Source organism: Allobaculum sp. Allo2, assembly GCF_022701175.1.
Taxonomy (GTDB): Bacteria; Bacillota_I; Bacilli_A; order Erysipelotrichales; family Erysipelotrichaceae; genus Allobaculum; species Allobaculum fili.
The window spans coordinates 851225-907957 of sequence record NZ_CP078088.1 but is presented as its reverse complement, the minus strand read 5'-3'; the positions used below and the strand labels follow the sequence as shown (position 1 = coordinate 907957).

55 protein-coding genes, 3 rRNA genes and 12 pseudogenes (2 of these 70 only partly in view) are annotated in these 56733 nt (G+C 49.4%); 32 read left to right on the top strand and 38 right to left on the bottom strand.

Going from position 1 to position 56733, the window contains the following annotated elements:
• Positions 1-530 carry the 5' end (the start) of an MATE family efflux transporter gene (locus KWG61_RS05230; RefSeq protein WP_242745165.1) on the bottom strand. The gene continues 637 nt to the left of window position 1, outside the view, so the window shows 530 of its 1167 coding nt (coding positions 1-530); it begins with the start codon at positions 528-530; the stop codon falls past the left edge of the window.
• The gene (locus KWG61_RS05225; RefSeq protein WP_242745164.1) at positions 530-703 is read right to left on the bottom strand and encodes a hypothetical protein; all 174 of its coding nucleotides are present in this window, start codon (positions 701-703) and stop codon (positions 530-532) included. Before KWG61_RS05225 ends, KWG61_RS05230 begins: the two co-directional genes overlap by 1 nt.
• Positions 704-1348: 645 nt before the next feature.
• On the opposite strand from KWG61_RS05225, the gene KWG61_RS05220 reads away from it, so the two are divergent.
• Positions 1349-1597: a helix-turn-helix domain-containing protein gene (locus KWG61_RS05220; protein ID WP_242745163.1), complete on the top strand. Its 249-nt coding sequence runs from the start codon at positions 1349-1351 to the stop codon at positions 1595-1597.
• Positions 1598-1799: 202 nt separating this feature from the next.
• Positions 1800-2675: an ATP-binding protein gene (locus KWG61_RS05215; protein WP_242745161.1), complete on the top strand. Its 876-nt coding sequence runs from the start codon at positions 1800-1802 to the stop codon at positions 2673-2675.
• Positions 2676-3184: 509 nt separating this feature from the next.
• On the opposite strand, the gene rrf is transcribed toward KWG61_RS05215, so the two are convergent.
• The 5 genes and pseudogenes from rrf to KWG61_RS05190 all read right to left on the bottom strand — a co-directional run bounded on the left by rrf (position 3185) and on the right by KWG61_RS05190 (position 9369).
• Positions 3185-3291, bottom strand: a 5S ribosomal RNA gene (rrf, locus tag KWG61_RS05210).
• 112 nt (positions 3292-3403) lie between these two features.
• Positions 3404-6271 (bottom strand): 23S ribosomal RNA (locus KWG61_RS05205).
• A gap of 310 nt (positions 6272-6581) precedes the next feature.
• Positions 6582-8107: ribosomal RNA gene (locus KWG61_RS05200) — 16S ribosomal RNA — on the bottom strand.
• The 16S, 23S and 5S rRNA genes sit together here, the layout of an rRNA operon.
• Before the next feature lie 427 nt (positions 8108-8534).
• Positions 8535-9085, bottom strand: a pseudogene (locus tag KWG61_RS05195) (cysteine hydrolase family protein).
• A gap of 62 nt (positions 9086-9147) precedes the next feature.
• Positions 9148-9369, bottom strand: coding sequence for a hypothetical protein (locus tag KWG61_RS05190; protein ID WP_242745159.1), 222 nt, complete (start codon positions 9367-9369; stop codon positions 9148-9150).
• Between the two features lie 436 nt (positions 9370-9805).
• On the opposite strand from KWG61_RS05190, the pseudogene KWG61_RS05185 reads away from it, so the two are divergent.
• Positions 9806-10834 (top strand): annotated as a pseudogene (locus KWG61_RS05185) (CapA family protein); the annotation flags it as partial.
• 209 nt (positions 10835-11043) lie between these two features.
• On the top strand, positions 11044-11196 hold the full coding sequence (locus KWG61_RS05180) for a hypothetical protein (protein WP_242745158.1): 153 nt from the start codon (positions 11044-11046) through the stop codon (positions 11194-11196).
• Positions 11197-11418: 222 nt separating this feature from the next.
• On the opposite strand, the gene KWG61_RS05175 is transcribed toward KWG61_RS05180, so the two are convergent.
• From KWG61_RS05175 to KWG61_RS05130, 10 genes and pseudogenes are all read right to left on the bottom strand, one after another.
• Complete coding sequence (locus KWG61_RS05175; protein ID WP_242745156.1) at positions 11419-11640, bottom strand: hypothetical protein; 222 nt, start codon at positions 11638-11640, stop codon at positions 11419-11421.
• Between the two features lie 473 nt (positions 11641-12113).
• Positions 12114-12403: pseudogene (locus KWG61_RS05170) on the bottom strand (Gfo/Idh/MocA family protein); the annotation flags it as partial.
• Between the two features lie 815 nt (positions 12404-13218).
• Positions 13219-14694 carry a sensor histidine kinase KdpD gene (locus KWG61_RS05165; protein ID WP_242745152.1) on the bottom strand — a complete coding sequence of 492 codons (1476 nt, stop codon included), beginning with the start codon at positions 14692-14694 and terminating at the stop codon, positions 13219-13221.
• 38 nt (positions 14695-14732) lie between these two features.
• Entirely contained in the window at positions 14733-14969 is a 237-nt protein-coding gene (locus tag KWG61_RS05160) for a hypothetical protein (RefSeq protein WP_242745151.1), read from the bottom strand.
• Positions 14970-15013: 44 nt separating this feature from the next.
• Positions 15014-15457: a hypothetical protein gene (locus KWG61_RS05155; protein WP_367614336.1), complete on the bottom strand. Its 444-nt coding sequence runs from the start codon at positions 15455-15457 to the stop codon at positions 15014-15016.
• A gap of 56 nt (positions 15458-15513) precedes the next feature.
• Positions 15514-16172: pseudogene (locus KWG61_RS05150) on the bottom strand (response regulator transcription factor).
• Positions 16173-16355: 183 nt separating this feature from the next.
• Positions 16356-17701, bottom strand: a pseudogene (glmM, locus tag KWG61_RS05145) (phosphoglucosamine mutase).
• 356 nt (positions 17702-18057) lie between these two features.
• Positions 18058-18720: a YbbR-like domain-containing protein gene (locus KWG61_RS05140; RefSeq protein WP_256460835.1), complete on the bottom strand. Its 663-nt coding sequence runs from the start codon at positions 18718-18720 to the stop codon at positions 18058-18060.
• A gap of 272 nt (positions 18721-18992) precedes the next feature.
• Positions 18993-19876: pseudogene (gene cdaA, locus KWG61_RS05135) on the bottom strand (diadenylate cyclase CdaA).
• 128 nt (positions 19877-20004) lie between these two features.
• Complete coding sequence (locus tag KWG61_RS05130; protein WP_230267734.1) at positions 20005-20778, bottom strand: HAD-IIB family hydrolase; 774 nt, start codon at positions 20776-20778, stop codon at positions 20005-20007.
• Positions 20779-20950: 172 nt separating this feature from the next.
• Between KWG61_RS05130 and KWG61_RS05125 the strand changes: the two genes are divergently transcribed.
• The 6 genes from KWG61_RS05125 (at position 20951) to KWG61_RS05105 (ending at position 23632) form a co-directional block, all read left to right on the top strand.
• Entirely contained in the window at positions 20951-21400 is a 450-nt protein-coding gene (locus KWG61_RS05125; protein WP_230267733.1) for a low molecular weight protein-tyrosine-phosphatase, read from the top strand.
• A 94-nt stretch (positions 21401-21494) separates the two neighbouring features.
• Entirely contained in the window at positions 21495-21698 is a 204-nt protein-coding gene (locus tag KWG61_RS05120) for a hypothetical protein (RefSeq protein WP_242745148.1), read from the top strand.
• On the top strand, positions 21665-22147 hold the full coding sequence (locus tag KWG61_RS05115) for a hypothetical protein (RefSeq protein ID WP_242745147.1): 483 nt from the start codon (positions 21665-21667) through the stop codon (positions 22145-22147). Before KWG61_RS05120 ends, KWG61_RS05115 begins: the two co-directional genes overlap by 34 nt.
• 8 nt (positions 22148-22155) lie before the next feature.
• Positions 22156-22422, top strand: a complete 267-nt coding sequence (locus tag KWG61_RS05110; protein WP_242745146.1) for a hypothetical protein — start codon at positions 22156-22158, stop codon at positions 22420-22422.
• A gap of 270 nt (positions 22423-22692) precedes the next feature.
• Positions 22693-22821: a hypothetical protein gene (locus KWG61_RS16015; RefSeq protein WP_256460793.1), complete on the top strand. Its 129-nt coding sequence runs from the start codon at positions 22693-22695 to the stop codon at positions 22819-22821.
• A 607-nt stretch (positions 22822-23428) separates the two neighbouring features.
• On the top strand, positions 23429-23632 hold the full coding sequence (locus KWG61_RS05105; RefSeq protein ID WP_230267730.1) for a hypothetical protein: 204 nt from the start codon (positions 23429-23431) through the stop codon (positions 23630-23632).
• A gap of 97 nt (positions 23633-23729) precedes the next feature.
• Here the strand turns inward: KWG61_RS05105 and KWG61_RS05100 are convergent, their stop codons facing one another.
• Positions 23730-23933, bottom strand: a complete 204-nt coding sequence (locus KWG61_RS05100; RefSeq protein ID WP_242745145.1) for a hypothetical protein — start codon at positions 23931-23933, stop codon at positions 23730-23732.
• A gap of 325 nt (positions 23934-24258) precedes the next feature.
• Here KWG61_RS05100 and KWG61_RS05095 point away from each other — a divergent pair, with 325 nt between their 5' ends.
• Entirely contained in the window at positions 24259-24654 is a 396-nt protein-coding gene (locus KWG61_RS05095; protein WP_242745144.1) for a hypothetical protein, read from the top strand.
• On the opposite strand, the pseudogene KWG61_RS05090 reads toward KWG61_RS05095, so the two are convergent.
• The 7 genes and pseudogenes from KWG61_RS05090 to KWG61_RS05065 form a co-directional block, all read right to left on the bottom strand.
• Positions 24651-25933: pseudogene (locus KWG61_RS05090) on the bottom strand (UDP-N-acetylglucosamine 1-carboxyvinyltransferase). The gene KWG61_RS05095 and the pseudogene KWG61_RS05090 sit on opposite strands and share 4 nt — an antisense overlap.
• Positions 25934-26473: 540 nt before the next feature.
• On the bottom strand, positions 26474-26611 hold the full coding sequence (locus KWG61_RS05085) for a hypothetical protein (protein ID WP_242745142.1): 138 nt from the start codon (positions 26609-26611) through the stop codon (positions 26474-26476).
• 30 nt (positions 26612-26641) lie between these two features.
• Positions 26642-26764 carry a hypothetical protein gene (locus KWG61_RS16010; protein ID WP_256460792.1) on the bottom strand — a complete coding sequence of 41 codons (123 nt, stop codon included), beginning with the start codon at positions 26762-26764 and terminating at the stop codon, positions 26642-26644.
• Positions 26765-26782: 18 nt separating this feature from the next.
• Positions 26783-27132 (bottom strand): annotated as a pseudogene (locus tag KWG61_RS05080) (PTS glucose transporter subunit IIA); the annotation flags it as partial.
• Positions 27116-28345 carry a S9 family peptidase gene (locus tag KWG61_RS05075; protein WP_242745140.1) on the bottom strand — a complete coding sequence of 410 codons (1230 nt, stop codon included), beginning with the start codon at positions 28343-28345 and terminating at the stop codon, positions 27116-27118. The gene KWG61_RS05075 and the pseudogene KWG61_RS05080, both read right to left, overlap by 17 nt.
• A gap of 20 nt (positions 28346-28365) precedes the next feature.
• On the bottom strand, positions 28366-28773 hold the full coding sequence (locus KWG61_RS05070; RefSeq protein ID WP_242745138.1) for a hypothetical protein: 408 nt from the start codon (positions 28771-28773) through the stop codon (positions 28366-28368).
• Positions 28770-29039 (bottom strand): hypothetical protein, encoded by a 270-nt coding sequence (locus tag KWG61_RS05065; RefSeq protein ID WP_242745137.1) that lies wholly within the window; start codon positions 29037-29039, stop codon positions 28770-28772. Before KWG61_RS05065 ends, KWG61_RS05070 begins: the two co-directional genes overlap by 4 nt.
• A 1203-nt stretch (positions 29040-30242) precedes the next feature.
• Between KWG61_RS05065 and KWG61_RS05060 the strand changes: the two genes are divergently transcribed.
• From KWG61_RS05060 to KWG61_RS05040, 5 genes are all read left to right on the top strand, one after another.
• A complete protein-coding gene (locus tag KWG61_RS05060; RefSeq protein ID WP_242745136.1) occupies positions 30243-31553 on the top strand; it encodes a hypothetical protein in 1311 nt (436 codons plus the stop codon).
• A gap of 53 nt (positions 31554-31606) precedes the next feature.
• Positions 31607-31894 carry a hypothetical protein gene (locus KWG61_RS05055; protein WP_242745135.1) on the top strand — a complete coding sequence of 96 codons (288 nt, stop codon included), beginning with the start codon at positions 31607-31609 and terminating at the stop codon, positions 31892-31894.
• Between the two features lie 415 nt (positions 31895-32309).
• Positions 32310-32732, top strand: a complete 423-nt coding sequence (locus KWG61_RS05050) for a hypothetical protein (protein WP_242745134.1) — start codon at positions 32310-32312, stop codon at positions 32730-32732.
• A 137-nt stretch (positions 32733-32869) separates the two neighbouring features.
• Entirely contained in the window at positions 32870-33118 is a 249-nt protein-coding gene (locus tag KWG61_RS05045) for a hypothetical protein (protein WP_242745133.1), read from the top strand.
• A 55-nt stretch (positions 33119-33173) separates the two neighbouring features.
• Positions 33174-33416 (top strand): hypothetical protein, encoded by a 243-nt coding sequence (locus tag KWG61_RS05040; RefSeq protein ID WP_242745132.1) that lies wholly within the window; start codon positions 33174-33176, stop codon positions 33414-33416.
• A gap of 409 nt (positions 33417-33825) precedes the next feature.
• Here KWG61_RS05040 and KWG61_RS05035 read toward each other — a convergent pair whose 3' ends face one another.
• Entirely contained in the window at positions 33826-34248 is a 423-nt protein-coding gene (locus KWG61_RS05035; RefSeq protein WP_242745131.1) for a hypothetical protein, read from the bottom strand.
• A 68-nt stretch (positions 34249-34316) separates the two neighbouring features.
• A complete protein-coding gene (locus KWG61_RS05030; RefSeq protein WP_242745130.1) occupies positions 34317-34547 on the bottom strand; it encodes a hypothetical protein in 231 nt (76 codons plus the stop codon).
• A 348-nt stretch (positions 34548-34895) separates the two neighbouring features.
• On the opposite strand from KWG61_RS05030, the gene KWG61_RS05025 reads away from it, so the two are divergent.
• From KWG61_RS05025 to KWG61_RS05000, 6 genes are all read left to right on the top strand, one after another.
• Positions 34896-35291: a hypothetical protein gene (locus tag KWG61_RS05025; RefSeq protein WP_242745128.1), complete on the top strand. Its 396-nt coding sequence runs from the start codon at positions 34896-34898 to the stop codon at positions 35289-35291.
• A gap of 210 nt (positions 35292-35501) precedes the next feature.
• Positions 35502-35801: a hypothetical protein gene (locus KWG61_RS05020; protein WP_242745127.1), complete on the top strand. Its 300-nt coding sequence runs from the start codon at positions 35502-35504 to the stop codon at positions 35799-35801.
• A 37-nt stretch (positions 35802-35838) separates the two neighbouring features.
• The gene (locus KWG61_RS05015; RefSeq protein ID WP_242745126.1) at positions 35839-36150 is read left to right on the top strand and encodes a hypothetical protein; all 312 of its coding nucleotides are present in this window, start codon (positions 35839-35841) and stop codon (positions 36148-36150) included.
• Entirely contained in the window at positions 36131-36445 is a 315-nt protein-coding gene (locus tag KWG61_RS05010) for a tetratricopeptide repeat protein (RefSeq protein ID WP_242745125.1), read from the top strand. The genes KWG61_RS05015 and KWG61_RS05010 overlap by 20 nt, the downstream gene beginning before the upstream one ends.
• 152 nt (positions 36446-36597) lie before the next feature.
• Positions 36598-37389, top strand: coding sequence for a tetratricopeptide repeat protein (locus KWG61_RS05005; protein ID WP_242745123.1), 792 nt, complete (start codon positions 36598-36600; stop codon positions 37387-37389).
• The gene (locus KWG61_RS05000) at positions 37317-38264 is read left to right on the top strand and encodes a tetratricopeptide repeat protein (RefSeq protein ID WP_367614335.1); all 948 of its coding nucleotides are present in this window, start codon (positions 37317-37319) and stop codon (positions 38262-38264) included. Before KWG61_RS05005 ends, KWG61_RS05000 begins: the two co-directional genes overlap by 73 nt.
• Before the next feature lie 176 nt (positions 38265-38440).
• Here KWG61_RS05000 and KWG61_RS04995 read toward each other — a convergent pair whose 3' ends face one another.
• From KWG61_RS04995 to KWG61_RS04990, 3 genes and pseudogenes are all read right to left on the bottom strand, one after another.
• Complete coding sequence (locus KWG61_RS04995; protein ID WP_242745121.1) at positions 38441-39049, bottom strand: glycoside hydrolase family 3 N-terminal domain-containing protein; 609 nt, start codon at positions 39047-39049, stop codon at positions 38441-38443.
• A 17-nt stretch (positions 39050-39066) separates the two neighbouring features.
• Positions 39067-39198: a hypothetical protein gene (locus KWG61_RS16005; RefSeq protein ID WP_256460791.1), complete on the bottom strand. Its 132-nt coding sequence runs from the start codon at positions 39196-39198 to the stop codon at positions 39067-39069.
• A gap of 795 nt (positions 39199-39993) precedes the next feature.
• Positions 39994-41236 (bottom strand): annotated as a pseudogene (locus KWG61_RS04990) (IS256 family transposase).
• A gap of 1365 nt (positions 41237-42601) precedes the next feature.
• Between KWG61_RS04990 and KWG61_RS04985 the strand changes: the two are divergent.
• The 5 genes and pseudogenes from KWG61_RS04985 to pstB all read left to right on the top strand — a co-directional run bounded on the left by KWG61_RS04985 (position 42602) and on the right by pstB (position 46213).
• Positions 42602-43501, top strand: coding sequence for a substrate-binding domain-containing protein (locus tag KWG61_RS04985; protein ID WP_230267718.1), 900 nt, complete (start codon positions 42602-42604; stop codon positions 43499-43501).
• 24 nt (positions 43502-43525) lie between these two features.
• Positions 43526-44065, top strand: coding sequence for a PstC family ABC transporter permease (locus KWG61_RS04980; protein WP_242745120.1), 540 nt, complete (start codon positions 43526-43528; stop codon positions 44063-44065).
• Positions 43957-44565 (top strand): PstC family ABC transporter permease, encoded by a 609-nt coding sequence (locus tag KWG61_RS04975; protein WP_242745118.1) that lies wholly within the window; start codon positions 43957-43959, stop codon positions 44563-44565. The genes KWG61_RS04980 and KWG61_RS04975 overlap by 109 nt, the downstream gene beginning before the upstream one ends.
• Before the next feature lie 78 nt (positions 44566-44643).
• Positions 44644-45453: a phosphate ABC transporter permease PstA gene (gene pstA / locus KWG61_RS04970; RefSeq protein WP_367614334.1), complete on the top strand. Its 810-nt coding sequence runs from the start codon at positions 44644-44646 to the stop codon at positions 45451-45453.
• Positions 45450-46213 (top strand): annotated as a pseudogene (gene pstB / locus KWG61_RS04965) (phosphate ABC transporter ATP-binding protein PstB). The gene pstA and the pseudogene pstB overlap by 4 nt, the downstream one beginning before the upstream one ends.
• Positions 46214-47211: 998 nt before the next feature.
• Here pstB and KWG61_RS17120 read toward each other — a convergent pair.
• From KWG61_RS17120 to KWG61_RS04945, 5 genes and pseudogenes are all read right to left on the bottom strand, one after another.
• Positions 47212-47316, bottom strand: coding sequence for a hypothetical protein (locus tag KWG61_RS17120; protein ID WP_367614333.1), 105 nt, complete (start codon positions 47314-47316; stop codon positions 47212-47214).
• Positions 47300-47647, bottom strand: a pseudogene (locus KWG61_RS04960) (DDE-type integrase/transposase/recombinase); the annotation flags it as partial. The pseudogene KWG61_RS04960 and the gene KWG61_RS17120, both read right to left, overlap by 17 nt.
• Positions 47548-48030, bottom strand: a complete 483-nt coding sequence (locus KWG61_RS17115) for an IS3 family transposase (RefSeq protein ID WP_367614332.1) — start codon at positions 48028-48030, stop codon at positions 47548-47550. The gene KWG61_RS17115 and the pseudogene KWG61_RS04960, both read right to left, overlap by 100 nt.
• Before the next feature lie 10 nt (positions 48031-48040).
• Positions 48041-48478 (bottom strand): HTH domain-containing protein, encoded by a 438-nt coding sequence (locus KWG61_RS04950; RefSeq protein WP_242743897.1) that lies wholly within the window; start codon positions 48476-48478, stop codon positions 48041-48043.
• A 435-nt stretch (positions 48479-48913) separates the two neighbouring features.
• Positions 48914-50149 carry a hypothetical protein gene (locus KWG61_RS04945; RefSeq protein ID WP_242745114.1) on the bottom strand — a complete coding sequence of 412 codons (1236 nt, stop codon included), beginning with the start codon at positions 50147-50149 and terminating at the stop codon, positions 48914-48916.
• A 750-nt stretch (positions 50150-50899) separates the two neighbouring features.
• On the opposite strand from KWG61_RS04945, the gene KWG61_RS04940 reads away from it, so the two are divergent.
• On the top strand, positions 50900-51151 hold the full coding sequence (locus KWG61_RS04940) for a DUF2800 domain-containing protein (protein WP_230268492.1): 252 nt from the start codon (positions 50900-50902) through the stop codon (positions 51149-51151).
• A gap of 64 nt (positions 51152-51215) precedes the next feature.
• Here the strand turns inward: KWG61_RS04940 and KWG61_RS04935 are convergent, their stop codons facing one another.
• The 3 genes from KWG61_RS04935 to KWG61_RS04925 all read right to left on the bottom strand — a co-directional run bounded on the left by KWG61_RS04935 (position 51216) and on the right by KWG61_RS04925 (position 53755).
• A complete protein-coding gene (locus KWG61_RS04935; protein ID WP_242745113.1) occupies positions 51216-52127 on the bottom strand; it encodes a hypothetical protein in 912 nt (303 codons plus the stop codon).
• Between the two features lie 16 nt (positions 52128-52143).
• Positions 52144-53046, bottom strand: a complete 903-nt coding sequence (locus tag KWG61_RS04930) for a hypothetical protein (protein WP_242745111.1) — start codon at positions 53044-53046, stop codon at positions 52144-52146.
• Between the two features lie 328 nt (positions 53047-53374).
• On the bottom strand, positions 53375-53755 hold the full coding sequence (locus KWG61_RS04925; RefSeq protein ID WP_230268490.1) for a hypothetical protein: 381 nt from the start codon (positions 53753-53755) through the stop codon (positions 53375-53377).
• 485 nt (positions 53756-54240) lie between these two features.
• On the opposite strand from KWG61_RS04925, the pseudogene KWG61_RS04920 reads away from it, so the two are divergent.
• From KWG61_RS04920 to KWG61_RS04910, 4 genes and pseudogenes are all read left to right on the top strand, one after another.
• Positions 54241-55486: pseudogene (locus KWG61_RS04920) on the top strand (IS256 family transposase).
• A gap of 525 nt (positions 55487-56011) precedes the next feature.
• Positions 56012-56146, top strand: coding sequence for a hypothetical protein (locus KWG61_RS16000; protein WP_255658396.1), 135 nt, complete (start codon positions 56012-56014; stop codon positions 56144-56146).
• A 61-nt stretch (positions 56147-56207) separates the two neighbouring features.
• Positions 56208-56594: an IS66 family insertion sequence element accessory protein TnpB gene (tnpB, locus tag KWG61_RS04915; protein WP_230268547.1), complete on the top strand. Its 387-nt coding sequence runs from the start codon at positions 56208-56210 to the stop codon at positions 56592-56594.
• Positions 56595-56686: 92 nt separating this feature from the next.
• Positions 56687-56733, top strand: the 5' end (the start) of a protein-coding gene (locus KWG61_RS04910) for a hypothetical protein (protein ID WP_242743428.1). It continues 397 nt past the right edge of the window; the window shows 47 of its 444 coding nt (coding positions 1-47); the start codon lies at positions 56687-56689; its stop codon lies beyond the right edge, outside the window.

The window sequence follows — 56733 nt, the reverse complement described above, 5'->3', positions numbered from 1 at the left end:
AAAATGCGGCCAAGCAGTACCGGATCCCAGCGGAACATTTTGAGATTTGTATGAATCTCCGGGACTTTTCGATAGGTGATCCAGATTCCTAACCCCATGGCTACGATCTGGCCAATCACGGTTGCAACCGCCGCTCCCGCCGTACCCATATTGAAGGTGAAGATGAACAGCGGATCCAGGAAAATATTAATCAGAGCGCCTGTTCCCTGAATAGCCAGGTTATACATCGGACGGCCCACCGCCTGCATGATTCGCTCGTACGTGATCTGGAAGAAGATTGCAAAGGAACAGCCGCAGCAAATCTGTAGATATACATTTCCCTGCATAAGCACTCCCGTATCCTGCGTGAAAAGCGCAAGGAATGCCCATGATCCAAACAGACCGAACAGAAGGAAAATCAGCCAGTTGATCAGAGAAAGAAACAGACCGTTCAGAACTGCCTGACTCGCCATTTCCCGATTATGTTCTCCAAGATAGCGGGAAAGGACCGTATTGAAACCGACACCTGTACCGCAGGCAATGGCGATCATCAAACTCTGTATGGGGAACACAGACTGACCGAAAGCAGTGCTTCCTGAGAGTAGCCGGCCACGTACATGCTGTCGATAATATTATAGAGAGCCGACATCAGCATGCTCAGTGCAATTGGCACAGACATGGACAGTACCAGACGGCGGATCTCCATCGATTCCATTTTATGCATCAAAAAACCTCCAATGGTGTACTCTATCACACGCGTCACCATTCCCAAAACCTCATCCCCGGCTTCTCAGACGGCTGGCCTAAGGGCTTTGGACCTCCCATTTCCAAAGAAAACTCTCCGTAAGATACCGGATTTTGCCTTTATCTTTCGGCGAGATTCCTCATTCCTGAACAGAGTCCCATTTCATTCAGCTGTTTTTAGTCGACCGCAGTTTGACGATTGCTTGAATTCGCTAAAGATACGAAAACGTGTCAGCCATAAAAGAAACTATCACTAACTAACTAGAAGATTCCTGCGTAATCGGGTCAGGCAGCTTCTCGGATATTCATTTTATCCCTCACTATCAACTTTCTGCCTCACTTCAACCGGTTCTGGTTGAACATCAACTGATTCTGATTAAACATCAACTGATTCTGGTTGAACATCAACTGATTCTGGTTGAACATCAACTGATTCTGGTTGAACATCAACCATTTCTGGTTGAACATCAACTGATTTTCAGGATAATCCGCCCTCTCAGTTGATGTTCAATTTTTCTGATAATATCATCAACTTAGAGAAGTCTGTTCGCCAGTTCCTCACGCACTGCCTCCAGGCTGAAAAGAGGAATCTTGTACTGCTTATATCAATGAAAGGAGAGCTTGCATGACCGACCAGGAAAAACTGAATTCAATCCTTCAAAACGGAGAGCATCTTACTCTAGAATGTAAGAAAGCAGCCAATGAGATCCCGAAAGATTTATGGGAAACGTACTCATCTTTTGCCAATACGCATGGAGGCACTATTTTATTAGGAATTGAAGAAAACCTTAAAGAATTCGACAGAGCCAAGCGATTTACCGTTCTAGGTGTTTCGAATCCAAACAAAAGGAAAAAGAATTCTGGGACACTATGAATGGAGAAAAGTCAGCGCAAATATTCTTCTGGATCAGGATGTCCAGATCCTGAATATTGACGACAAGTCCGTTCTGCAGATCGATATTCCTCGCGCGTCCTATCACTTTCGTCCGGTTTATATTAACGGAAATCCCTTTAAAGGAACCTTTCGGCGCAATTACGAAGGCGATTACCACTGTTCCGAAGATGAAGTGCGATCGATGCTTCAGGACAGTTCGGATCAAGGGCTGGATGGAGCCGTGCTAGAAGGGTATACGATGGCGGATATCGACCTCAATTCACTCCATGCTTACCGAAATGAATTTGAGGTACAGAACCGAGGACATATCTTTAATACATACTCCGATGAGGATTTTATTCTGCATATTGGAGGATTTGCCAGAAACAGACAAACCGGCCAGGAGTTTCTGACCGAAGCCGGCTTGCTTATGTTTGGAAAAGGTCTTTCCATTCGAGAACGCTTCAGCGCTCTCTTTATGGATTATCTGAATCAGGCGAAGATGATGCCTGGTCAGCGCTGGTCCGATCGCCTGACAATCGACGGCCAATGGGAAAACAATCTGTACACTTTCGTACATCTAATCCTGCCCCGCCTGACCAGAGATCTGCCAGCACCGTTTCAGCTTGACGGGATGACCCGGGTAGATGATACCGATACCCATAAAGCGATTCGAGAAGCAGTGATCAATATGGTCATTCATGCCAATTACAGAACCAGCGGATCCCTTAGAGTCGTCCGATATGAAGACAATCTGCTTTTTTCAAATCCTGGAAACCTGAAAATCCCAGTAAGTGAAATTTTTAAAGGAGGCCATACGTCAGCCCGAAATCCGAAAATACAGCAGATGTTTCGAATGATCGGCTTATGCGACAATATTGGATCGGGTATTCCAACCATACTGAAGATCTGGAAAGAAAAAGGATGGCAAGAGCCGGATCTCTATGACAATGTCACCCTGCAGCAAGTGGAATTACGGCTATGGCTGACCGCAGGACTCTCAAGCAATACCGAAAAAGATTTGATCAACCGCTTAGGACCGAATGTCTTTCACTCGTTATCTGAGAACGAAAAATGATTCTATCCATCGCTCTAAATGAAAAACAGGTAACCGTTCGGCGCATGGAACCTGTTTTAAAACTCGACCCGGTGGAAATTTCTTCTCTGCTTCAGGAATTGACCGCTCAAAAGATTTTAATCTGTCATCAGCAGCACCGTTCTTCCTTCTATACCTTCAACGAGAATCTCATATCCAATCGCGATACAGATACTACTCCACCAACAGTGCCCGATTCCGAAAGCGCCACGAACACCGACATGAATACGACGGATCATGCGATTCTGGCTCTGTTTTCTCGATACGAAACTTTGACTCTAGTCCAGATCTGTGACGAAATTGATTCGCTCAATACAGTACAAAGTGCATCTAAAGCCGCAAATCGCCTGGTTAAAATGAATCTGATTTCCAAAGGAAAGGCTGGCCGAAAAGTCGTCTTCAGAAAAAATCCTGAAAACGCTCTTCCCAATAAAACGAAAAAACCCCGAAAGATATTGGATCTCTCCTTTATCCTTCGGGGATTTCATTTTGTCTGGCAGCTTCCTATCTTTGCCTTGCGGCTATTGTCGGCGTTCTGCAGCTTAACGGCCGGGTTCGATATGTTTCCGGGTGTATCCTGCAGGCTATCGCCACCATACATTAGATTTTTCGAATGGATCTTCCAAAAACAAACATCAGTCTTCCAACATAACGATCTAACGCGATCGTTGGTTTCGTAGTGGCTTCTTGCGTATAGCTTTCTCGAATCTTAGATTAAGCTTTCGACCGATTAGTACTGGCCAACTCCACGAATCGCTTCGCTTCCATCTCCAGCCTATCGCCTTGTCGTCTTCAAGGGGTCTTATATACCGCAGATCTTATCTTGGGCTCGGCTTCGCGCTTAGATGCTTTCAGCGCTTATCCGATCCCTGCTTGGCTGCCCGGCTATGCTACTGGCGTAACAACCGGTGCACCATTGGCAGGTCCATCCCGGTCCTCTCGTACTAAGGACAGCTTCCCTCAGATCTCCTGCGCCCACAACAGATAGGGACCGAACTGTCTCACGACGTTCTGAACCCAGCTCGCGTACCGCTTTAATGGGCGGACAGCCCAACCCTTGGAACCGAATCCAGCTCCAGGATGCGATGAGCCGACATCGAGGTGCCAAACCCCGCCGTCGATGTGAACTCTTGGGCGGGATCAGCCTGTTATCCCCAGGGTAGCTTTTATCCGTTGAGCGACGGCCCTTCCATTCGGCACCGCCGGATCACTAATCCCGACTTTCGTCCCTGCTCGGCTTGTTGGCCTCGCAGTCAGGCGCGCTTATGCATTTACACTCTATATCTGGTTTCCATCCAGACTGAACGCACCTTTGGGCGCCTCCGTTACTCTTTGGGAGGCGACCGCCCCAGTCAAACTGCCCGCCTGGCACTGTCTATGAGTCATCTCTATGTTAGGGCTTCAAATCATCAGGGGCGGTATCCCAACGTCGGCTCCAAGAATACTGGCGTACTCTTTTCTTCGCCTCCCGCCTATCCTGTACATGATCATCCAAAACCCAATACCAGGCTGCAGTAAAGCTCCATGGGGTCTTTCCGTCTAGTTGCGGGTAACCTGCATTTTCACAGGTACTAAGATTTCACCGAGTCTGCTGCCGAGACAGCGCCCAAATCGTTTCACCTTTCGTGCGGGTCAGAACTTACCTGACAAGGAATTTCGCTACCTTAGGACCGTTATAGTTACGGCCGCCGTTCACTGGGGCTTCGGACCACTGCTTCCTCCTTGCGGACTCACAGATCCCCTTAACCTTCCAGCACCGGGCAGGTGTCACCCCATATACTTCGCCTTACGGCTTTGCATAGAGCTGTGTTTTAGTTAAACAGTCGCTTGGGCCTTTTCACTGCGGCTCTCTCGAGCGCCCCTTCTTGCGAACGTACGGGGCCATTTTGCCGAGTTCCTTGGCAACAGTTCTCTCGCTCACCTTACAATTCTCTTGCCGCCCACCTGTGTCGGTTTTGGTACGGGCCAAGATAAAGTATCGCTAGAAGCTTTTCTTGAAAGCCGCTCCATGTGCTTCGCTACTTTCCAAGGATTTCGCTTACCTCTAACGCTCTGTACCTCCGGTCCGGATTTGCCTGGACCGGTACTGCCGCGCTTCGCCCTCAATCCATTAAGAGGGTCACACTTCCCGTCTTTGTCACTCCATCGCCTTTATCTCAGGTGCAGGAATCTTCGCCTGCTTTTCCATCTGCTTCGCCTGTCGGCTGCGCATTAGGTCCCGACTGACCCGGGCGGACGAACCTTCCCCGGAATCCTTGGGCTTTCGGTGTGCAGGATTCTCACCTGCATCTCGCTACTCACACCGGCATTCTCACTTCCATGTCCTCCACATCCCCTTACGGTAATGCTTCCACGAACATGCAACGCTCCCCTACCACTAAATACTTCAGTACTTAATCCGCGCTTTCGGCAGACAGCTTAGCCCCGGTACATTTTCGGCGCAGGGCCACTCGACTAGTGAGCTGTTACGCACTCTTTCAAGGATGGCTGCTTCTGAGCCAACCTCCTAGTTGTCCGTGCGTCCCCACATCCTTTCCACTGAGCTGTCATTTTGGGGCCTTAAACGGCGGTCTGGGCTGTTTCCTCTTGAGCACGGACCTTATCACCCGCACTCTGACTGCCAACGACTTCCCGCTGCGGCATTCGTAAGTTTGATTCCATTCAGTACCCCGGGATGGGGCCATCATGAATTCAGCGCTCTACCTCCGCAGCCATAACATTGACGCTAGCCCTAAAGCTATTTCGGGGAGAACCAGCTATCTCCGGGTTCGATTGGAATTTCTCCGCCAGCCACAGGTCATCCGCCAGCTTTTCAACGATGGTCGGTTCGGTCCTCCACAAAGTTTCACCTCTGCTTCAACCTGCCCATGGCTAGATCACCCGGTTTCGGGTCTGCTCCTGACTACTTGCCGCCCTCTTAAGACTCGCTTTCGCTTCGGCTTCGCGTTTTCCCGCTTAACCTTGCATTCAAAAGCAACTCGCCGGTTCATTCTACAAAGGCACGCCATCACCCTTGGTCGGGCTCTGACTTCTTGCAGGCATACGGTTTCAGGTTCTCTTTCACTCCGCTTGCGCGGTTCTTTTCACCTTTCCCTCACGGTACTCTTCTCTATCGCTCACTCTTACTTATTTAGCCTTGGCGGATGGTCCCGCCTGCTTCCAACAGGATTTCACGTGTCCCGTTGTACTCAGGATTCCGCTCCTTACTCGACTCGCTTGCCGGTACAGGGATTTCACCTTCTCTGTCCGCGCTTTCCATCGCGTTCCCGTTCGCTCGTCTTTCATTTCCAGCGGTCCTACAACCCCATATCGCTATGGTTTGGGCTCTTTCCCTTTCGCTCGCCGCTACTCGGAAAATCACTTTTGTTTTCTTTTCCTCCGGCTACTTAGATGTTTCAGTTCACCGGGTTTCTCTCCATTTGCATGGATGACTGGCTATAAAACCAGCCGGGTTCCCCCATTCGGATATCCGTGTGTCGTCGCTTCCTGACAGCTCGGCACGGCTTTTCGCAGCCTGACGCGTCCTTCATCATTCAAGAGTGGCAAGGCATCCTCCGTACGCCCTTCCTTGCTTGATCTAGTTCTCTAACTTTGGTTCTAGTTATGCTTGTTTCGAGATTTTTCTATTTCGTAAGAACTGTTCCACTAACTGTTTCCAACTTTCGGTTAAATCTTTATTACTCTTCAACTTTTCGTTAGACCTTCTGTTATGTCTTCTTACTGATGCTCGTTTTTCAAAGATCCATTCTTGGAACAAAAGGAAAGATAACTATTTATCCTTCTTTCTGTCCTGGAAGATCGCTCTTCCAAAACCTCACAGACAAATCCTCACTCATTACTCTTTGCCATCGGCTTTCGCCTATGGACTTCCTTGTACTTTCTCCTTAGAAAGGAGGTGATCCATCCCCACGTTCCCGTAGGGATACCTTGTTACGACTTAACCCCAGTCGTCGGCCCCGCCTTAGACGACTCACTCCCTTTAAGGGTTATGCCGTCGGCTTCGGGCGTTGCCGGCTTCCATGGTTTGACGGGCGGTGTGTACAAGGCCCGGGAACGTATTCACCGCGGCATGCTGATCCGCGATTACTAGCGATTCCAACTTCATGAAGTCGGGTTGCAGACTTCAATCCGAACTGGGACGTCTTTTATGGGGTTCGCTTCCCTTCACAGGTTCGCTTCCCTTTGTAGACGCCATTGTAGTACGTGTGTAGCCCAGGCCATAAGGGGCATGATGATTTGACGTCATCCCCGCCTTCCTCCGGTTTGTCACCGGCAGTCTGATATGAGTTCTCAACTCAATGGTAGCAACATATCACGAGGGTTGCGCTCGTTGCCAGACTTAACTGAACATCTCACGACACGAGCTGACGACAACCATGCACCACCTGTATGGACGGTAACCTCCAACTTATCTCTAAGTCTTCGCGTCCTATGTCAAGGCCTGGTAAGGTTCTTCGCGTTGCTTCGAATTAAACCACATACTCCACCGCTTGTGCGGGCCCCCGTCAATTCCTTTGAGTTTCACACTTGCGTGCATACTCCCCAGGCGGAGGAGTCACTGCGTTAGCTTCGGCACCGGGGTCCTCCCTCCGACACCTGCTCCTCATCGTTTAGGGCGTGGACTACTAGGGTATCTAATCCTATTTGCTCCCCACGCTTTCGTGCCTGAGCGTCAGCAACAGTCCAGGCGGTCGCCTTCGCAACTGGTGTTCTTCCATATATCTACGCATTTTACCGCTACACATGGAGTTCCACCGCCCTCTCCTGTCCTCTAGCGTGCCAGTTTCCAAAGCCTGTACCGGTTAAGCCCGTACCTTTCACTTCAGACTTGACGCGCAGCCTGCGCACCCTTTACGCCCAATCATTCCGGATAACGCTTGCCACCTACGTATTACCGCGGCTGCTGGCACGTAGTTAGCCGTGACTTTCTGGCGGGGTACCATCAAAAGAAAAGCATTTCCTCTTTCCTTCCTTTTTCCCCGCAACAGAGTTTTACGATCCGAAGACCTTCTTCGCTCACGCGGCATTGCTCGTTCAGGCTTGCGCCCATTGACGAAAATTCCCTACTGCTGCCTCCCGCAGGAGTCTGGGCCGTGTCTCAGTCCCAGTGTGGCCGATCGCCCTCTCAGGCCGGCTATGCATCATCGTCTTGGTGAGCTGTTACCTCGCCAACTAACTAATGCACCGCAGATCCATCCGTCCCCCAGGCAAACGCCTGTTTCAAAAGAAGAAGATGCCTTCTTCTTTCCTATGGGGTTTTAGACTTCGTTTCCAAAGCGTATCCCCGGGTATGGGCAGGTTATCTACGTGTTACTCACCCGTTCGCCACTGATATCCGAAGATATCCGTTCGACTTGCATGTATTAGGCATGCCGCCAGCGTTCATCCTGAGCCAGGATCAAACTCTCCATTTGATATTGACTCAAACGCTTATGCGTTTAATGTTTCGTGAATAAATGATTGTTCGAGTACTTATTGTGATTTTAAGAATCGACGTTGTGTATTTCGAATTTCTTGATCTGTCTGTAAAGTTTTCAAAGAGCCATCTGTTTGTGAGAAGATCAATGTCTCTCACAAGGCTTGTTTATCATATCATCTGCAGAAATCTCTGTCAACAGTTATTTGTGAATTTCTTCATGATTTTCACTTAAGCTGTTTTCTTCGATATCTAAAGGTGATTTGACGACTGAGAGAAGCGATTTCCCTCAGCGCTCAATTAGAATACCACGCGCTAACATTCGATGCAAGCAATTTGTATGCGATTTTTCTAATATTTTTCACGAGACTTTTGACCCGTTTCCCTATGCAATCTGAATCCGATACTTTCCTCTCTCTTTATGTTTATTTATCCGCTCTCCAGCACAAATCCTGAAAATCAGATATCCGTTCAATCCCCGCCTTTTCCAGATCGTCCAGATTGGCTTTCTGCACCTGAGGATTTGCCGACGAAGTGCAGTTTTCGAGCAGAATCGTCCGATAGCCGTACTGAAAGGCGTCAAAGGCCGTGGCCCGTACGCAGTTTGGCGTCTGCGTTCCGCTCACCAGCACAGTCTCTATCCCTCTTTGTTCCAGTTCCTCTTTGAGCGTAGTCTGAAAAAAGCACTGTAGCGCGTCTTGGGGATAAAGAGATCTTCGGGCGCTCTGTACAGTCCCTGAGCAAGCGCAAAACCCGATCCCGATGGATGGAACAGATCACACTGATCCAGATCTTCCAGTTTCTGTCTGCGGAAAGCTTCGAGATCACTGCCGTCTTTCGCATGCAGACGGCATACCCAGGCGATCGTCACGCCAGCATTTCTCGCTTCTTCTACGGTCGCCGCCAGCGCGGGAATCGTTGATCTGGCCATCGCTACGCAAAATGGAGAGTCGGCATCCACAAATCCTTTCTGCATATCAATAATCAGCAGGATTGTCCGATCTGGATTCAGTTCAATTGGCTTCATAGTCTTTTCCTCTATCGATTTTTTATCTGTTTTTCCCTGTATGGAAAAGCATGCAAAATTTTCTTTTCGTCTTCAACAGAGCCTTTCGCCTTTTGAAAACGAATGGTTTGTATTTCTTTGCTTTTCCATTGAATCCCGCATTTTCCAGAAACGCGTTCGGCGGCCTGGATCCTCTGCCTTCTTTTATCTTCTTCTTTAATATTCTTCATTTGCGCCGAACCGACCCCGATCACACCGGCTTCATTGAGCTTTAGTTAGCCAGATGAAATAATGAACACAGTATTTGTGCCTGTCGGGATTAAAAATTCTCTTCCAGAGTTTCTTAAAGAACTCCTGCGACGGCATTTTCGTCCGTGGAAACCGGACTTCTCAAGAAAGAAAAAGAAAGGTACACGGCTATGGCATCTTCATCCAGGAACCCATCTTCTGAACACCAGCCTCGCTCTTCCAGGACACGCAGACGGAAAACCGGGTGGATCTGGGTTTCCGCAATTGCGGCTGGAGCCCTGGTCTGCGGCGTTCTCTTTTTGGAAATCGCTTTTCTCCTTCCCGCTGGGTCAGCATGGATGGAAATTCAGCAGACCAAGCCAGTGAAAAGAGCGGGCAGCCGACCGCCGGCGCTCAAAAAGCGGGGATTCCACTTCGTCTTTTACGTTTACCGGCGTTGGCGACAATCTGCTTCACGATACGATTTTCGTCTACTATGAGCAGGACCACAACAGCAGGGATTTCACCCCGATTTATGAAATGACCGTTCCGTATTTTCAAAGTGCAGACCTTGCCTACTGCAACTTTGAAACGGTCTGCGCCGGCGATGCGTTTGGCCTTTCCGGCTACCCCGCCTTCAATGGGCCGATCGAAATGATCGATTCGCTGATGGCTTCCGGCTTTGACTGGTTCTCCATTTCCAGCAATCACTCTCTGGATGCAACAGCGCAGGGCCTGATCTACGAAAAGGAATATATGCGCGAACATTATCCGGATCTTTCCGAAACCGGTGCCTTTGTCAGTGAAGAAGACGCAGCCGCGCCCGTTGTTCGAAACATCAACGGCATTCGCGTTGGACTTTGCGGATTCACCTACGGTCTGGAAGGCGCCATTCCCGCAGATATGCCCTGGCTCGTGGATGTCTACCGCAGCGGAAACGGACCCATCAACTATGAACTGATCGATCAGAAGCTCGACGCCCTGAACGCCGTCAGCGATGTGCAGATCGTCGCGATGCACTGGGGCGACGAATATCAGACCTCCCCAAATGCGGAACAGATTGAAGTCGCGAACTATCTGAACTCCAAAGGGGTGGAAGTAATCATCGGTACCCATCCGCATGTCATCGAGCCGGTTGAAATCATCAAAAGTCCCGAACAGGAGACGCTCGTGTACTACTCGCTGGGCAATTTCGTCTCCGCGCAGAACACCAACGAAACCATGGTCGGCGGCATGGCGAACTTCACCCTGAGCTACGATTTTGATACGCATAAAGCATCCTTTTCCGATATCCGATTCACCCCGACGATCACCTGGATCTCGCCGGATCTTCGCGAATACCGGACTACGACCATTCACGAATATAACGACGATATGGCCGCTAATCATTACATCACTGCCGAAGGAATGGACATTTCCAAAAGCTGGGTACAGTCTTTTGTCGATTCGGTCATGAGAAAACCGGACGGTATCGAAATCGTTCTGGAGTAAATACGCGTTTTCTTCTGCAGGGATGGCAATCAAAGACTTTGTTCTTTTCAGTTGCCGTTCTGGAGCTGAACCTTTCTGAATCGTCCTGCAGAAGCAAAACATACAGGTGTATTGAAATATGAAAGGAGAAGGTATGAAAAACCAAAATACTGGTGGATTGGCGCGGGGCTGATGGCCGGCTTTTTCGCTCTGACTTCCTGTGGGACTACGTGCGCTATTTTCTTTCCGCGCCGGTCGTCTCTTCCGCCCCGTACTGGGCGTTTGTGACCGCACGCGCCATTGAATTTCTGACGCCTGCCGCCATTCTGGCTGTTGTCGCTCTGGTTTTACAGGTGCGCAGCCGTCGATCGGCCGCCAGATAATTCGGCGTCATAGGGGATTGGCGCATTCTTTCCTTTGGCCAATGCCGATCTGGATTCGAATAGCTTCGCAATTCCGTTTTTCGTATTTCCGATCCCCTCCCTCGCACCCCGCTGCAGGTGTTCAAAAGGAGAAAGCTCCTGTACTTTTCCGTCGTTCAATTACGGCGAAAGAGACAGGAGCTTTTCTGTTTATCTCAATGTGAAAAGAGACCCGCCTGCGGATCACTTTCTGGCGTTCATCTGCGCTCTGGCTTCTTCCAGAACAGACAGAGCAGCCAGCGTTTCCTCTTTGTATTTCTCATAGGCTTTTTCATCGTGGCTGGAAATTGCTTTTTCAAAATCCGCAAATTCATAAACCATGTGCAGGCCCTGATCGATGGAAATCTGTTCGGCTTCATTCTTTTCGTTTTCTCTGGCCGGAGCGACGAAGTCGATATATTCCATTTTCCCGGTACTGCCTTTTCCAATACGGAAGGTTCCCTTTTCCCCTGAATGACGGCCAGATAGTCGCTGGAAGAATCCTTGGATCCAATAGATGTAACGATCCATTCAGGATAAATCAGAATCAGAACGCCGCTCGAATCGATGCCGTTCCATCCCTTGAGCGGATAATAGAAGACTTCCTTCGGCTTTCCAAACAGAGCCAATGCAAGATGGATGTTATAAATGGCGATATCCATCAGCGCACCGCCTTCCATTTCTGGATTGAACACATTATCGACAATGCCTTCCATGTACCGTGTGTACTTCCGGGAATACTGCGAAAAGTTGAAGACGCATTCCCGGATTTTTCCCGCTCTGGAAAGATTGTCCTGAAGAATATGGAAGTTTGGGGTGTGAATGCTAGTGATGGCTTCAAAAATCATTACACCGTTTTTCTCAGCAAGATCGAAGAGTTCCTGGGCCTGAGCGACGCTGGCCGCAAACGGCTTTTCGAGAATGACGTTCTTGCCCGCTTCCAGCGCTTTTTTGCCTGCGGTACGTGCAGAGAGTTTGGCGAAGCAATATAGACGGTATCGATTTCTTCATCCGCCAGCATTTCCTCCAGATTGTCATACGTCTTTGTAACATGATGGCGATCGGCGTACGCTCTGGCTTTTTCCATTGTCCTCGAATAGACAGCGGCTGGTTCAATGGAAGGAATCTGGGCGAAGGACGCGTAAGCCTGATCCACAATCGCACCAGAGCCGATAGTTGCAATTTTCATAGTTCCTCCTAAATACCGCTTCTTTCAGAGTTGGAAAGAAGCTCCGGGAAAAGCGGTTTTCTTATGATCATCATGCCATAAGTTGCGCTCTTTCCATCCCGGATTTTGAAAGTCTGCACCAGGTAAACATACGAATCGTAAAAACAGCCGCCAACGAAATGGCGGCATATTTTAGTAATGCGTGGTTCTTCCACAAAAGGATTTTTCAAAGGCATTCCGTCCCAGACGATCCTAATCACACCGACTATTTTCGGTCATGGGGCGGATGGAGGAACTCTTCAGTCTGTCTCCCGCTTTGTTAGTAAACCTCTAGTATTTCTCGGTTTTCTTCAGACGCGCTCCGTTAAAACGGCCATTCGGTCTTTTGACCACTAGACGATTTCGCAGGGTGCCTTTATTGAGCGTCGTGCGGATCACAGCGGTCTTCTTTGGGAAGCGCCGACCTTTTGATAAATCGCCAGGATTTCTTCCATGCTGATCGTGTCCATAAATCTTCCTCCCGTTTTTCGTGGATCTATGCTCGATTGTATCCAGTTTTTAACATCTCGTGTCATTTCCGCGAACAATAATTTATTTTTACATACGTTTCTTTTTCATCGGATGTCTACTGGATTCAAAATATTCCTCTGCACGTCGGTTGACAAGCTGCCGTCCATTCGCAGGGGCGGTTCTCCTGGCTGGCTTAAAACGTATAAAAGCGGTCTGTATAAACGCGCCCGTACTGTCGTACGCGACCTGGCGGTTTACACAGACCGTAATTTTTAATAAGGAAACAAATGCTCTTTCCTGCAAAAAGCTGCTATATGCGGATTTCTCTATTTTCCAGATTTCAGCTGAGGCTGTTCAACTGCGGAATCTTCCGAATCCGGCTGGGCGGTCTTCAAAGAAGAATCCGTCCTGTTTGCGACCTCGGCTTCAGGAGCTCCTTCCGGCTGAGTGCCTGGCTTGATGCCTGACACTGCTATAGAAGCGTCCGTTTCTGCCGTTGCCTCCAAAGTCGAAGATTCCGAATCTGGCGCTTCTGGAGAAACGTTGTTTTGCTTTGCCGGGGCTGTCATTGTGGATCCGTTTTCGCTCTGGCTCTGGACTTTCACATCCGTTCTGGGCGTCAACTCGACAGCGGAAGCGGCAGCAATATCCGTTTTTTCGGCTTTGGATTCGGTCATCTCAGGCGCGCTGGATGCTTCCAATGCCGATTCGTTTCTGGCGGCTTCGTTTACCGTCAGTCCTTCCTCAAGCAGATGCTTATGCTTCTGGGAAGCAGCCGGTTTATTTTTCCGGGAACGAGAAGACGATTTTATCGAGTCCTCCTGTGTCCTGGATTTTGATTGGGCAGCCGGATCCTTGCCGGACATTTCCTCTGGCGAAGCGGAAGACTTATGGTTTCGATTCTGTCGGTTCTTTCTGGAACGGCTTTTCTCTCTGGAAGACGCATTCGCTTTTCTGGAAGCCGAATCGCTCTGGCCTTTTCTGGACGCGCCGGACGATTCCTTGTTTTTGGACGCGTCTGTCTGGGCGTTTTCCTTTTTGTCCTTGCCTTCGCTCGAAGACTTTTTCTGTTTTTGATCCGGAGCCGCTTTTTTGAACTGCGAAGTCTGTCTTCTGGAGTTGCCCCAGTTTTGCACGTTCAGATAGGAAACTGGATTGCTGGTGTTTTTGAAGCGGCTGCTGCTGCGTTTGGGCACATCCCGGTAAATCCGGAAGCAGACGCCGTCTTCTGTATTCATGCCTTCGACTTTGTACTTATTGGCCTGAACGACTTTGGCGACGATGGACAGACCTAAGCCAAAGCGTCCGCCCTCGCCTTTGATATACGGCAAAAACAGAGACTGAATTCTCGATTCATCCATCTTTGGACCGTCGTTGGAAATGCGCAGGTCATTTTCATGGAGTTCGATTTTGATATAGCTTTTCGAGTAGCGGAACGCGTTCTGCAAAATGTTTTCGATGGCTACGCGCCACGCTTCGAGAAGGCCGTCGAAGTAGACTTCTTCAAGATCGGTAATCAGTTCGATTTCCGGACGGATGACCTTGGCGTTAAGAACGACTTCTTCAATGACTTCCTTCATGTTGGTGGATACGCCTTCCGCATCCGAGGAAACCAGATATTCGACGCGGTTCATGTACAGCAGCGAATGGACTTTCTGCTCGAGGCGGTTGGCGTTATCGAGGATGACGTCAACGCTGCCTTCCAGGTCGCCGTAGGGATAAATGCCGTCCTTGATGGATTCGGAATACGACTTGATCGTTGCGATCGGCGTCTTTAAGTCGTGCGAAATGTTGTGAATCATTTCTTCCTTGGACTTCTGCTGCTTGGCCAGCTCTTCGGTCAGCGCACGCAGTTCCTGGCTACATCGCCGATCTCGTCATCGCGGTTGATGTACAGATCGACATCCTTGCCTTCCTTGATCTGCGTGATGTAGGACTTGATCTGGTTGAGCGGATGAATAATCGAGAACACCCAGAACAGAAGCACCATAAGCATCAGGAAGAACACAAGAACGGTGATGTAAATGGTGGAATCCATCAGCGAGGAGCGCATTTCGCCCGCGTACGTATCGTTCATGAACGACACGACAATCGTTGGCGAACCATTCGTATCGACCCGCTCTAACCGATAATAGTAAAGCCGGTCATGATTTTTTCGATTCCCTGCCGGACGAGCACGCTCGCATTGGCCCGGACAGAAGGCGAATTGCCGTCGGACTCCGTCTCAAGCGCAGCGGCGGGCACATGCGCGCGCAGCAGTTCGTGTATTTTCGGCGTAAGACTGCTCAGAAATTCCTGACTGGCCGGATCGTCGTCCTTGGAAATGATCACCGAGTTATTCGGCGTAACGATGGCCGTGCGGATGTTGGGATCGCCGGACAGGAAGTTGAACAGTTCCTGGTCGTTGCTGGTGCTCTTGCCGTTGACAACCGCCTGAACGATCGGTTCCTGTCGGGCTTCAAGCAGATCATACATCTGCCGGTTGATCGCGTTGCTCACGCTGTCGGAAAGGAAAAACAAGAAAAACAGCACGAGGAAAACGATCATCATCAAAATCAGAACCATCACCTGCTGGGTGAGGGACAGCTTGCGAAATTTTCCCTGAAAAATTTTTTCATCGGCTAGCCTAAACGGTATCCGTACCCGTAAATCGTATGAATGTTGAGCTTCGGCAGTTTCTTGCGCAGACGACGCAGGGTGTCATCGACAACGCGATCGCTTCCGAAGTAGTTTTCATCCCAGACGTTTTCCAGGATTTTTCGCGCGAGAAGGCGATGCCCTTGTTCTTGATGAACATCATGAGCAGGTCGAACTCCTTCGTGGTCAGTTCGATTTCTTCCTGATCGGAATACACTTTGCGCTGTTCTTCATCGAGTTCGTAGCCGTCGATGAAAATGCGGTTGTTGGAATCCTTGTAGGCGCGGCGGATCAGATTGTTGACGCGAAGAACGAGTTCCTTCGGAGAGAACGGCTTGGTGATGTAGTCGTCGCATCCTTTTTCCAGTCCGATAATGCGGTCGAATTCCTTATCCCGTGCGGACATGAAAATAATCGGCGTATCCGGATTGGTCTGGCGGATTTCCTCAAGCAGATCGAAGCCGGATTTGTCATCGAGCATGATGTCGAGAATCCACAGATGCACGTCTTCATCCTTGGCGTGCGCGCTGGCTTCTTCATAGGTGTAGTAGGAATGGACTTCGTAGTCCTCTTTCATAAGGTACTGAGCGACAAGATTATTAATATCCTTCTCGTCTTCGACAATATTGATTACTCGTTTCATGGTTTTGCCGTTTGGCATGGCTGTTCCATGCAAAACGTCCCTCCTTTCCAGCATGCGTATTCAACATGAGAACGTAAGGCGCTTTGGGCGTCTTCTTTTTTACAAGAGTTTTACGGATTTGAAATCTCTATTCAGATTCGCAAATCGAAATAAATCCAGAATTAAAGCGTCTGTATTTTCGGGTTACTGGACGGCGTAGCCTTTTTCGATGATCAGATCCGTCACCATATGGACGTACGTCTCGCACTCTACCTGCGTCGGAGCTTCGACCATGACGCGAATAAGCGGTTCGGTGCCGCTTGGGCGAACCAGAATGCGGCCGTTGTCGCCGAGACCTTCTTCCGCCTGATGAATGCGTTCCTGGATATCGACGTCGTTCAGGACGATCGTCTTGTCCTTGACCGTTACGTTTTCCAGCAGCTGCGGATAAATGGAAAGGCCTTTGGAAAGTTCCTGAATGGTGGCTTTTTCCTCCTGAATGGTCTGGAGCAGTTTCAGCGCGGTCAGCAGGCCGTCGCCGGTCACTTCATCGCCGTAAAAATAATGTGTCCGGACTGTTCGCCGCCAAGACGGTAGTCGTTGCGGCTCATCTCCTCATAGACATATTTATCGCCGACCGGAGTCTGTACAAAATCAAACGCATCCCGCTGGAACGCTTTGTACAGGCCAAGGTTGGCCATGACGGTCGTTACAACCATATTGTCTTTGAGTTCGCCGCGTTTGCGCATGGAATGACCCAGAATATAAAGAAGGTAATCCCCGTTGATCAGATTTCCATCGGAGTCCACCGCGATCAGGCGATCGGCATCGCCGTCAAACGCCAGACCGAGGTCACATTCGTTTTCCACCACGTACTCCTGCAGACCTTCCGGATGGGTCGATCCGCAGCGGTAGTTGATGTTGACTCCGTTTGGCGAGTTGTTAATCGCATCCACCTGGGCGCCGAGGCCGTCGAGCGTTTCGACTGCAGTCGCGCAGGCGGAACCGTTGGCCAGATCCACCGCGATGTGCAGGCCGGTCAGATCAACTGGAACGGTCTTTTTCAGGTTGGACATGTAAAGTTCCAGTCCCTGATGCCAGCTGAAGTATTCGCCGACGCCGTCTCCGGTCGCCAGCGGCACTTCGCTTTTTCCGTCCATATAGTCTTCAATGGCCAGCAGGATGTCCTCATCCATTTTGATGCCTTCGTGATTGAACACTTTAATTCCATTGTCGTAATACGGATTGTGCGAAGCCGAAACCATCAGGCCGGCATCGAAATCTTCGTGACGGACCAGGTAGGATACGGCTGGTGTCGGGCATATGCCAAGCAGATACACATCCGCGCCCGTACTCACAGCACCGGCAGCCAGACCGAGTTCAAACATCGATCCGGAAAGACGCGTATCGCGTCCGATCAGAATTTTGGCGTGCTTTTTATTTTGCGAATAATACCAGCCAAGCCACTGGCCGATTCTTACCGACTGATCGAGCGTGAGCTCTTCATTGGCGCGCCCGCGCACGCCGTCGGTTCCAAAGTATTTTCCCATGGCAGATCGTCTCCATTCTTTTCTATAGATTGTTCTGTATATGCTTTTGCGAGCCGCCTGAATCAAAGGGGAAGCCGGCTCGTTTCGTTCTTTGTTTTTCAGGAGCAGCAAAGCGTTCTGGCTGCTTTGGGCTGATCCCGGCAGGCAAGAAAAGCAGCTGCTCCCGGGTGTTCTCTTTTGGACTGTCCTCGTTTTTTGTGCATGTACGGTGAAATCCGGGCAGTTCCAAATCTATTTTATTGTACCGATCAACGTATTTAAAATCACAAAATAAAACAGGATCTGTGCAAGGCAGACCCTGTTTGCGGTTTATTCCATGTACAGGACGATTTGACCTCCTGTATTTGCGAATTTTTCTACTTCAGCGGATTAGAAGGCATTGTATTGTCTGCCGCCTTGGACGAATCCGTACTGGAACTGTCGCTTGCCTTTTTATCAGCGGCATCCGGTCCGGCGGTTTCCCCGTCGGGACTGCCGTCGCTGACTAAGCGGACATCGGCCGTAACGGTCGATGGCGTGATCGATACGTTGACCTGCTTGCCGGAACTGTCGTAGGCGACGAGCGGGACTTTGGCCTGGAAGGAGCCTTCATAGCCGGATGTGTCGACAATCGCACGAACGAAGCGAATGGAGTTGAGCTTGTCGCGGGTGGCCTTGATCGTTACCGAACGCGTCGAAAGGCTCGGTTTCTGATAGGCGTTGATCGACTGGCCGGCTCCGACGATCAGATCGGCGGAAATGAAATACGTTTTCGTATATTTGCGGGAAAGTACCGCGTTGACGGTTTCCGGATTGACGGTAACGTCCAGACCGGTCGGCAGACCGGAAGCGGTCAGGGCGACGGTATTGGATCCTTCGCCGGCGTTGCGCAGATCCGCGGTGATCGAAGCGGAGTTTTGCGTACGGACAAGCTGAATGTCCGCGCTGTCGCCGACGACGGTAATATCCGCGGTCGACGGGACGCCGGAAACTTCATAGCTGTTTTCATCCACAAGAACTTCGACTGGAACTGCGGTCAGATTGAGCGTGAGCGCATCCGATCGGAACAGATGGTAGGACAGATCCTGATAGTTGATGACCAGGCAGACGATAATGGCGATTACGCCGGAAATGGCCAGACTGCGTTTTTCGCTGTAAATGATCCGGTCAAAAGACGGGAGATCCGTGACGTCGCAGCCGATAAAATACGGGTCAGCCGTTCCAGAAAGCGCTGAACGGACCCTGGCTTTTTCTCATCCATTGCCGTTGCCTCCTTCACTGCTGTTTTTCGGCTCGCTTGCGGGTGCGGCACTCAGGGTGCTGACGACTTCGAGCGGTTTGACACGATCGTCTTTTTATCCCGTTTCTCGCGGGGAACGATGTACTTGTTCACCGGCTCATCCGAGCGTTCGTCCCGCAAAGACTTGCCAAGAGAATTCGAGAGATTTTTCGCGGATTCGATCATCGGCTGGAACATGGAAGAGCGCTGGGTATCTTCCTTGACCAGACGCTTGGTCAGATAGCGGCGCAGACTTTCCGGCGTGTATTGCGTCAGCACACCTTTCTGCGCTACGGAAATGTTTCCGGTTTCTTCCGAAACGACCAGCGTAATGGAATCGGTCACTTCCGAAATGCCGACGGCAGCGCGGTGTCTGGCTCCGTATTTGGACGGGAGTTCCTGCGCAGTCGAGGGAAATAGGCGGCAGCGCAGATGGCTTTATCGCCGTCGATGATCATGGCGCCGTCATGCATCGGCGTACCGTACTGGAAAATCGTTTCGATCAGTTCGCTGGTCACATCGGAATCGAGCGAGATGCCCGTTTTGGCGTAATCTTCCATGGACTGCGCCATCTGGAGCGAAATAAGCGCGCCGGTTTTCGTTTTGGACATGTCCGCGACAGCGGTGACGAGCTGATCCACCAGATGGTTCATGCGGCTGGCGGAAAGATTCGGTTTATACGCGGTATTGGTCGTTCCGACTTTTTCCAGCATGGAACGAATTTCCGGCTGCAGAACAATCAGAACAACGATCATGCCCCAGCGCAGAACGATATCCAGCAGGGTGGATACGGTTTTCAGCTGGAGAACGGTGACGAGAAACTGAAACAGCAGCAGCGCCAGAATGCCTTTGACAATCTGTACGGTACGGCTGTTGTTTCGAATGATACGAATGCATGCGTAAATGAGTGTCCACATTACGCAGATGTCGAGAAGAAGGCGAAGAATCAGTCCGACATCTCCCAGGTTCATCTAGATCCCCCTTTTTCTTCCTAATTCAGGAAAACCTCTTCGTACGAAGAGGTTTTTAAGTTAGTCTTATTGTTCTATTTTGTCAAAGCGTCATCAATAAATTCGCCCACAGTTGCCACAATCTGTCTGGCGTTGTCCTGCACTTCTGCCGGAGCCGCGGCTACGGCTGCGGAATGGTCTACGCCCGAAAGCATCGGGATGTCGTTGTAGGAATCTCCGATCGCGTAAATGTCGTCGTCGTCCGCGCCGACATACGCGCAGATGAATTCAAGGCCGGTGGCTTTGGATGTGCCTTTGGGTACGACGTCAACGACGAAATTATTGTTATAGGCGACAACGATTTCCCCAAAGAAATGGTTGATCTGGTCGGCCAGATCCATGGCGCTTTCCGGCGTTACGCAGGAGAAGACGATCTGCGCGAAGTTGCCGATATCCATGACTTTTTCCTCCGGCAGTTCCTGCTTGAGCTTGGGATAGCGATGATCTTCCAGGTTTGGATGTACGTCGACTTTGTAGCGCTTGACGCCGTCGTTGACCACGTAGCTCACCACATCCGGATGCTCATGGGAAGCGAACATCAGGTCAATTGCGGTAATGGTGTCGAGCGTGGAGGAAAGCAGTGCGTTTCCGTCTTTGTCGAAAGCCATTCCTCCGTTATTTGTTACATAATAATCAACAGGAATCTTAAATTCTTCCGTTTCGCCGGAAATGGATTCCATCGAGCGGCCAGTCACGATGACAAACAGATTGCCAGCGTCGCGCCAGCGGTGGATCGCATCGAAATCAGCCGGCAGCACCGATCCGCCAAATTTCAGGGTGCCGTCGTAGTCAGTTGCGAGTAATTTCATAGGTTTTCCTCTTTCTTATTTACTGTGAAACCACATTCTTTATCATTATAGCAAGCAATTCAATCAAATCGACAATCCTTAACAGGTTTCCTGTCGAGCCTCGCAATTGTGCGATCCCGTCCTCTCCTCCGGCTTTTTCCGGATGAAAGCGGTATCAGAAAGGAGCAGCATCATGATTCGTATTCTCTTTGTCTGCCATGGCAACATCTGCCGCTCGGTTATGGCCGAGTGGATTTTCAAGGACCTCGTTTCTCAGAAAGGTCTTTTAAACGATTTTGAAATCGACAGCGCCGCCCTCTCCTCCGAAGAAACCGGCAATTCGATTTACCCGCCCGCAGCCGCCGTATTAAGAAAGCACAATATTCCCTTTGGTGAACATTACGCGTGGCGTCTGAGGGCCGATCAGCTTTCGAACTACGATCACATTTACTACATGGATGAAGAAAACGAATACCTTCTCGAACGGCTTGTGCATTCCTCGAAGCTTCCCTTGTTTATCGAACCGCTTCTTGAACACGGTCAGATCGCCGATCCCTGGTATACGCGCAGCTTTGAAAAGGCCTTTTCGCAAATCGAGCAGGGCTGCAAGGAGCGGCTAGACCAGCTGATCGCGTCAGAATAGTCCGTCCGATCATTCGGCAAGACCCTACGGAAAACCAGACTGAACGCAGCCCGCAAAACCCATCAGACACGCCCCGCAAGGAGGAAAAAGGATTATGAAAACACCCGTACGCCAGAACCTGCACACCCATACGCAATACGATGACGGAAAAGACTCCCTCATGGCCATGACCGAAGAAGCTATTGCCAGAGGCTTTACCGTTCTCGGCTTTTCCGGTCATTCCCCAACCATCCGCTCGACTCTGGATCGATGGACGCGAACGGTATGGAACACTACCTCAAAGACTTTGAGGCCGTAAAAGAAAAGTACGAAGAACAGATCGATCTGTACTGCGGCATTGAGCTCGATTCCATGACGGATCTGGTCATCAGCGAAGACTATTTCGAAAATGCGGTAACGCCTTCCTGGTTTGACTACATCATCGGCAGCGTTCACTACGTGAGCATCCCAGAAACCGAAAAGAAAGAAGATTCTTCTTCTCTTGCCGGTCAGTCCATAGCGATCGATGAAAGCCGTGAAACGTTTGATTGCCTGCTGAACGAAGGCTTTGGCGGAAATATTTACGCTCTGGCTCAGGCGTATTATCAGAGCGTTCAGGAAATGATCCAGTCGCGTCCGATCGACATCGTCGGTCACATCGATCTGCTTTCGAAATACAACGAAGATGAACGCTACTTTGCCTTTGACGATGAAACGATACTCGACATGGCCATGAAAGCCGTCGAAGCCGGCATTAAAAAGACGTGATTTTTGAAATGAATACCGGCGCTATTTCCCGCGGCTATCGAAGCCTTCCCTACCCGCATCCAGTTCTCTTTTCGCGCATGGTCGAAAAAGGTGCGCACTTCTGTATCAATACGGACTGCCACAATAAACAGGCGCTCGACCAGTCGATGCCTCTCTGCCTGGATCTGGCCAGAGCAGCCGGATTAAAAGAACTCTACGTTCTGGACAACGGATTTTTCATGCCCGTTTCTCTCGACGCGTTTGCGGACGCGAAGGACGTATCCGTCTCTTTATAAATCATCCCCCGCTTAAGCTTCCGGGCCGTCCGTCCCGGAAGGTATTGGCGCCGATGAACAAGCTTGTTAGAATAAAAGAGCACAGATTTCCGCACAGAACGTCCGTCTGGAAATCGTACCAATGCGCCTGTATTCATATCTTTACGAATGGAGATGGATTATGAACCTCAAAGACTTAAAAGCCTACCACGCGTATTACGTCATGTCGGTAATCTTCTTTCTGTCCTGCCTGTTCTTTCGGGACATGGTTTTCTTCCCCTTGGCTGCGCCATGATCTGCTTAGGCTGGGTAAAACAGCTTAAGGAAACCGGAAGAATTCAGGGCCGTCCTTCCCGCACCGTGACAGCGGATGCGGCTATCGAAACCGCTTCTGCGGACAAACCTTCCCTGTCGGAATAAGCGAACGCATTTTCAGCATTAGAAAAATTGAAAGCCGGATTTCTGCCCCGCTGCAGAACATCCGGCTTTTTCATGCCTGAAACCGATTGGTAAAAGGCTTATGCGTGCTAAAGGAGGACATGCCTCCGGGATGTCTTCCTTCAAAAGACCTGGATCGATCTCGCAGTCTCTTACCGGAGGGCTGCTTCCTTCTGTTTTCAGGATCTGGATCTTCGGACAGGCAGAAATCTTCTGCCTGTGCTCTTCTCGCTTTTATGCCTGTCGCTCTCTGCTCCGTTTATGGAATGGACAGCACAGAAGCACCGGATGGCACAGACCCAGCAGCCGCAAATCCGCCCGGCACGCCACGATTCCCGCCGCCTGCGCCTGGGCAGACCAGATTGCAGGCTAAGAGCCGGCTGTGCAGACAAAAGAGGAATTCCATTTGCCTAAAGCGCTGACGACGCACAAGCATGCAGAAGGATCGAAAGGCTTTTTGCTTCGCGCGGCGAAACCGAAGCGGTGTACATTCTGACTTCACAGACGAAATACACACATTTCGGTAACGAACACGATGCGACAAATCTGCTCAATAGGCTCAAGTCGCTCGATAGTATCAAAGACGCCAATGCCATTTCGACGCTCGATCGGCACGAGCGAATACAAAGTCACGGACGCTCTGATGGCGCATTCGCAAGTCAGAGCCAACTGGTCGTATTACCAGATTCATACCAGCAATGTGTATGACCATGCACGCCTGACTGGGTGGACAAGCCTGCGGGATGGCAAGAACGGGGAGAAAACCTGGACAATTATGGAAGTCCGGATATGACGTATACCGGTCATGGAACCCTGATCCTTCCAGGAAGCTCGTTTGACGCATAGTATACCTGCGAAAAGAAATCGTCCATTTGAAAATGAATCGAGGGTTATGCCGCCGATTCCCTGGCTCGAATCGATGCCGGCGCATGGGCGGCGGGTACGGTATGGGACGGCTGACGTACAGTCAGTCCAAGCTTTTTCTTCTGCGCCCGGGAGAGCGGCACGTGCATGGAGTGATTCAGTTCCACTTCGTCCTTATAAATGCCGGTCAGATATTTTCCGTTGACCAGATAGGAAATATGTACGCGCAAAAACCGTACTTGGAAAACGTTTCGTCGAGATCCGCGAGATTGAGACGGCGATGGAATTCACCCTTGCGGGTATGGAAATGAACATTTTTCCAATTTTTTCCAAGTAATAAATATCGTCTACCGGAATATCAATCCGAGCTCCCTGGTACACGAGGGGATAGCTGGCTTCCTTCTGAGCCGCCTGCGCCATAAGGATGGAAGAATACAGCTGCAGATCATCGTTTAAATGGTCCTTGGACAAATAGAGGACACGGTTCCGGCTTTCCTTTTCGCGTTTAGCCTGGGGATTCTGACAGAGAAAAACGAACAGAGCCGAAGGGTTGTCATGGACGAAAAACGAATCAAAACGGGGCGTATCGAACATTTCATCAAAGAAGAAAATCTGATACGACTCTTCCCGCGTTGCTTTGGCCAGCGCCGAAGCTTTATAAAAGTGACGAAACGTCCAGTCGACTTCGGAAAACAGACCCGCCAGAAAAAGGCAATGTCCTTGGTTTCCTTTTCATGTTCAAGAATCGCAATCTTTACCATGGTCTCCTCCTTCTGTTCGCAGGGTTTGCTCATGCAGCCTGTAAGGCCTTATCCAGGGTATGGGCAGGCGTTCGGGCGACAGGAACAAGGTGCCTTGCCCTTTCAAGCCGGGATGGTCTGCACAATTTCTTATTATTACAGATTTGCGCGCAGTTTCCGAAGGCTTCCGAAAAAAAGATGGTCTGTCTAGACCATCTCGCGGCGAATATCAGCGCCTAATGCTTTGAGCTTTCCATCGAGGTCATCGTATCCTCGATCGATATGCTTGATTTCATGAATTTCAGTTTCCCCGTCCGCCATCAGGCCGGCAAGAACGAGCGCAGCGCCGCAGCGCAGATCGGTTGCGGTGACGCTCGCACCATGGAGAGGGGTCGGACCGTGAATAATGCCGGTCGCGCCTTCCTTCTCCGTATTTGCGCCCATGCGGTTCAGCTCCGCCAGGTGACCGAAGCGTTCCACGTAAATCTCTTCGGTTACTGTGGACGTGCCGGCAGCCTGCGTAAGCAGCGCTGTAAACGGCTGCTGTACGTCGGTCGCAAAGCCGGGGTACGGCTTGTAGTAATGTCCGCCGGACGGATTTTCTGTTCCGGCGAATTGTCAAAGACATGGATCGAGTCGGTAAGAATCTCCATGTTGATGCCCATTTCCTTCAGCTTGAGGGTAATGGCTTCGAGATGCCGCGGAATGATGTTGGTAATCCACATGTCATCGGCAACGGCACATGCGATCAGAATATACGTAGCGGCTTCAATGCGGTCCGGGATGATTTCGTGAATGCATCCGTGCAGTTCGCTGACGCCGTCAATGGTCAGGGTATTGGTTCCGGTTCCGTGGATCCGGGCACCCATGCGGTTGAGCAGGTTGGCCACATCGATAATTTCCGGTTCCTGCGCCGCGTTTTTAATGATGGTGCGGCCGTTGGCGAAAACGGCAGCCATCATAATGTTGATCGTCGCACCGACCGAGGCGATGTCCAGGAAGATTGTCGTTCCCTGCAGTCCGCCTTCCGGTGCTTCAATCAGGGTGTAATCTCCGTTTCCTTCCGGATACGAAACGGTTGCTCCCAGCGCTTCAAAGCCTTTGAGGTGCTGGTCGATCGGGCGCGGTCCCAGATAGCACCCGCCAGGCATGCGGATCAGAACCTTGCCGTATTTGCCGAGCAGTGCGCCCATGAAGTAGTAGGATGCGCGCAGCTTGGTTACCGCATCGGAAACGAGCGGGCGATCTTCCATTCCGGACGGATCGATCACGAGCGTTTCTTCATCGGGCTGGGTTACCTTGACACCGAGCTCGCGAAGCAGTTCGACGAGCGCGTCGACATCGGAAATCTGCGGTACACCGCAGATCGTTACGGTCTCATTTCCTAAAATGGCTGCAGGAATCAGAGCCACTGTTGCATTCTTGCTTCCGGAAATCCGCACAGTGCCGTTCAGGCGACGGTTTCCTCTGATCTTGATCACTTCTTCCATGCAGCGTCTCCCCTTTTTCTTACTGACGATGCGGGCTGTACGCAAAACGTTCAGGCCCGCTATGGAATCCCGCAAGGCGCGGGTGATGTTCAATTTTTATAGATCACAACGCATGATCTCCGCTCAAGAAAAGAAGCTTTCCTGTTCTTCCTTGCGGGCAGAGCATAAGGCGGGGTCTTGAATGAAGTCCCCAGTACCATAGATTTTCTAATCCGATTTTGGCACAGGCGGAATCAGAATTCGTTTTTCACGCTTTGACGTCCGCCCTTTCTGGGTGAAAACTCGGCCAAAATCTTCCGTTATTTCCTCTGGAACGGCTCAGGACAGATGCGAAACGGACTGTCTTTTTCCAGAGGCCTGAATAGACGATAAAGGGAAGGCGCTGACTGGACCCCTTCCCTGCAAAGTGTGCTCGTCATTGGAACGCGCAGATCAAATAAAGCTGAAAAATGCCTTACTTTTCCGTTTTTCTGGTAGTTCCCGTGCTCATTATACAAGCTTTTGGCATTCTGTAAAGCAATGCAGATTTTGCATGCGCTTTCAGATTTTCACGCGGGTTCCGGGTGTTTTGCCTACGTTTTTGCCACCTGCGGGCTTTGCGGCATCAAAAAGCCGCTGCAGTTTTCCCGCAAGCGGCTGAAGCGTCAGTTTCTGAAGGTAAAAATGGGCCGAAGTCACACAAAAGCGGATTTTGCGGGTGATTCCCGTTCAGGCTTTGCGTTCCATCAACGGAGTCTTTCCGGCCTGGGCGCTGTCGGATTCCATGATCTTATAGTCTCCGATTCGAGAGGCGGGAATTACCATCAGCGTCGTCAGATCCGTACCGCGCATTTCGAAAAACTTGCGGTCCAGGCGCAGAATCGGCTGTCCGCATTTAACTTTGGACCCTTCGCTGGCGAGAACTTCAAAGCCTTTCCCGCGCAGTTCGGACGTTCCAAATCCGACATGTACATAGACTTTTTCCCCGCCTCGGTTTCCAGACCGAAGGCGTGGCAGGAACTGGAAATCAGGCACAGCGTTCCCGCACTGGGGGCACAGATCAGGTCTTCGGCCGGTTCAAGCGCAATGCCTTCGCCATACATTCTGGCCGCATACACCGGATCCGAAACGAGATTCAGCGGAATCGTCCGTCCGCTGACCGGCGCGTATAAGCGGCGATCCGGGGTACGGCGTTCCTTGCGTTTAAAGTTTGGCTTCATATTCAGTATTTCCTTTTAAGTAGCTGTCCATCCAGCGGGTAATTTCTTCCAGCCGGCGAATCCGGTTATTCCCTTTGCCGGAGCGGGACAGTTCATGATTTTCCTGATGAAAAACAACCATGCGGGCCGGTACGCCCTGATGGAGCAGACCATTGAAGATCTGATAGCCCTGTTCAAGCGGGCAGCGATAATCCTCATCCGAATGAAGAACGAGCGTCGGCGTTTTGGCGCCGGCGATGTATTTCATCGGCGAATGATCCCAAAGCACGTCGGCCTGATCGAGACCTGCCCCGATCTGATCTTCGGTAAAGAACGGACCGATGTCGCTGGTCGACCAGAACGAAATCCAGCTGGCAATGGAACGCTGCGTGGCTGCTGCCGCAAACCGGTCTGTATGCGTGATAATCCAGTTGGTCATAAAACCGCCGTAGCTTCCGCCCGTCACGCCAAGACGAGCCGGATCGATCTGCGGGACGGCATCCAGTACCGCATCGGTGAAAGTCATCAGATTTTCATAATCGATCGTTCCGTATTTACCGCGCAGATCGGCATAGGCGTTTCCCTGACCATCGCTTCCAAACGGGTTGCAGAAGAAGACGAAATAGCCGCGCGATGCCCACACCTGCATTTCATGGAAGAAAACCGTTCCATACACCGCTTTAGGTCCTCCGTGAATATCGAGAATCGCGGGGTATTTTCGATCTGCTGAAAAGTCATATGGATAGAGGACCCAGCCCAGCTGGGCGCTGCTTTCATAGCCGGTATAAAACACCGGACGGGCGGCTGCGACGTATTTGTCCTTCAGCGCGTGCTGGAAATCGGAGATCTGCACCACATCGCCCTCTTCCATCATGAAGAGCTCCTGCAGACCGCCGGGTTTTGCCCCGATGAAGTACGTTCTTCCCTGCGAAAAGCCAAAGGCGTGAATTGTGCCGGGCCATTCGAGAACCTGATGCAGACTGCCGTCTTCAAAGCAGAACAGATTGTTGTGGCTGACGATCGTCGCGCTCATGAACAGGCGGTCCTGATCTTCGCAGATCCAGTTGCCGCCAAGCGCTGCACAGTCCGTGGTGACAGAATTGCCGACGCTCTCGTCAAAGTCCATGACTTTTTCCAGAACGCGCGTATGCAGATCGAGCGCGTAAAGATCCGGGTTTTCATTGAGCCCGTACGCTTTTCCGTCGGTTCCAAACAAATACAGGCGGTCCTTCATGCCGTTAAGCGAACTGATGCTCAGATTCGTTCTGGCCAGAGATACAAGCAGGCGCGTTTTCGGATCGTATTCGAAAATCTCATCCTGGAAAAATGCGGGAGTACGCCGCAGGGCGCTGCGGAAAAATACAGCTTTTCCTCGTAAATCGTCATCGCGGAAATTTTGAGATTTTCACCCGCTGGATCGTACAGTTCGCCGGTTTTCGTATTATAGGCGTAGATCAGCTGGCGCTTGCCGGACGTAAAGCCCGATCCGTTTTCCTGCCAGGGCGACTCGGTCAAAACCTCAACGTTGCCTCCCTTAATGGGATCGAGATCGTTGAGATCAAACTGAGCGAGAAAAAGCAGAATATTCTTTCCGGCAAAACCGATCAGCGAAAGAAGCGGAAAATCAAATTCCCTTTGCGGCAGAGCTTCGCCGCCTTTCAAAGACAGGGAGTACAGCCGGCTTTTTTGCTTTCCGGTTCCTTCTGGAAAAACCAGATCGTTCTCGCATCCTCAAAGACAAAGGAGCTCACGTCCCGGCCGCTGGTCAGCTGCTGGATTTTCGTTCCTTTGCACAGCATCAGATCCTTGCGATACGTATTGGTTTTCTCATCAAGAACCGCCCGCATGAAGACAACGTTCTTGCCTTTGGTTTTGAGCAATCCGTAAAAGGAAAAGCTGTAAAGATCAGAAATTTTTACTGGTTTCATATCCGTCACGCCTCAATTCGCCAGTCTCTGCATGTCGTAAGGGCAGCGACTTCATTCGTTGATCGCAGAAGTCCCGGTTTTCCCTGCACCCGAATTTCCAGCAGGAGAGTGAAAATTCGCATTCCGACAGGAAATTATTTTACCCGTCTGCAGAAGCAGGGATAAATCAGACAGGGGTCTGCGGTTGATTTCAATTATATCTGTCCTTATCCCTTTTTCCAATTCGCCTTCCCGGCGGCAGCCCTCGTCCCCGAATCCAGAAGAAAGAAGCCTGGAAAGCAGGATCGGAGTGCCGGGGTGCCGCAGACAAAGATTCGAAAAAGACAGGATTCCAGAAAACCATCTTCTGCTTCCAGAACCGGATCCGTTTTCCATTCCCCGGCTCAGCGATCACCAGTCCATAAGCCCCTCTGCATGCAGCCTTTCACAGGCTGCCCGGATACGGAATTCTCTGCATGGCGGCACCATCCTGTCTTCCGCATTTCTTCCTGTACGGTCTGAAAAGGCTGGATTTGTACTTAAAGATCGACCGGTTATACGGATTCTCAAGCCAAATTTTCTTCCGATTTCCTCTCGTAAAATTCAGTTAGGCCCCCTTCTCGTACATTGTCTTCTTTCCATTCGAACCAGGATTGTCTGCGCAGGTCTAAAGGGGGCACCGTAATGAAATCGAGAGTCAACTTTCTTGTCACAGATTCATCCCATTCCTATCCAAAAATCTATTTCACAACGCATCCCGCGGACTTCCCCGCCTGTTTTGAAGAAATCGTGCAGGATCTTTTTCGTCTGCTGAAATGCACCATCTACTTTGATTCGGATCCGGACCATCCAGGGATGCAGAGAACTTTGTTTTTGACCTGACGCAGATGAATCTGATCGTCATTCCTGCGACCTGGCGTTTCCTGACGGAAGAAAACCTTGCTTTCTCTACGGTTTTTCACACTGCACAAAAGAAACATATTCCTCTTCTTCCTCTTCTTACTGATGCATCGCTTGCCAGTCTGTTCAATGAAAAGTGCGGGAATCTTCAGGCACTTTGTCCCCACAGCCAGAATGACACGGGAATTCTGTATACGAAAAAGCTGCAGAACTATCTGGAAGCTCTGTTTCCAGCAGAACAGGAAATCCAGGAAATCCGACAGACTTTTTCGCACTGCATTTTTCTTAGCTATCGAAAAAGATCGGAAACACGCGCAGGCGCTCATGCAGGTTATTCATGAAAACGAAAGACTGGTCGATACAGCCATCTGGTATGACGAATTCCTCACACCCGGAGAAGATTTCAATACCTCCATTCAAAATCGAATAGAGAAAAGCGACCAGTTTGTGATGGCGATGACTTCCCATATGGTCTGCGAGAAAAACTATGTCCAGCAAATTGAATACCCGTTCGCACAGAGCCTGAACAAAGCAATCCTTCCTGTTCTAGTTTCTGGCGATCCGCTCGATTTGAAACGTCTTAAGGACGCATTTCCTCAGCTTCCTCCCGTTTATGAAATGAATCGAGCAGCGCTTTATCCGCCGCTGTCTTCCCTGATGGGCAAGATCGAAGACCTGGATGCAAAGCGCCTCTATTGCCTCGGTCTGGCGTATCTGAACGGCATCGATGTCGAAATCAATTATGAAAAAGGCGTGCGTATGATTGAGCGTGCTGCCCAGCGTGATGAATTGCGGGCGATACGCAAACTGATCGCCATCTATGAAGAAGGCCTGGGTCTTCCGAGCAATTTACCTGAGGCGATCTTCTGGACAAAGAGGCTGGCTGCCCTTGATCCCTGTGAAGAAGCCTTCCAGAAATGCGCAGAGCTTTCCTTCAAAAACCGTCAGTTTGATCAGGCGAAAGAATACATCCTTGACGCACTCCATATTCTTCATCGGGAAAAGAATGCACTTCATCATGGTCAGAAGGCTATGCCCCGCTCTTATGAACGCCAGAAAACAGACTGGATTTCTCTTGAAGCCGCGCTGCTCAATCTGCTCGGCGACATCGATCTGGAAAAAGACGATCTAGAGCAGGCAGAGGCAAACTATAAACGCGCTCTTCAGATGAATTACGATCTTGTCTATGACCTTCCCGCCAGACCGGCGCTGCAGAGTCTTTCCCATTCTCTGCTTCATATGGGAAATCTATACAGGAAACTGAATCGGTCTTCTTCAGCAGCCAAATGTTTCCAGCGTGCCATCGAGATCTGCGCGCGTATGGCAAAGGATATTGACATGCCAGAAATTTTAAGCGATCTGATGATGGCTCTCGAGGGGATGGCTCAGGTATCTCTGCATGAAAACCGCAGAGCAGAAGCCAGAACCTATGCACGCCAGGCGGTGCAAATAGCCTGGCAGACTGTCCGCCGTCTCGAAAACGGCGAGACCCTCTCCCAACTGACCCGCGTTGTGCTTTTGCAGGAAGAACTTTTGAACAGGATCACGACTGGCTGGAGGCACAGGTGTGCAGCGAGGAGGCTCTGCAAGCCAGCGAGAAAGGAATCCTTCTTGCCAGAACGCAGAGGACACTGACCGCTCGTCTGAATGCTCTTTTAATCACTTCCAGACTTTTCAAAGTACAGGGCATGGGAAAAGAAGCCGAACAGATAGGATGGCAGGCGACACAGACTGCGCGTGAGCTTGAACTGGTAGAAGACCGATCCGAAGCCTGGAGCCAGCTTCTAAAGTGCCTCAGGGAACTGGCAGATATCAGTCTGATTCAAGCAAAATCCAGTCAGGCAAGAGAATATGCCAAAGAAGGTCTTAAGCTCGCCAGAAAACTGAACCGTACCGACGCTTCCCTGCTGTCTGTTCAATATTCCATATTTTTCTCAGTCTGCTGGGGACCATTCCTGTCCGTTGTGAAGAGATAAGCTACTCTGTGCGCTGCTGTAAAGAAGCAATCCAGCTCATCCAAGACAAAATGCCAAATCCTGAAGGGGAGCTTCTGTCCCTCCTGGGACTTCTCGAAGAACAGACAGGCAATCTCTATCGAAGCGACAGTCAGCCCGAAAAAGCCGCTGATCACTTTCAGAACGCTTATAAAATTCAGGAGCGCCTCCTGGGGCAGAAAAGTTTCCAGGAAGATTTGAGACTTCTTGATGACCTGGTTTTCTTATTGGACAGCATGGCTGGGCAAAAGCATCAAGTGAATCCGTCAGAACCGTATGTCCCTTCCGATCGTAGAAGGCTTTCTGAAGACACCAGCAGCCGGCAGGCTTTGTGTGCCAAAGCAATGGCCCGTCTGCAAGATAAACTCGTCGAAATTTATCAAGGAGGAAAAATAATATGGAACAAACCATCGAAGCCCGTCAGAAAGCGTTTGAAGCAAGAAAACAGGCTGCCAGACTTGAGCCAAACCAGTCCAGCCTTCACGATCTGGCGTTCAGTGCCAATGAGCTGAGGCGTTTTTATACCAGCAGACACGACTTTGAGCAGGCACTCTACTATGGCGAAGTGTGCGCTGCAGCGGCGGGCGAACTTGTAAAGCTTTGCAATGACTGTGAGAATCTGAACTTTTATTCTCAGATTCTCGGCGTCCTGGCCGCTTACTACGACAAGCTGAACCGTGTGGAGTCCATGAGGAAAGCCATGGAGCTGGAGTACAAAGCAGAAAACGAAATCGCAGATCGATTCCCAGATTCGGAGTCGCTGACGCGTCTGATTCGGATTGCAAGCCAGCTTCGAAGCCATTACGAGGATCAGGAATAGCTCAAACAAGCGTCGGATTATGGAATGAAAGCCGTCGAAACCGCTCGTACGCTTGTCCAGCTTGCCCCTTCCGACACCCCCTGCTTTATCTGGCTGCGGTTCTGAGTGATCTGGGAAATCTGCGAAAGAAACAGAACATGCTGGAAGAGGCACAGGATTTATACCAGGAGTCGCTTTTACTCCATCTGCGGCGCTATGAAGCCAGTTCTTCGCCCGAAACCTGTAATTCGGTTTTGATCAGCATTCAAATTCTCGCGGATTTAAACGAAAAACAGAATCATCTCAATGCCGCCGAATCTTATTGTAAACAAGGGTACGAAACTGCTCGAAAATGCATTAAGCAGAGCGAGAATCCCGAAACTCTGAGCTGGGCATCGACCTTTTGAACAGCCTGGCTCGAATTTCTGCGGCGAAAAAGACAAAGATGCCGCGTGCCAGTATATGGAGCAGGCCGTCGAAATTGATCAGAGAAATGTGGCGGTCAAAGAAACACTTCCCTCACTTCAGACTCTCGCCGCGAATCTGGAAAACCTTAGCCTGATCTATGCGGCTCAAAGGCACTTCATTCGTTCGCGAAATGTCGACAAACAGCTTAGCCAGATCCAAACGCGAATCAAAAACTCGAAAAATCCTCTTCCTGATAGGAAAGGGCTGGATCGCCTGATTCAAAGCGCCCGCTTTTAAGGCCGTTTCCCTCTGCACAAAAACAGAACCTCTGCTTCGAATACGGCTTTGACAGGCAAAATCGATACAGGGATTCTGTTTCCTTCTTTTCATTTTTCGCCACGCCTAAACGGATTCCCGAGCCGGCAAAAACGAAGAGATCGGATCCTTTGCCTTCCCGTACACGAACGTACGTCCACTTAAACCGGATTGATCTGCCGGCATTTTGTCTTTTCCGTATCGTCACGATTGGAAATTCACATTTGGCAAGATGAGCTTGAACGGTTTTTCGTCGTCATCACAGACGGCTTTTTATCAAACGGCTGATACGCTTCCATGATTTTTTCCATTCCCGTTTTGCAGCCCTCAGACAGCTGAAGCTGGTCAAAAACATCGGCGAGTTTTGGATTTTGGCAGATGGAAAAGCCGTTCAGAATATCTTTTGCTCAATCCCTGGCATCATACTGTCAACAGACAGAAATTCAATTCGATCCTCGTACATGCGAATGAAGGATCTGGGACTGAAGGTATAGTCGCGGTGAACGATCAGACTCAAAAGCGCTTCTTGAAGTGCAGCTTCCGGATAATCCCGTACATCAATGCGCAGCAGCTTTTCAAAGGTCGAATGCGTCTGGTTACAAAAATCGAGAAATGCATACGCATCGTTCATCTGCTGGCACAGGGATCCTCCAAACTCGCGTCGATCTCTGGCGATCGCACTGGTAACGCCCTGAAAGACACCCATGTGAATCGTATGTTCACACTGATCGGAAAGAAGCAGACCGAGATTGGTGAAAAGGCCGTTCGGATCGGTAAGCTTCAAAGTCCGCCTCTGCGTGGCATCGAACTTCACATTTCTGCGTGCAAATTCCTCTTTGCAGCCTTAAAGGTCAGATTCTGGTTTGCGCAAGGATGGCATTCCTAGCTGTCCTTGCCGGTTTCATGAATCCTGTTTCGATGTACGGAATCCGATCTTGGGACATTGACGCACGCCTCTCTTACAAAAGCACCTTCTGGCCGCATCTCCTTTTCGATCGAAAAAGAAGACCGCGCCTTGCCCCGATCCGTATTGGTGAACCCCATGATTCCTTCCCGGATCTCCTCCGCAGGCGTTTCTTTCCGTTCTGCTGGTTCTCTATCTTTAACAGCCATATATTTTCCTCTCGCTTATTCTGCTTCTATTTTACAGCGAGCCGGAAATATGTTTTCTCCCTTTTGAAAACGTGACAATCTGGCTGTGCATAAACTCCGGCCTCCAAATTATGAGCAAACTTTTTCTTAGCGGCATTCACAGATCACAATGCGAACTCAGGCTGCCAAGCTGGGGCGAAATTCATTTCAATCCTTTGTCGGGAATCGAAATGCAAACAGATTCGTCTCTTCCCTTTGTCTAAGACCGAACACTTTTCTTTTCGAATTCAGAACGTTCTGAACCATTCTTGATCGGCTGCACAGTCAAAAGAGATAATCCCCACAGAAAAAGAAATCGATGGCAGCTCCATGAACATCAGAAAAGCCGTTTCAGAGGATCTCGATGCAGTCGAAAAATATACCAAGAAATACATACTGCCCAAGAAGAACAGAGGCGGAAAACCGGATGGATTCGAGGCGCCCATCCAGCTCCAGCGACCGCCAGGGATGCGATCGAGCATGGATGTGGTGAGCTTCGACTTGATACAAACGAAAAGAACACGGCCCAAAGCCATGTACGACAAACACGGTTATACCGAAACGGGTATTGTACCGATAGAGTTCAATGGTATTTCCGGCGTTAAACTCGTACTGCTCGAAAAACACTCAGGCAAGCAGCTCGTCTTCCTTCGTTCTGACAAAGCGAAAAAGTGCGGTTCAACCTCCGCACCTATTCCAGAGCGGTTATCGAAAACAGCCGCCTAGAAAGGGAAGCTCTATGAAATCTGAACAGAATTTCTCTGGTGCCATCGAATATCGGCCAAAAATCTACATCTCTGCCCACCACGATGATTTTGCACTTTATTTTGATCGTCTTTCCAATGATCTGTTTCAGACGGGGAATGCATCATTTTCTATGATCCGGATCCCGAGCATCCCGAAGATCTGGAGAACTTCGATTTCGACCTGTCCCAGATGAATCTGATCGTCATCCCGATTACTTACAATTTTCTGTTCAAGGACTGTGTGGCCTTTTCCAAAGTTTTTCAGACGGTCTGCGACAGACATATTCCGTTTCTGCCGATTCTGACCGATCAGAATCTGGCGGACGCCTTTAATCAAAAATGCGGATCGCTTCAGGCACTCTGTCTGTATTCGTCGGATCCAAGTGAAATCTCCTATGAAACGAAACTGAGAAAATTCATGGATTCATTTTTCCTGAACAAAGAGCAAATCGAAGAAATACGCAGCGAATTTTTAAATACATTTTCTTAAGCTACAGAAAGAAGGACCGGAAAAGGCGCAGGAGCTGATGAAGCTCATACACCAGGATCCGCAGTTTGCGGACACCGCCATCTGGTATGACGAATTTCTGTCTCCTGGCGAAGACTTTAACGCTTATATTCATCGTGCGCTGGAAAAAAGCTGCCTGTTTACCATGGCCGTGACCTCCAGCCTGGTTTTGGAACCGAACTATGTTCAGGCAATTGAGTATCCAGAAGCGCGGAAACTGAAAAAACGATCGTTCCGGTTCAAATGCAGGGGAAGATATTTCTCTGGAACAGCTGAAGGGACCTTTCCCGGAATTGACAAGCCTGTATGCGATGGATTCAGCGGTTCTTAAAGACCAGCTCAGTGCGGCTATGCGATCTTCTCTGGATGAAGATCCCCGCCATCTCTATAGGATCGGTCTAGCCTATACACAGGGAATCGATGTAGAAATCGATTACGAAAAAGGGATTGATCGGATCGAGCAGGCGGCTTCACAAAACTATCTTCCCGCAATTCAGGAGCTGATGACCATTTATTTCTACGGTCGCGGAACGTCCGTCGATTTAAGCAAAGCCGTTCACTGGGCAAAAAGAATGCCCAAATCAAAGAAGACGAAATTTCCTTATCCTTCGCTGCTTCGTTTCTAGAGGAAAATTTCCAGCTTGAGGAAGCGCAGACGTACTATTCCAGAGCGCTGTCGTTCATCGAGGACAAGCTTCCGACAGGTCAGGACCTGGATTCCCGCAATGCTGATTTGTCCAGAATACATCCATTAACGGGGAAACAGGCCGCTTACTATATGGAATGTCATTGCTTTGTGCTTAAAGGTCTTGGCAGGGTTCTGTTTAAACAGAACCGCCTGGAAGAAGCGAAAGAGGATGTTTTAACCGCTCTAGAAATCGAACAGCGTCTTGTCGCAGCTCAGTCCTCCTTGCGCACATTGCAAAATCTAGCCGATGTGCTGGATACGCTCGGGATTGTCTGCACGGCGGCGGATCAGCTGAAAGAGGCACAAGGATATTTCTTAAGCGCTCTTGAAATCCGACAGGAACTTGCCGAGTCTCAGCCAACGAGCAGAACGCTGCGGGATTACTCCATTTCTCTGGACAAAATGGGGTCTCTCTGTCACGACCTCAACCAGCTCGAAGAAGCAGAAGAGTATTTGCGAGAAGCTTTGGAAATCAATCAGCATCTCGTAAAGCTCCACTCGGCGCCGCTGCTCCAGCAAAATCTAAGCCTTTCTCTGGAAAAGATGGGATGGCTTTGCATGGACAAGTGGCAGATGAAAGATGCGTACGATTTTTTCCTTCAGTCTTTGAAAATCCAGCTGCAGCTTTCCGAGTCACAGCCAACGCCGCAAATCCTGAAAGATCTGTCCATCGCTTACGATAATCTGGGGTATCTTTCCAACAATATGCATCAGCTGGATCAGGCATACCGTTTTTCTATAACTCTTCGAAGATTCGCCTGCAGCTTGCCAGGCTTCACCCAACCCCGCAGACACAGCGCGATCTATCCATCGCTTTTCAAAATCTCGGATGTCTTTTCAAAGACAGGAAAAATCTGGAAACGGCAGAGAAATTTTTCTTAAAGTCTTTAGAGATTCTCAAACAGCTTGACGAGTCGCAGCCATCGCTGCACATACGGCGCGATCTGTCTGCCGCTTTTCAAAACCTGGGAAACCTTTACAAAGATCGAAACCAGCTCGAACTGGCCAAAGAACAGTTCCTGAACGTTCTGGAAATCCGGCAGCAGCTCGCCAAGGATGGCTCCGTGCCGGCAAGACTGTACGATCTGTCCGTCGCTTTCGAAAGCCTTGGTCTTGTGTGCAAAGAAATGAACGAGCTGGAAGAGGCGAAAGCGTATTTGCTAAACGCTGTAAAAATCCGGCAAGGACTGGCAGACGATCATGCAATACCCCAAACACAGCTCAATCTGGCTGACGCTTTCGAAAATTTAGGAGATCTTTATGAGGAATTGAATCAATTGAATCTTTCTCTGGAGTATCTCTTAAAATCGGTAAAACTCAGGCAGGAGATCGCAAACCCATATCCATTTCCTGTTCCCCTGAACCTTCTAGCCGCCGCTTTGCGGAAGGCGGGGCGGCTTTGCAGCGAAATGAATCAGCTGGAAGAGGCCTATGCGTTTTGCTTAAAATCTGTCGAAATCCGACAGCAGCTTGTCGAACAGTGTCCTGAGCCGGCGGGCTTATACAAGCTCTCCTGCTCTTTGGAAAGTCTCGGTATCGTATGTTCCGCGTCCAGTCAGTTTGAAGAAGCACGAACCTGCTTTCTAAGATCTTTGGAAATCCGGCAGCAGCTTGCGGATGAATTTGTCGCCCCGCCTGTGCTCCGTATTCTGGCCATAACCCTGAACAATCTGTGTTATGTCTGCAGAAAGATGAACCTGCCTGAAGAAGCGCGAGAGTACTTCAGAAGAGCCGAAAGGATCTCTCAAAATCTCTGAAACCAGACAGACAGGCTTCTCTCCAATAGCCTTTCTTGAACGCCTTTGCCCAGGCCAAGCCGCTTAGCTTTTGGACGAATACGCCTTATTCTCAGATATTGATCTGCAAGAATAAGATATCTAACATACACCCCCGCAGATTCACGGCTGCATTGGCCGTAGATCTGCGGGGGTGCTTATGAAGCGTTCCTTACTGGTTTTCTGAGTTGGAAGACGTTTCCGCTGCGGTACTTGTTATAGGAAGACATCACGCCAATAGCCGCATCGCTGCGAACGGCGGATTCGAATCCAGCCAGATACGTTTCATGAAGCGTCTGTTCATCCACTTCTACGTTCGTGTTGGATCCCGGGTTCGCGTTCTGTGCAAACGCACCGTAATGTTTCAGGACGGCGATGCCGCCTTCGCTGGTCATGCCTTCGACCAGATCGTCCGCGAGAGCGGATAGCAGCGTCGAATCTTCGCCAAGCTGGTCTTTTGTACAGGCGAACTGCGGCTGACGCTGAATGTCGAGCTGCGCGGAAAGCATCATGGATCCGCCGATCGCCTGATTTTCTCTGGAAACGACTTCACCGTAGAGGCGGGCCATTTCTTCGCTCCATGTTGCGGCGAGCATCTGTTCCTGCGGCGGGTTGGTTGTATCTTCCGTATACAGCAGTCCAGCCGGACCGTCGTACATTTTGATGGTCGGCACGCCCAGACGCGGGCAGCCCACAAGAGCACCGGCATTTCCCTCATTGCCTGTTCCGTTGCTGCCCATGAACGCGAATTTTTCTTCGCGGGTCATGGTTTTGACCAGAGCGTCTACTTTTTGCTGATTTCTGCATCATCCGTCATCGGAATGACCAGATCCCGGGAGTAGACTTCCGGGAAGCTGACTGCCTCGTCATTGCCCTGTGCAAGAACGGGCATCGCCGCCGCTGCGCTTACACCCATCGCTCAGGGGACCATCGATACCGCAAGAGCCAGTCGAATTGCATTCATTTTCTCTTTTTCATGTTTATCTCCACTTGCCTGTCGGCTTCTGTGCGAACGAGCACGACTTACGCAAAGTGGATTTCCGCTATCGAAAGCGCATCACGGCAGGAGACAAAAAGACCTGAAAACCAGTCTAAAGAAACCTTGCAGACGATGAAAAATACTTCTCGCCTGGAGACATCCATACGGATTTGTTTCTTTAAATCGAGCTTTCAGGTCTTGTTTATCTGAATTGTGATAATACACCCTGCGTAAGTGATGCTCTTTCGATAACACCTTACAAGCACAAGATAGGACAGCGCTTACATTCCGTCACCCCTTTTTTGAAAATGGTGCTATTTTTTCTCATTTCCCTTTGCCTGCGGCGTTTTTGCTGCGTTTGTCCCCTGCGCCATCCCGATTTTTTACTTTCCTTTTCCGTTTCCCGTCTTCCGGATGATCTCATACGGCTCAAGGAGTGCAGCCTCGACGTCCCCAGGGCAGGGGTATGTCAAATCCTTTGTGTAAATTCGTTTTTAGTTGTTGAAACATTTGCTCGTGCCGAAGAACCAAAACACTTCACTGAATGGTGAGCGCTTGAAAATTTCTGAAGCGGCCCTTTATAGCGGGCGCCCCCTGCTAGACTTGTGACGTCCCTGCCAGGGTGGCATTTTTCGACGGCGGGGACGTCTTCAGGGAGTGCAGGGGAGCGGGGACCCGCTGTAAAGGGTTTAAGCGGAAGAAAATTTCATGAGCGGCTCCTCGATCTGATTCTTACTTGGCTGAGTATTTCTCCAATCTGGCGCTCAGCCCCTCTTCACACAGAAGCTGATTCCGGACGATTGACCAGTTCGGTACTGTCCGTCCCCGCCACTTCTTCTCAAGCTCTACGATACGCAGATACAGGGCTTTATAAACCGAATCTTCGCTTGGGAACGAGCCCTTTTTCGTTACTTTTCGCAGGCTTGAGTTGACCGACTCGATCGCATTGGTTGTATACATTATCTTTCTGACTGCGCTGCCGTAGTTAAACAGCTGCAGCACATGATGAAAGTTTCGTTCCCAGACGTTTACAGCGCCATGAAAGCCGCTCCATTTCTCCTTGAATTCCTCGAAAGCCGCCTCTGCTTCCTTAGCGTTCAGAGCGCTATAGACTTTCTTAATGTCCTTACAGAAACTAGCTCTTTCTTTTGCAGGAATATATTTTAATGAATTACGAAGCAAATGGACAATACACCGCTGCACAATCACATTCGGGAATACAGCTTTGGCTCCGCCTTCAAGACCTCTAACTCCATCCATGGACAGGAAGAAGATATCTTCTACGCCTCGGCTCTTCAGCTCGTCAAAAATCTGCATCCAGAAGTGTTTGGATTCGCTTTCGCCAATCCAGATGCCAAGGATGTCTTTATGGCCTTCGGTGTCATAGCCTAAGACGACATATACAGCCTGTTCTTTTGCACCACGTTCAGTTTTTACTGACACATAAAGGCAATCTACAAAGACGAAGGGATAGCACTGCTTCAGGGGACGATTGCGCCATTCATCGACGACAGGGTAAACGCGGTCTGTGATGTTTGAGATCGTATCCGCAGAGACCGAAAAGCCATAGATGTCCTGAATGATAGCGGAGATGTCGCGCTGCGACATTCCCTGCCCATACATGCGCAGGATCTTATTCTCGATATCGGAGATATCCCTGCTGCCTTTAGGGACAGCCTGTGGCTCAAATGTTCCGAGGCGATCACGAGGAACACGCAGATCCAGTTCGCCCTGGGAAGATTTCACGGTCTTTTCAGAATAGCCGTTGCGGCGATTCTCAGTCGTTTTCTTGGCGTGTGACCCACTGGTATAACCCAGATGCGAATCCAGCTTGGAACATCTGTTCCAGCACAGGGCCGAAGATCGATTTGATGATGTCAGAGGCTTCCTGAAACGACTGTGGCTGATATTCCTTAATGATGGTAGAAGCAATTTGTTCCTGAACTGTAGGTGCAGATTTGGCTTTACGTGGTATAAAAGGTCTCCTTGTATAGATTCGTCCGGCTTTGAACGGATTGTATCAGGCAAAAGCCTTGATGGAATATACACAAAAAACCTTACACTCTCCTTGTAGACCATCACTTTGTCGACCATCGCTCTGTAAAACGATGGACCGCGAGTGAGGTAATGGGAGGAAGGAGCCCCTTCATCTTCTAGAGCTGAGCGAAGCGCGCTGCCGGCGCACACGTCCATTCGGGTTAAAAACGAAGAAGCCAGATTCTCACCGGAGCTGCATTGGCCACATCGATGAAATCACCGGCGAACTGGTCCCTGACCACCCTCGTTCGAAAAACAGAACGTCCGTCACTAACCCTGAGCAGTCGTCCCAATATTCGGCTAAAAAGACTGGAAATTATCTGTTTATAAACAAATCCGCATCCGCCCAGGAATCTGGATTACTTCAGTGCCTTCAGGATGTTTTTCCAGTCGAATGGCCCTATATCATGACCTGCTGTCAGTACCTGTGCAAAGAAGGCCGACCGCTCTATCGGGCGGAGCGCTGGTCGGTCCACAACACAACCTGTCCTGGGCAGCCGCTCTCATCTCAGCACATCAGTGAACTCCTTCCTGTTTTGAATCCAGCCAGGCAAAGAGAGTTTTTCAGAGCCTGGATTGAGCGGAATCAGGCCAGGGAATACTTCGCTCTTGATATCACCAGCGTATCTTCCTTTTCGGAGCTGATCAGTATGGTGAAGTATGGATATACCCGCGCGTTCGCGTTTTCTGCTTTGAGCACTATTGCTGTCTATATGGATATGGTCTGGGGTACAGTCTTTGTTTTTACACGATCAAAGCCCTGCAAGAGGAGCCGAAGAATGCACCGGTCCAGAGTCCTGGCCAGTTCATCTGCAAGGAGTACCATCCGCCCAAACCGGAAATCCGATCGGCATCGGCTCTGATGATCCGATAAATGCAGATTCATGAAAAATCCGGGTGCTGTTTTTACCTTCCTGTAAATTCAGCACCGGTTTTCTGCTCTCTTTAATCAGAACTTTACAAGCTGCATGTCTGTGGGCGGTCTTTGAAGGGGAGTGCTGAAGAAACTGTCGATACGGGGACGAACTAAAAGGCTTTCAGGCTGCCTGCTGTTCTTCAGGCGGTCTGTACGGTCTGCCCGGCAGGACGGCTGCGGCTGATCAATGTCGACCTGGCCGTTCAAAACAGCTTTATCTATCATGATTTTCAACCGACAGGCGAAGCGTTCCGCATTCCGGAATTCTTCGCCTTTTTCTTTGCTTCGATTTATCCAGGACTTTACATCCGTCTTTCTGCTTCTTTACACGGCATTGCTATACTGAAGCCGTCTTCAGAAAAGATAGAAATGAAAAGAGGCAAAACGATGAAAACAACCTTCAAATCCATTCTTACCGCCGTTGCGGCGGCTGCCGCCCTGAATCTGGCGGCTTGCTCTTCGAACAGCACGGGGAGTAATGCTTCCAGTGGCGGCAGCAGCACCCAGAACACTCCGGCTGCCATTGCGGTCCTGACCAGGGAAGACGGCAGCGGAACACGCGGCGCGTTCACCGAGCTGTTCAAACTGGAAGAAAACGGCGAAGATCTGACACGAGCCGATGCGGAAGTCACCAACTCGACAGCGGTCATGCTTACTACTGTCGCGCAGAACCCGAGTGCGATCGGCTACATCTCACTGGGCAGCCTGAACGATTCGGTCAAAGCCGTCTCGATCGACGGCGTAGTTCCTTCGGTCGATACCGTCATTGACGGGACCTACACGGTCAGCCGTCCGTTCCTGGTCGTCCAGAAAGAGGGTAGCGACAATCCGCTTGCCGCAGACTTTGAAAAGTTCCTGCTGTCCGAAGACGGCCAGGCGGTCATCAGCGAGGCCGGCTATGTTCCGGTTGAAGCGGATGGCGTTTACACCGCAGCCGGCATGTCGGGAGAAATGACTGTAGGCGGATCGTCTTCGGTTACCCCGGTTATGGAAAAACTCGCCGAAGCGTACCAGTCTCTGAATCCGGATGCACAGATCGCGGTTATGCAGACCGATTCCACTACCGGTGCATCGAGCACAGCCGAAGGCGTCTATGATCTTGGCATGCTCTCGCGAGAGCTCAAGCCGGAAGAAGAAAGCCAGGGTCTGAAAAGTATCGTCATTGCCAGAGACGGCATCGCAGTGATCGTCAATCCGTCCAATACGGTGGACTCCTTGAGCGCCGATCAGGTCAAAGAGGTCTATTCCGGCAAAATCGAGGACTGGAGTGCTCTTGAATCCAAGTAAATCCGCAGACAAGGAGAGTCTTTTATGAGCAATGCAAAACGGGAAACCGGAATGAAGTATGTCTTTGCCGCCTGTGCTGCGGCTTCGATTCTGTGCGTCTTTCTGATCTGCTGGTTTCTCTTCTCAACCGCCCTGCCGGCGATCGCGAAAATCGGCCCTGTCAATTTTCTCTTCTCGTCGGACTGGGCACCAAGTGAAAACCGGTTTGGCATCCTGAGTATGGTCGCCGGCACGCTCTATATGAGTGCCGGAGCACTTATCCTGGGCGTACCGCTTGGGGTCCTGTGTGCCGTCTTTCTGGCTTATTACTGCCCGAAGAAACTGTATGAACCGTTCCGGTTTGCGATCAGCCTCCTGGCCGGTATTCCGAGTATTGTCTACGGCTTCTTCGGCCTGACGGTCCTGGTCCCTCTGATTCAGAAATGGACCGGATCGGCATCGGGCAAAGGCATCCTGTGCGCGTCGGTGCTTCTGGCCATGATGATCCTGCCCACAATCGTTTCACTCAGCGAAAGCGCGCTGAAAAAGTCGATCCGGCCGTCTATGACGGCAGCCGGGCCTTAGGTGCAAGCCATGACCATACGGTCTTCTTCGTCTGTCTGCCGGCTGCGGCCTCAGGCATTCTGAGTGCGATTGTCCTGGGAATTGGCCGTGCGGTCGGAGAAACGATGGCGGTTATTATGGTCGCCGGCAATGCGGCTGTTCTGCCTGACAGTCTGCTCAGTCCGGTCCGGACACTGACCACCGGCATTGTTCTGGAAATGTCCTATGCGAGCGGTCTGCACCGTGAAGCGCTGATCGCTATGGGAGCGGTCCTGTTTGTACTGATTCTTGGCATCAACCTCTGCTTTATGTCTCTGAAGAAAAGGAGTGCAGATCATGAATATACCCTTGTCCTCTCTGTCTGCCCGCTCATCCGGATCATCCGGATCTTCTATCCGCTCTGCTCATTCCGTCAAACGGCCGGTGCAGGCTACCATCAAACGCCTTCCGGCCAGTCCATCGATCCAGGAGTATACCGCACAGAGCAGCAGCACCCTCGCTCTGCCGGCTGGACAGTTTGACATCCCTCGTCCGTCTGTTCCGGCAAAAGAACAGAAAAAGCCGCTTCCGCTCAGTGAGGGAAAGCCGATGTTTCCGGTCTGATCCTCCGTGCGCTGACCTGGCTCTACGCGGGCGCCGGCTTTCTGATCATGGCATCCATGGTCATCTACATTCTGTTTACCGGCGTACCGAATCTCAGCGCTTCGCTGTTTGCCTGGACCTACACCACCGACAATGTGTCGATGATGCCGGCTATTATCAATACGGTTTTAATAACTGTCCTTACCCTGGCCGTCTCTTTGCCGATCGGCATCGGTGCAGCAGTCTATCTGGAAGAATATGCCCCCAGAGAATCTCGATTTGTTTCGCTGGTCAGTGTGGCTGCCGAAACACTCGCCGGCATTCCATCGATTGTCTTTGGTCTTTTCGGCATGCTTCTCTTTGTGACCCGGATGCATCTTGGTCTCTCGCTGCTCTCCGGCGTGCTGACGCTCGCCGTTCTTGTCCTGCCGCTCGTTCTGCGCACCGCCCAGGAAGCCCTGCGGGCTGTGCCGGATTCGATGCGCGAAGCCAGCTATGCCTTAGGTGCCGGAAAGCTGCGTACGATCTTTAAAGTCCTTCTGCCTCAGGCGGCCGGCGGTATCTTCTCCGGTATCCTGTTAGCCTCCGGACGTATTGCGGGCGAATCGGCTGCGCTGATCTATACGGCTGGCACGCTGGCCAAACCGGCCTTTGATCTGATGAGCCCTGGCGCTACGCTCTCCGTTCATATGTACAAACTGCTCAATGAAGGTCTCTATATGCCGCAAGCTTCCGCTGTCGCGGTGGTTCTGCTTGTCCTGTGTATTATCATGAACCTTGGGCAGATGCTCATCTGCAAGAAAATGACGAAAGGATCGATCGCATGAACCAGTCCAGTCCTATTGTTCTCAAAGCGCAGGATGTCAGTGTCTTTTATGGCCCCCAGCAGGCCCTGCATTCTGTCTCCATGGAGATTCCCCGCAACTCGATTACCGCACTCATCGGTCCGAGCGGCTGCGGCAAGTCAACCTTTCTTCGCTGTCTCAACCGGATGAACGATCTGATCGTGCACTGCCAGGTCAAAGGACAGATCTTTCTGGAAGAGGAAGACATCAGCGGAAAGATCAATGTCAACCGGCTGCGCAAGCGCGTGGGCATGGTCTTCCAGAAACCCAATCCGTTTGATATGAGCATTTTTGACAACGTGGCCTACGGCCCCGGACAGCCGGGATCAAAAACCGGACCCGTCTGGAAGAGATTGTCGTCGACGCTCTAAAGCAGGCCTCTTTGTATGACGAGGTCAAGGACAATCTGAAAAAGAGCGCTCTCTCCCTCTCGGGCGGACAGCAGCAGCGCCTGTGCATTGCCCGCGCTCTGGCGGCTGAACCGGAGATTCTTCTGATGGATGAGCCGACGAGCGCGCTGGATCCGATTTCCGTAGAGCGCATTGAAGAGCTCTGCCTGCGGCTGAAAGAACGCTATACCATCATCATGGTCACGCACAATCTCCAGCAGGCGATGCGGATTGCCGATCAGACCGCATTCTTCTACCAGGGCGAAATGGTCGAGTTCGGCGATTCGAAAACCCTGTTTACTCATCCCTCCCAGCAGAAAACCAAAGACTACGTCACCGGCCGCTTTGGATGATCGGATTACCGGCTGTTCGGTCGATGCGTATATCATTCGGTCCTCCTGCTGAAGTCACTCGTTCAATCAATCATTCATGGTCTGATCGACCGGAATGCCGGCCAGACTCCAACGGTCCTGTTTTATGAGCTGTATGTATACGACAGCTCTTTTTCATTCATGGCGGTACGCAAGCGAACCGCCACCCTTGAGTCATGAAACGGGGATTCATTTCTCATGGATCCTGCGTAATAAATTCTACAGAGATAAGATAGGCAGCCGAGCGCGCTACGCAAATATGACTTTCTCCCTCTGGGCGTTTTTCTGGAGCTGACCGGATGGCAGATCGGAGCGTTCGAAACGAGGAGAGTTCCAGGAAGTCATCAAACCAGATGGAACAGTTCGCTGCAGCATCCTTGATGGCGCTTTTGCCTATCCGGTCGCCAATGAACTGCGCTCGGACTGGCTTGGCACTCCCCGTCCAGTGTGATGTGTGGAAACCGGAGTGGTCTATGAAGACTGCACGGAGGTTTCCCGGAAGACGGGTTGTTCCCGTGAAGGCATCAGAAAATGCTGCCGAGGAGTCCTCGCGACATCTGGTGGATACACCTGGGAGTACATATATGCCAAATAAACCAAAACCTCCCTGTGGCAGCTGTATTTGTTAGTTTAAAAGTGGCCATTTTCTCCCGAATATCGGTTTGAAGTGTACCCCATGTCAAGGACACGATAATTAGAGAGAACCCTTTGTTCGGACACGTTATCCCTGTTATCTGTTTGTCTGTTGTTTGAGCAGGATTTGTGAACAAATCCGATGAAGCGATGCGCTCAGAGTTTTTCTGAAGCGCTCCTTTACAGAGGGTTGCCCCTGGTACACTGCTGAGCCTTCAGCTGAATGGTGAACCATTCACTTTTCTGCTGAAGGCGGCTTTTGTGGGTCCAGGGGCAAGGGCCCACTGTCAAGGACGGTCCCGCAGGGACCGAGTGGAAGAAAAATTCTGCGCCCCCTTAAATCCCATTCATTCTGAAAGAGGATATCGGCCGGTTGTTACGTATTTGTAGAACTCATCTGGTGACAGCTTCGCCAGATCCCACTGATACCGCTCTTCATTGTAGTAGCGGATCTGCTCGTCCAGCAGCGAACAGATCTCCTGGAAAGTCCGGCACTTCCATATGGCCGAAGAAGCTTTCCTGAGGAGCGTTGTCCCAGCAGTTTCCTCTGCGTGACATCGACTGGCGCAGTTTCTTCTGACGGAGCAGTTCCCGAAACCCGACACTTGTGTAGTGACACCCCTGATCTGAGTGCACAATCACATCTGTTTCCAGCTCGTCTCCGTGATTCTCCACCAGCTGCTTTACTGTCTCCAGAACAAAGTCAACCTTGAGATTGTCGCTGACTCTGTAAGCCAGGACCTGTTTGGTGCAGGCATCAAGAATCGTTGAAAGATAGGCAAACTTCCCTGGTAAGGGATGTAAGTAATATCAGTCAGCAGGATCGTTCTGGGCCCGTGCTCTTCGAATTCCCGACGGACAAGGTTCTCACTGACATTGTCCGTACGCAGCGCCTTCGCCATACGGCGGTAAGGATTCGCTTTACGTATCGGACATTCCAGGTTGAACTTCCTCATGAGCCTCCGGATCTTTTTCATGTTGAACCTGATACTGGGGCTTTGATGGAGAAGGATCATCTGGATCTGTCTGGCACCGGCATGGCCGCGCGCTTTCCGGAAAGCCTGCAGAATCAGTTCGAAATCTGCTCTGTCCCGGGCTTCTCTTTGTTCACGGCTTTCTGTCTGAGCACACCAGCTGTAGTAACCTGAACGACTGACACCGTTCATTGCACACAGCTCAGTCACAGTCAGGACATTTTCCGGATCCATAATGACATCCTGAATCAGCGCGTATTTTGAAGCAGGCCTGTTCATCATGAGCGACCTGGCTTCCTCGAGTTCGCCAGTGCAATAATTTTTTTAGCGTATCGAGCTCTTTGCGCAATGCCCGGACTTCGCCTTCCAGTCTGGCTAATTCATCTCCTTTATCACCGGTCTTTTTCTGGCTCTGGGAGATGAGATAGGCAGTGTTGGACATTCTGCTCTCCCCGATGATTGCCGGATCATATCCGAGCTTCACAAAGATCTCCCGTGGAAGGCAGCCCTGGTTGTAAAGGCGAAGGAACTCGGCCTTGAATTCGTCAGTGAATTTGAGCGTGGTTGGAAAGACAGCCTTTGTGTATGGATTGGCTGCCAGAGCTGACATCTGTTCTTCGCTGAAGCGATTTCTGTTCATAATGGTCTCCTTTGGGGATTTCCGTCACGAACAGTATGCGGGCTGAAAGTGATCAGCGAAAGAACGTCGATTAGAAAGTGTCCGCAATTAGGGAACAGATCAAAACGATCGTCCAGTAGTTGGGGTCGCTGCTAATCGGGTGTCCTTGGAATAGGTTGACTCTAAAAAATTGTCCACTTTCTGGGGTACAGTTTATAGCGACAAGTCAGAAGTTGATAATTCAAAAGCTAACAGAACCTATATTGAAATAGAGAACTGCTAGCTTGAAATCGCGTTTTATATTTATAGTTAATATTGTTTAACATCTAGTTTAATCAGGAAGATCATCTATAACATCCATATCATAAATATCAATCAAAACAGTCATATCATGACTGCACGTGATTCGCACTGCATCCCCAATTTTGGGGATATAGCTATTTGATATAAAATCTTTCAGTTCAAAACAATAGACATTTTTGAAAGTGGAAGCTCAACATTTGATTCATCTGGAATAACAGTTATACAGAAATTCTTCTCTCCTGCTGATATTACATTTCCCGTTAGATAGTAGCCAGCTGATCTCCCGTGATCACCTATATACTGCACACCGAGTATTGTCAGAATGCATAACCCTATGACGGCTAATAGCTGAAAAATTAAACTTCTATCATTACCAGATAATTGTCGTCGCATAATTCGAGTTGACCTCCATTTTCCTGTTCCCCAACCATCATTTACTATGGTGTAGAATCCAGTGGAATTCGAACGATATCCATAACCAGTTACAAAATGGTTGGAATAGGTAGGGTGGTTAAACAGATTTAGAATATAGGGAGTTCCATAAGAATCCACACGACCAATAACATATTCGTCAGTATATCCGTCCAATCCACCGGAATGGCTTAACCCTTGAGATCCTATAAAGTTCATCATCTCAGTAGATACAGTTCCAGAATAAGCACCCGCATAACTTGAGTTTTTCATTTTGTTCCAAAGATGATTAATGAGAGAAACCCCATCACTACTTTCTAAACTACTTGGGACGTACCGGCCATTCCTATAAATGTCATACCACCGCACCAGCATCGCTGCTGCCACCGCTCCGCATCTGCCATCAGGATTATAACTATAGCTTGGAACGGTACCAGAAATTGTGTTATAAGCATTCATGATACGTCTAACAGACTTATCAGATCGGATAGATTGTTTAGACTCTAATTCTCTCGTCTCAATAGATTTAACCCTCATAATGAAGTTATCTGTATCTGTGAAAACCTCGTTCGATTTAACATCAATAAAACCATCTTCAGTGATTTCAAACAAGGATAGCGGCCCAGAATAGATATAATCATTATTCGAGAATGAATACTCATTTTCTTTTGACAGGCTAAACTCACAGATCAAGTCGTCTGTCAGATCATAGATTAAATATCCTCCCTGAGCAAAAGGAATATAATAATATCTGGGATTCTGATCTGAGTCATTAAGCGGCATAGTTTTTTCAAACAACAAATCCACTTCAAGTGAGGCTCTAAACTGTTGTAGCGTATTAGATTCCTCGAGAAAAGCATTGGCTGGAATGGGAATATCAAACGCTAATCCCTTTACAGCGATTACAGGTATAGAAGATACGAAAATCGAGAGTGAAATAGCGATATTCGCTAGTAACTTCTTAATTTTTGATCTCATAAATGTTTTCCTTTACGAAAATCAGGCTTTGTTTTATTCCTTACGCTCAGCAGCCAATCTCTCTGTCTAGATTCATGTTGGTAAATAGCAGTGTGAAAATTTGAGCGTAAGGCGTGCTATCAGTAATTTCATGCACCTCATTGTTGAACCTCCGATAGTGGGTTAAGCATTCTCTTCCTTACTAGATGAGTAATCTTACTACACGTATAATATAGACGTTTGATTTAGGTCGATGGTATTTAATTGTATTTTGTATGTCTTGAAAACTTTTATCCGAGTTGTGAGATTGTAATCAGGTCAGAGTTAATCGACCGAAGAAAGCAGGATATGATTCCATTGCAGTGCAAAATTATTTAAATGAAATTCTTAGGTAAGGCTTTGTGGTCATGAACCGTTTTTCGGTTTTTGGCCACTTTTTTATTTTCCCTGTCACACTCCATCCATTTCCATGGCTACCTAGTGAAAGAGGTAATCACCATGGATGAATTCCAAAAGAACTTCTCATCGTTCTCAACCGGATGGCTGATGGACTCTCTGCTCCAAAAGTCTCATCTGGATAAGCAAAGCCCGAAAAAAGCCTGAACAGCCAAGACTTACGCTTGAAGAAGTCCGTGCAATTCTCGCTGAAAAATCCAGAGCCGGTTTTACAGCGCAGATCCAGCAGCTTCTTGAAAAGTATGGCGCTAGCAAACTTTCCAAAATTGATCCTGCTCACTACCAGGCTCTTGTCAATGATGCGGAGGGATTGAAATGAGTCACAGCATCCTCTCTCCATCCACATCCCATCGTTGGCTTCATTGTACGCCATCGGCAAGACTTGAAGAACTCTATCCGGATACTTCCGGTCTTGCAGCCAAGGAAGGTACTGCCGCTCACACCTTGTGTGAGTACAAGCTGAAGACCGCTCTTGGTATGAAGTCCGTTCGTCCAGAATCTGACTTCCAGGATGGGGTTCTGTTTGACGCTTTCTGCCTGAAGGCAGGGGTTTTACGGCGCATTTGATAAAAAAGCTCCTGACGAGTTTTATGATTCTCGCAGGAGTTATGAGTATTTGATTGATTTTGTATTAATTTTCCATATCTTCCAGATTTTCGCAGATTGTATTGGTGCAGCCGTAATCAAAAGATTGAAGAATTTGATCCTTGCTTTTAGCAGTCCAGGAAATGACAGGAATGTGCAGCATCGTTTTGATTTTCTCAACATTTCCCTCATGCAGAAAGTCGAGGTCATAACTTACAAAATCCGGCTGCAGCTCTTCAATCCGTTCTAATTGATGACAGTCGATTCGCTGATCTGACGCGTTGAAGCCATATTTCTCTTCGAATTCGCTGACAATAATCCCTGACGGAATAAGGCAGTCGCGTTCATTCACCATATTTACAATTCGAACATCCGAAGAATGGATCGCTATTGGTGAACCGGTTCTTCCTGTATTGATTGTAAAGATGTGCTGGTAATTTACAGAATACTGATGAATGGTCTCGATGATTTTTGAAACCTGCGCTTTGCAGGCGGCAGATAGTTCTCCTTCTCGTTCTGCTCCATGGCTGTACGGAACTTCATGAGCTTTCCCCGCATTTGATAAAGAATTGTTTATAGTCTTTATTTCGATTAAAATCGGAATTCTGCCGCTGATCAGCTTTAGAAATTCATCGAGCGTCAGAACAGTTTCTTCGGGACGGGTACGGTTGTAAATTCTTAGGTCCCCAAGCGAAGTATTCTTTAGCTTGTTTGGATCTTTGCATATCTCCTGCGCAAAATCTTCATCTAAACGTCCTACTACAATCGTACCATCGCTCAATGTAAACAAATCGACTTCGACAGGATGCTCTTTATTGATACAGTGCCGGAAAGCCTGCAAAGTATGGGGCTTTAGATGTTCTTTGGCAATTCCTCGATGAACAATCTTTGAATTTTGGGTTTCCATCCAGTCAATTTCAGGATGACCATAAAATGGTCTGGAATCACTGGTTTTCAAACGCAGAACATTGTCTTTAAAAACTTAAACATCGCTTTCGTTTCTTCGTCTTTTGCAGGAGAAAGAAGGATGGCCGCTTGCCATCACGTTCGATATCCGCTGCATACAGGTCGATTTTCATGTAGTTATTATACTTGTCTGCACTGTTGAATTCCGCCAGCATAATTCCATATGGCAGTGCGACAGGAGTCAGGTATACATGGAGATCTGCTTCTGGGTGTTTACGCATGAACGCAAACAGCTTGTTGAGGTTGGATAGAATGATCTGATCCTTGTTAATGGTCAGATTCTCTGGATTCATTTTATATAGTGCAGCATCCATAGCAGCGTGCGAATGCGGGTCGGTAAGAATAATATTGACGGTAATCTTTCCTTCAATCAGATGGCGGTTAAACCAGATTTTCATCTGGTCTGTCTGTTCATAGCTTTTCGCAATGCTGGCTCCTGAAATAAACGAGCTGGAAGCAAAGTTTAGCAGTGTCAAAGAGCGAACATTATACAGTCTTGCGTACAGCGGAAACTGGTCTGACTCCAGTTCTTCTTTTGCATCAAGATAAACATTCGGTTTGTGTTCATGGATTTTGTCGGCGATGCTTTCGTTGCCGATGCGGATACGGTTATAAATCTGTTCAAAAATTTCCTGGCTGTTTTCCGGCGTATAATTGAGCATTTTGACAGTAGTTATCCGTTCCGCATTTTCGCTTCCATACAGACTTACCAGCAGATCCTTGTCGATCAGATCGTTTCTTGATTCGCCAATGCAGACATTGATAAACGAAAGGTTCGGATTATTGAAAGCCTGAAGGAGTTCGTGATAAGTAATGCTTTTATCGATAGTCTGCTCGTCCGATGAGTCCTGTGGAAAACCGTCAAAGAAATTTGGCGTAAATGGAATAATGAAATACTCGACCGATTTCATTATTATTGACAGGCTGCTTTTGAAGTTTCCGCTGCGGTCTTCTCTTTCTGATAAGTAGATTTCACCAAGACTGTCTTTGGCAAAAGCAGTATGCGTTAGAAAATCATGGAGCTTTTCGGCAAATTTCTTTCCTTCACTATTTCCAGAAGTTTCACCCCGGTAACAGAGGAATACACGATATTTATCTGAAAGCCGTTCTTCATCATTGCTGTTCACTGTTGTTTCCAAAGCAGAGACTGTTTTCGATTTGTCGTACTCTTTGTCACTAGAACTCATAACTGTTTCCTTTCCCCTGCTAACTCTCTTTCTCAGTCTTTAATGTCTCGAATCAATAAGACAGGTCATATTTGATACTCTCATAATCATCCTGGCAAAGACGTTCAAAATTAACCAGATCGACGTGAGCAGGCGCCACTTCCCGGATCACTTTGTTCGTATATCCATCAGACTGCTGCTGGAGCTGTTTGATTTCTTTCAAAGGCAGATATTTCCATCCTTTGGCGATATAGTAAGCACTCCAGTGCCGATGCTCTATTTTTGCTAATTCCAGGACAGGAGCACAATCCAGGTCATGGAGTCTTGTTACAAAACGATGTACGTTGCTGTATTGCGGTTCGTGGTCTTCGGACATCACAAACAGAGGATCTTTCCCATGGAATAAGCTTTGATAAGCATCGTTGCCATAGCAGTTGATTAAATACTGAACCATTTTCTCTTTCCTCTCACGATGAAGAGCCTGGTTTCGATTGGATTCCCGGTCGGCTACGCATAATTGCTCCCACTTCTCTGGTTCCTTGTCTTTATTAGATGCGCGTTCTTCCCATAACTGGCTGTATTGCCAATGAGCATACCTAGCTTGCTGATCATCATAAGCGAATACAGGCGCAGCACATATGAACCGATAAATTAACTTTTCCTTGACTCTGTAAAAGCGAGTCGGAGCAGCCTGTTAAAAATTATCAGGATCAAATCTGATGAAGTTCCTTCCACCAACAAATCTGAATTTGAATATATCACTGCCCTTTAGAACGGTCTCTTTTGTATTACTTTTTCACTAGATATGTAATCGCTGTTAGATCCGGTAACAATACCAAGTGCAAAATGAGAGTGTAAGGTCTTTTGTGTAAATTCCATCAAGACATCAGACTGATACAACCAGCTTGAGCCTGACAAATTTTTACAAGGAGACCACTTATGCCACGTAAAGCTAAAGCTGCACCAACCATTCAGGAACAGATTGCTTCAACCATCGTTAAGGAATACAAACCTAAGACGTTTAAAGAAGCCGCAGACCTCATCAAGGAAATCTTTGGCCCTGTCCTTGAACAGATGCTCCAGGGAGAACTTGATGCGCATCTCGGTTATACCAGCGGATCGCATGATCCTAAATCGACAGAGAATCGCCACAATGGCTATTCTGAGAAGACGGTAAGGTCTTCTCAGGGCGAACTGGATCTGCGTATCCCTCGTGATCGCCTTGGTACATTCGAACCGCAGGCTGTTCCTAAAGGCAGCCGGGATATTTCCGATATCGAGGACAAGATCCTGCGTATGTATGGGCAGGGTATGTCACAGCGCGACATCTCCGACATCATTCAGGATATCTATGGCTTCCCGGTCTCTGCGGATACGATTTCAAACATCACTGATCGTGTCTATCCGGTTGTTGATGAGTGGCGTCATCGTCCCCTGAAGAAGTGCTATCCTTTCGTATTCGTCGATTGCCTTTACGTATCAGTGAAAACCGATCATGGTGCCAAAGAACAGGCTGTATATGTGGTTCTTGGCTATGACACGGAAGGCTGCAAAGATATCCTTGGCATCTGGATCGGCGAGAGCGAATCCAGGCACTTTTGGATGGAGATCTTTGACGAACTGAAGGCACGAGGCATAGAAGACATTTTTTCCTGTCCATGGACGGTGTAAGCGGGCTTGAAAGCGGCGCTAAGGCTGTATTTCCGAACGTTACTGTGCAGCGCTGCATTGTTCATATTCTTCGTAACTCGCTTAAATATATTCCAAACAAAGAAAGAGCTGGTTTCTGCAAGGATATCAAGAGAGTCTACGGTGCTTTGAACGCTAAAGAAGCAGAGGGTGCTTTCGATGAATTTAAGGAGAAATGGAGCCAATATCCTGGTTCCGTGAGCGTCTGGGAACGTAACTTTCATCACGTACTCCAGCTGTTTAACCACGGCAGCGCTGTCCGAAAGATAATGTATACAACCAATGCGATTGAGTCGGTTAACTCCAGCCTGCGAAAAGTAACAAAAAGGGCTCGTTTCCAAATGAGAATTCAGTTTATAAGGCTTTGTATCTACGCATTGTGGAGCTTGAGAAGAAATGGCAGGGACGAACGGTTCAAAACTGGGCAATGGTACGCAATCAGCTCCTGTGCGAGGAAGAACTGGGCGCCAGGCTGGAGAAGTACTCAGCCAGATAAGCGGCAGATCCGAAATCCGCTCATGAAATTTTCTTCCGCTTAAACCCTTTACAGCGGGTCCCCGCTCCCCTGCACCCCCTAAAGACGTCCCCGCCGTCGAAAAAATGCCACCCTGGCAGGGACGTCACAAGTCTAGCAAGAGGGCGCCCGCTATAAAGGGCCGCTCCAGAAATTTTCACTCGCTCCTCGTCCAGCGAGGTGTTTTGAGCCTTCGAAACGGCCAAATGTTTCAACTACCAAAAACGAATTTACACAAAATTTTTGACATACCCATTTTCTCCCAGTGCCATTCGGTTAGACGTTTTAAAGAAAGGCCAAATCATCCATTTGAGATGATTTGGCCTTTCTTGTTGGACGGCTCATTTCGCGGTTTCAAAACTTGTACAAAAGTGATAATTGGCAAATCCGCGAGGCCCTTCGGGCATAATCCAGAGGCGCTTAGAGGGGTTGTTTTTCCCCTTTCCCCACTGGAAAGGGCCCGTTGGTCGAAGGAGAGCAGCATCGACGGCCCAGGCAGGATCTGAAATGAACCGTATTGACTCGAATATGATCCGCATTGAGCTGTATCTGACCCGCAACGACACGAATGAGATCCGCATTGACCTGTATTTATCCCGAATTGAGTCGTGCAGAAGTCGAAACGAAGTAAGCGTCAAATAAAAGACGGGTATTTTCTCGACCGCCTCCTTGGGATAATTCCTTTATTCAAGGAGGCTTTTTCATGGAATCAATCATCCCTGCAATCGATCTCGGTATCGATTTCTCCAAAGTTAAAAACATCTATCTGGCTCAGATGCCTGCTGACCTTCGCAAAGGAATTGACGGTTACGTCTCCCTGGTTCAAGGACCTCTCGCTCTGGATCCGCTGGATGGATCCCTCTTTCTCTTCGTTAATCGACAGAAGAACAAGATCAAAGGTATCCTTCGTGACGGAAATGGATTCTGGCTTGTTTATAAGCGACTCTCCAGATCTTCCCTTCAGTGGCCTGTCAGCACTGACCAGTCCGACTTCATGCGAATTGACTGTTCGCAGCTGGCTTCTCTGCTTTCCGGTCTGTCGATTGTTCCCCAGCCGGCATTTCTGCCACGAACTTATAAGTATGTTTAAACCAATTTAAAAGGATGATTTTCTTGAAGGAATATCAAGATAAATCATCCCATTTACTTTATCTATCGCTCTAAATATGTTAAAATTAATACATGAATGTGCCGAACCCTTACCAGACAATCCGCAACGAGCTCCTCGA

Coding starts and splice junctions, on each gene's coding strand:
- KWG61_RS05225 (WP_242745164.1), bottom strand. CDS start 703: ATGCATAAAATGGAATCGATGGAGATCCGCCGTCTGGTACTGTCCATG.
- KWG61_RS05220 (WP_242745163.1), top strand. CDS start 1,349: ATGACCGACCAGGAAAAACTGAATTCAATCCTTCAAAACGGAGAGCAT.
- KWG61_RS05215 (WP_242745161.1), top strand. CDS start 1,800: ATGCTTCAGGACAGTTCGGATCAAGGGCTGGATGGAGCCGTGCTAGAA.
- KWG61_RS05175 (WP_242745156.1), bottom strand. CDS start 11,640: ATGGAATATATCGACTTCGTCGCTCCGGCCAGAGAAAACGAAAAGAAT.
- KWG61_RS05165 (WP_242745152.1), bottom strand. CDS start 14,694: ATGATTCACAACATTTCGCACGACTTAAAGACGCCGATCGCAACGATC.
- KWG61_RS05160 (WP_242745151.1), bottom strand. CDS start 14,969: ATGAACGATACGTACGCGGGCGAAATGCGCTCCTCGCTGATGGATTCC.
- KWG61_RS05155 (WP_367614336.1), bottom strand. CDS start 15,457: ATGGTTCTGATTTTGATGATGATCGTTTTCCTCGTGCTGTTTTTCTTG.
- KWG61_RS05130 (WP_230267734.1), bottom strand. CDS start 20,778: ATGAAATTACTCGCAACTGACTACGACGGCACCCTGAAATTTGGCGGA.
- KWG61_RS05125 (WP_230267733.1), top strand. CDS start 20,951: ATGATTCGTATTCTCTTTGTCTGCCATGGCAACATCTGCCGCTCGGTT.
- KWG61_RS05120 (WP_242745148.1), top strand. CDS start 21,495: ATGAAAACACCCGTACGCCAGAACCTGCACACCCATACGCAATACGAT.
- KWG61_RS05115 (WP_242745147.1), top strand. CDS start 21,665: ATGGAACACTACCTCAAAGACTTTGAGGCCGTAAAAGAAAAGTACGAA.
- KWG61_RS05110 (WP_242745146.1), top strand. CDS start 22,156: ATGAATACCGGCGCTATTTCCCGCGGCTATCGAAGCCTTCCCTACCCG.
- KWG61_RS16015 (WP_256460793.1), top strand. CDS start 22,693: ATGATCTGCTTAGGCTGGGTAAAACAGCTTAAGGAAACCGGAAGAATT.
- KWG61_RS05105 (WP_230267730.1), top strand. CDS start 23,429: ATGCCATTTCGACGCTCGATCGGCACGAGCGAATACAAAGTCACGGAC.
- KWG61_RS05095 (WP_242745144.1), top strand. CDS start 24,259: ATGGACGAAAAACGAATCAAAACGGGGCGTATCGAACATTTCATCAAA.
- KWG61_RS16010 (WP_256460792.1), bottom strand. CDS start 26,764: ATGCGCGGTACGGATCTGACGACGCTGATGGTAATTCCCGCCTCTCGA.
- KWG61_RS05075 (WP_242745140.1), bottom strand. CDS start 28,345: ATGAAGGACCGCCTGTATTTGTTTGGAACCGACGGAAAAGCGTACGGG.
- KWG61_RS05065 (WP_242745137.1), bottom strand. CDS start 29,039: ATGAAACCAGTAAAAATTTCTGATCTTTACAGCTTTTCCTTTTACGGA.
- KWG61_RS05060 (WP_242745136.1), top strand. CDS start 30,243: ATGCAGGTTATTCATGAAAACGAAAGACTGGTCGATACAGCCATCTGG.
- KWG61_RS05055 (WP_242745135.1), top strand. CDS start 31,607: ATGGGAAAAGAAGCCGAACAGATAGGATGGCAGGCGACACAGACTGCG.
- KWG61_RS05050 (WP_242745134.1), top strand. CDS start 32,310: ATGGAACAAACCATCGAAGCCCGTCAGAAAGCGTTTGAAGCAAGAAAA.
- KWG61_RS05045 (WP_242745133.1), top strand. CDS start 32,870: ATGCTGGAAGAGGCACAGGATTTATACCAGGAGTCGCTTTTACTCCAT.
- KWG61_RS05040 (WP_242745132.1), top strand. CDS start 33,174: ATGGAGCAGGCCGTCGAAATTGATCAGAGAAATGTGGCGGTCAAAGAA.
- KWG61_RS05030 (WP_242745130.1), bottom strand. CDS start 34,547: ATGGCTGTTAAAGATAGAGAACCAGCAGAACGGAAAGAAACGCCTGCG.
- KWG61_RS05025 (WP_242745128.1), top strand. CDS start 34,896: ATGAACATCAGAAAAGCCGTTTCAGAGGATCTCGATGCAGTCGAAAAA.
- KWG61_RS05020 (WP_242745127.1), top strand. CDS start 35,502: ATGAATCTGATCGTCATCCCGATTACTTACAATTTTCTGTTCAAGGAC.
- KWG61_RS05015 (WP_242745126.1), top strand. CDS start 35,839: ATGAAGCTCATACACCAGGATCCGCAGTTTGCGGACACCGCCATCTGG.
- KWG61_RS05010 (WP_242745125.1), top strand. CDS start 36,131: ATGGATTCAGCGGTTCTTAAAGACCAGCTCAGTGCGGCTATGCGATCT.
- KWG61_RS05005 (WP_242745123.1), top strand. CDS start 36,598: ATGGAATGTCATTGCTTTGTGCTTAAAGGTCTTGGCAGGGTTCTGTTT.
- KWG61_RS04995 (WP_242745121.1), bottom strand. CDS start 39,049: ATGACCCGCGAAGAAAAATTCGCGTTCATGGGCAGCAACGGAACAGGC.
- KWG61_RS16005 (WP_256460791.1), bottom strand. CDS start 39,198: ATGGGTGTAAGCGCAGCGGCGGCGATGCCCGTTCTTGCACAGGGCAAT.
- KWG61_RS04985 (WP_230267718.1), top strand. CDS start 42,602: ATGAAAACAACCTTCAAATCCATTCTTACCGCCGTTGCGGCGGCTGCC.
- KWG61_RS04980 (WP_242745120.1), top strand. CDS start 43,526: ATGAGCAATGCAAAACGGGAAACCGGAATGAAGTATGTCTTTGCCGCC.
- KWG61_RS17115 (WP_367614332.1), bottom strand. CDS start 48,030: ATGAACGGTGTCAGTCGTTCAGGTTACTACAGCTGGTGTGCTCAGACA.
- KWG61_RS04950 (WP_242743897.1), bottom strand. CDS start 48,478: ATGAACAGAAATCGCTTCAGCGAAGAACAGATGTCAGCTCTGGCAGCC.
- KWG61_RS04945 (WP_242745114.1), bottom strand. CDS start 50,149: ATGAGATCAAAAATTAAGAAGTTACTAGCGAATATCGCTATTTCACTC.
- KWG61_RS04940 (WP_230268492.1), top strand. CDS start 50,900: ATGAGTCACAGCATCCTCTCTCCATCCACATCCCATCGTTGGCTTCAT.
- KWG61_RS04930 (WP_242745111.1), bottom strand. CDS start 53,046: ATGAAATCGGTCGAGTATTTCATTATTCCATTTACGCCAAATTTCTTT.
- KWG61_RS04925 (WP_230268490.1), bottom strand. CDS start 53,755: ATGGTTCAGTATTTAATCAACTGCTATGGCAACGATGCTTATCAAAGC.
- KWG61_RS16000 (WP_255658396.1), top strand. CDS start 56,012: ATGAACCGTATTGACTCGAATATGATCCGCATTGAGCTGTATCTGACC.
- tnpB (WP_230268547.1), top strand. CDS start 56,208: ATGGAATCAATCATCCCTGCAATCGATCTCGGTATCGATTTCTCCAAA.